The organism is Pseudomonas sp. GM48 (genome assembly GCF_000282335.1).
GTDB lineage: Bacteria > Pseudomonadota > Gammaproteobacteria > Pseudomonadales > Pseudomonadaceae > Aquipseudomonas.
This window is the reverse complement of sequence record NZ_AKJM01000058.1, coordinates 1-55535: the sequence shown is the minus strand read 5'-3', so window position 1 is coordinate 55535 and position 55535 is coordinate 1. Positions and strand designations below refer to the sequence as shown.

56 protein-coding genes and 3 pseudogenes (1 of these 59 running past the window's edge) are annotated in these 55535 nt (G+C 57.2%); 26 read left to right on the top strand and 33 right to left on the bottom strand.

The window, feature by feature from the left end:
* Together PMI28_RS17670 and PMI28_RS17675 are read left to right on the top strand one after the other, a co-directional pair.
* Nucleotides 1-71, top strand: partial view of a pirin family protein gene (locus PMI28_RS17670; RefSeq protein ID WP_007985638.1) — the 3' end only. The gene continues 664 nt to the left of window position 1, outside the view; 71 of the gene's 735 nt are visible here — the last part of the coding sequence; the start codon falls outside the window, past its left edge; its stop codon occupies nucleotides 69-71.
* Nucleotides 72-96: 25 nt separating this feature from the next.
* A complete protein-coding gene (locus PMI28_RS17675; protein WP_007985637.1) occupies nucleotides 97-702 on the top strand; it encodes an isochorismatase family protein in 606 nt (201 codons plus the stop codon).
* A gap of 62 nt (nucleotides 703-764) precedes the next feature.
* Here PMI28_RS17675 and PMI28_RS17680 read toward each other — a convergent pair whose 3' ends face one another.
* The 9 genes from PMI28_RS17680 to PMI28_RS0128455 all read right to left on the bottom strand — a co-directional run bounded on the left by PMI28_RS17680 (nucleotide 765) and on the right by PMI28_RS0128455 (nucleotide 10868).
* Entirely contained in the window at nucleotides 765-1883 is a 1119-nt protein-coding gene (locus tag PMI28_RS17680; RefSeq protein ID WP_007985636.1) for an FAD-dependent monooxygenase, read from the bottom strand.
* Nucleotides 1884-1920: 37 nt separating this feature from the next.
* Nucleotides 1921-3441, bottom strand: a complete 1521-nt coding sequence (locus tag PMI28_RS17685; protein ID WP_007985635.1) for an MFS transporter — start codon at nucleotides 3439-3441, stop codon at nucleotides 1921-1923.
* Nucleotides 3442-3451: 10 nt separating this feature from the next.
* Nucleotides 3452-4639, bottom strand: coding sequence for an HlyD family secretion protein (locus tag PMI28_RS17690; protein WP_007985634.1), 1188 nt, complete (start codon nucleotides 4637-4639; stop codon nucleotides 3452-3454).
* Between the two features lie 4 nt (nucleotides 4640-4643).
* Nucleotides 4644-6149, bottom strand: a complete 1506-nt coding sequence (locus PMI28_RS17695) for an efflux transporter outer membrane subunit (RefSeq protein WP_007985633.1) — start codon at nucleotides 6147-6149, stop codon at nucleotides 4644-4646.
* Between the two features lie 168 nt (nucleotides 6150-6317).
* Complete coding sequence (locus PMI28_RS17700; protein WP_007985631.1) at nucleotides 6318-6902, bottom strand: isochorismatase family protein; 585 nt, start codon at nucleotides 6900-6902, stop codon at nucleotides 6318-6320.
* A 64-nt stretch (nucleotides 6903-6966) separates the two neighbouring features.
* Nucleotides 6967-7803: a pirin family protein gene (locus PMI28_RS17705; protein ID WP_007985629.1), complete on the bottom strand. Its 837-nt coding sequence runs from the start codon at nucleotides 7801-7803 to the stop codon at nucleotides 6967-6969.
* Between the two features lie 11 nt (nucleotides 7804-7814).
* Nucleotides 7815-8885 carry an alkene reductase gene (locus tag PMI28_RS17710; RefSeq protein ID WP_007985627.1) on the bottom strand — a complete coding sequence of 357 codons (1071 nt, stop codon included), beginning with the start codon at nucleotides 8883-8885 and terminating at the stop codon, nucleotides 7815-7817.
* A gap of 610 nt (nucleotides 8886-9495) precedes the next feature.
* Complete coding sequence (locus PMI28_RS17715; protein ID WP_238540680.1) at nucleotides 9496-9915, bottom strand: hypothetical protein; 420 nt, start codon at nucleotides 9913-9915, stop codon at nucleotides 9496-9498.
* Nucleotides 9916-10469: 554 nt separating this feature from the next.
* Entirely contained in the window at nucleotides 10470-10868 is a 399-nt protein-coding gene (locus tag PMI28_RS0128455; RefSeq protein ID WP_007985622.1) for a hypothetical protein, read from the bottom strand.
* A 481-nt stretch (nucleotides 10869-11349) separates the two neighbouring features.
* Here PMI28_RS0128455 and PMI28_RS29550 point away from each other — a divergent pair.
* Nucleotides 11350-11481: pseudogene (locus tag PMI28_RS29550) on the top strand (LysR family transcriptional regulator); the annotation flags it as partial.
* Nucleotides 11482-11936: 455 nt separating this feature from the next.
* Nucleotides 11937-14834 carry a multicopper oxidase domain-containing protein gene (locus tag PMI28_RS17720; RefSeq protein ID WP_007985620.1) on the top strand — a complete coding sequence of 966 codons (2898 nt, stop codon included), beginning with the start codon at nucleotides 11937-11939 and terminating at the stop codon, nucleotides 14832-14834.
* A 164-nt stretch (nucleotides 14835-14998) separates the two neighbouring features.
* Here PMI28_RS17720 and PMI28_RS17725 read toward each other — a convergent pair whose 3' ends face one another.
* On the bottom strand, nucleotides 14999-16864 hold the full coding sequence (locus tag PMI28_RS17725; RefSeq protein WP_007985618.1) for an ABC transporter ATP-binding protein: 1866 nt from the start codon (nucleotides 16862-16864) through the stop codon (nucleotides 14999-15001).
* 255 nt (nucleotides 16865-17119) lie between these two features.
* Here PMI28_RS17725 and PMI28_RS17730 point away from each other — a divergent pair, with 255 nt between their 5' ends.
* The 4 genes from PMI28_RS17730 (at nucleotide 17120) to PMI28_RS17745 (ending at nucleotide 20236) form a co-directional block, all read left to right on the top strand.
* Entirely contained in the window at nucleotides 17120-17470 is a 351-nt protein-coding gene (locus PMI28_RS17730) for a metalloregulator ArsR/SmtB family transcription factor (protein ID WP_007985617.1), read from the top strand.
* Between the two features lie 67 nt (nucleotides 17471-17537).
* On the top strand, nucleotides 17538-18542 hold the full coding sequence (locus tag PMI28_RS17735; protein ID WP_007985615.1) for an ArsJ-associated glyceraldehyde-3-phosphate dehydrogenase: 1005 nt from the start codon (nucleotides 17538-17540) through the stop codon (nucleotides 18540-18542).
* Nucleotides 18543-18553: 11 nt separating this feature from the next.
* Nucleotides 18554-19783, top strand: coding sequence for an organoarsenical effux MFS transporter ArsJ (arsJ, locus tag PMI28_RS17740; protein WP_007985613.1), 1230 nt, complete (start codon nucleotides 18554-18556; stop codon nucleotides 19781-19783).
* A gap of 234 nt (nucleotides 19784-20017) precedes the next feature.
* Nucleotides 20018-20236 carry a hypothetical protein gene (locus PMI28_RS17745; protein WP_007985611.1) on the top strand — a complete coding sequence of 73 codons (219 nt, stop codon included), beginning with the start codon at nucleotides 20018-20020 and terminating at the stop codon, nucleotides 20234-20236.
* Nucleotides 20237-20431: 195 nt separating this feature from the next.
* Here the strand turns inward: PMI28_RS17745 and PMI28_RS30500 are convergent, their stop codons facing one another.
* The 3 genes from PMI28_RS30500 to PMI28_RS17755 form a co-directional block, all read right to left on the bottom strand.
* Entirely contained in the window at nucleotides 20432-20803 is a 372-nt protein-coding gene (locus PMI28_RS30500) for a hypothetical protein (RefSeq protein WP_157395760.1), read from the bottom strand.
* Between the two features lie 145 nt (nucleotides 20804-20948).
* The gene (locus tag PMI28_RS17750; protein ID WP_007985602.1) at nucleotides 20949-21194 is read right to left on the bottom strand and encodes a hypothetical protein; all 246 of its coding nucleotides are present in this window, start codon (nucleotides 21192-21194) and stop codon (nucleotides 20949-20951) included.
* A gap of 114 nt (nucleotides 21195-21308) precedes the next feature.
* Entirely contained in the window at nucleotides 21309-21767 is a 459-nt protein-coding gene (locus PMI28_RS17755; RefSeq protein WP_007985599.1) for a metallophosphoesterase family protein, read from the bottom strand.
* Between the two features lie 251 nt (nucleotides 21768-22018).
* On the opposite strand from PMI28_RS17755, the gene PMI28_RS17760 reads away from it, so the two are divergent.
* Entirely contained in the window at nucleotides 22019-22291 is a 273-nt protein-coding gene (locus PMI28_RS17760; protein WP_007985594.1) for a DUF2790 domain-containing protein, read from the top strand.
* A gap of 62 nt (nucleotides 22292-22353) precedes the next feature.
* Here the strand turns inward: PMI28_RS17760 and PMI28_RS17765 are convergent, their stop codons facing one another.
* From PMI28_RS17765 to PMI28_RS17785, 5 genes are all read right to left on the bottom strand, one after another.
* Complete coding sequence (locus tag PMI28_RS17765) at nucleotides 22354-23292, bottom strand: LysR family transcriptional regulator (protein ID WP_007985593.1); 939 nt, start codon at nucleotides 23290-23292, stop codon at nucleotides 22354-22356.
* A 64-nt stretch (nucleotides 23293-23356) separates the two neighbouring features.
* Nucleotides 23357-24307, bottom strand: a complete 951-nt coding sequence (locus PMI28_RS17770; RefSeq protein ID WP_007985592.1) for an aldo/keto reductase — start codon at nucleotides 24305-24307, stop codon at nucleotides 23357-23359.
* A 23-nt stretch (nucleotides 24308-24330) separates the two neighbouring features.
* Nucleotides 24331-25809, bottom strand: a complete 1479-nt coding sequence (locus PMI28_RS17775) for an efflux transporter outer membrane subunit (protein ID WP_007985591.1) — start codon at nucleotides 25807-25809, stop codon at nucleotides 24331-24333.
* Between the two features lie 19 nt (nucleotides 25810-25828).
* Nucleotides 25829-27325, bottom strand: coding sequence for a DHA2 family efflux MFS transporter permease subunit (locus PMI28_RS17780; RefSeq protein WP_007985590.1), 1497 nt, complete (start codon nucleotides 27323-27325; stop codon nucleotides 25829-25831).
* Entirely contained in the window at nucleotides 27325-28458 is a 1134-nt protein-coding gene (locus PMI28_RS17785; RefSeq protein WP_007985589.1) for an HlyD family secretion protein, read from the bottom strand. The genes PMI28_RS17780 and PMI28_RS17785 overlap by 1 nt, the downstream gene beginning before the upstream one ends.
* Before the next feature lie 260 nt (nucleotides 28459-28718).
* On the opposite strand from PMI28_RS17785, the gene PMI28_RS17790 reads away from it, so the two are divergent.
* Together PMI28_RS17790 and mug are read left to right on the top strand one after the other, a co-directional pair.
* Nucleotides 28719-29345, top strand: a complete 627-nt coding sequence (locus tag PMI28_RS17790; RefSeq protein ID WP_007985588.1) for a TetR/AcrR family transcriptional regulator — start codon at nucleotides 28719-28721, stop codon at nucleotides 29343-29345.
* Nucleotides 29338-29859, top strand: coding sequence for a G/U mismatch-specific DNA glycosylase (mug, locus tag PMI28_RS17795; RefSeq protein WP_007985587.1), 522 nt, complete (start codon nucleotides 29338-29340; stop codon nucleotides 29857-29859). The genes PMI28_RS17790 and mug overlap by 8 nt, the downstream gene beginning before the upstream one ends.
* A gap of 152 nt (nucleotides 29860-30011) precedes the next feature.
* Here the strand turns inward: mug and PMI28_RS17800 are convergent, their stop codons facing one another.
* Both PMI28_RS17800 and PMI28_RS17805 read right to left on the bottom strand, forming a co-directional pair.
* Entirely contained in the window at nucleotides 30012-31094 is a 1083-nt protein-coding gene (locus PMI28_RS17800; RefSeq protein ID WP_007985585.1) for a sterol desaturase family protein, read from the bottom strand.
* Between the two features lie 77 nt (nucleotides 31095-31171).
* The gene (locus tag PMI28_RS17805; RefSeq protein WP_007985583.1) at nucleotides 31172-31834 is read right to left on the bottom strand and encodes a hypothetical protein; all 663 of its coding nucleotides are present in this window, start codon (nucleotides 31832-31834) and stop codon (nucleotides 31172-31174) included.
* Between the two features lie 151 nt (nucleotides 31835-31985).
* On the opposite strand from PMI28_RS17805, the gene PMI28_RS17810 reads away from it, so the two are divergent.
* Together PMI28_RS17810 and PMI28_RS17815 are read left to right on the top strand one after the other, a co-directional pair.
* Nucleotides 31986-32357, top strand: a complete 372-nt coding sequence (locus tag PMI28_RS17810; RefSeq protein ID WP_007985581.1) for a DUF3302 domain-containing protein — start codon at nucleotides 31986-31988, stop codon at nucleotides 32355-32357.
* 3 nt (nucleotides 32358-32360) lie between these two features.
* The gene (locus PMI28_RS17815) at nucleotides 32361-33320 is read left to right on the top strand and encodes an HlyD family secretion protein (protein ID WP_007985579.1); all 960 of its coding nucleotides are present in this window, start codon (nucleotides 32361-32363) and stop codon (nucleotides 33318-33320) included.
* Nucleotides 33321-33633: 313 nt separating this feature from the next.
* On the opposite strand, the gene PMI28_RS17820 is transcribed toward PMI28_RS17815, so the two are convergent.
* Nucleotides 33634-34578, bottom strand: a complete 945-nt coding sequence (locus tag PMI28_RS17820) for a LysR substrate-binding domain-containing protein (protein ID WP_007985578.1) — start codon at nucleotides 34576-34578, stop codon at nucleotides 33634-33636.
* 181 nt (nucleotides 34579-34759) lie between these two features.
* Between PMI28_RS17820 and PMI28_RS17825 the strand changes: the two genes are divergently transcribed.
* The 3 genes from PMI28_RS17825 to PMI28_RS17835 all read left to right on the top strand — a co-directional run bounded on the left by PMI28_RS17825 (nucleotide 34760) and on the right by PMI28_RS17835 (nucleotide 38304).
* Entirely contained in the window at nucleotides 34760-35989 is a 1230-nt protein-coding gene (locus PMI28_RS17825; protein WP_007985576.1) for a CaiB/BaiF CoA transferase family protein, read from the top strand.
* A complete protein-coding gene (gene scpB / locus PMI28_RS17830) occupies nucleotides 35986-36780 on the top strand; it encodes a methylmalonyl-CoA decarboxylase (protein ID WP_007985574.1) in 795 nt (264 codons plus the stop codon). Before PMI28_RS17825 ends, scpB begins: the two co-directional genes overlap by 4 nt.
* A gap of 171 nt (nucleotides 36781-36951) precedes the next feature.
* Nucleotides 36952-38304: an SLC13 family permease gene (locus PMI28_RS17835; protein WP_007985572.1), complete on the top strand. Its 1353-nt coding sequence runs from the start codon at nucleotides 36952-36954 to the stop codon at nucleotides 38302-38304.
* Nucleotides 38305-38455: 151 nt separating this feature from the next.
* Here PMI28_RS17835 and PMI28_RS17840 read toward each other — a convergent pair whose 3' ends face one another.
* Together PMI28_RS17840 and PMI28_RS17845 are read right to left on the bottom strand one after the other, a co-directional pair.
* Complete coding sequence (locus PMI28_RS17840) at nucleotides 38456-39355, bottom strand: DMT family transporter (protein ID WP_007985571.1); 900 nt, start codon at nucleotides 39353-39355, stop codon at nucleotides 38456-38458.
* Nucleotides 39356-39489: 134 nt separating this feature from the next.
* Nucleotides 39490-40602 (bottom strand): SDR family oxidoreductase, encoded by a 1113-nt coding sequence (locus PMI28_RS17845; RefSeq protein WP_007985570.1) that lies wholly within the window; start codon nucleotides 40600-40602, stop codon nucleotides 39490-39492.
* 74 nt (nucleotides 40603-40676) lie between these two features.
* On the opposite strand from PMI28_RS17845, the gene PMI28_RS17850 reads away from it, so the two are divergent.
* Nucleotides 40677-41066 (top strand): MerR family transcriptional regulator, encoded by a 390-nt coding sequence (locus PMI28_RS17850; RefSeq protein ID WP_007985569.1) that lies wholly within the window; start codon nucleotides 40677-40679, stop codon nucleotides 41064-41066.
* A gap of 126 nt (nucleotides 41067-41192) precedes the next feature.
* Here PMI28_RS17850 and PMI28_RS29545 read toward each other — a convergent pair.
* Nucleotides 41193-41411, bottom strand: a pseudogene (locus PMI28_RS29545) (transposase domain-containing protein); the annotation flags it as partial.
* Nucleotides 41412-41582: 171 nt separating this feature from the next.
* Here PMI28_RS29545 and PMI28_RS17855 point away from each other — a divergent pair.
* From PMI28_RS17855 to PMI28_RS17865, 3 genes are all read left to right on the top strand, one after another.
* On the top strand, nucleotides 41583-41852 hold the full coding sequence (locus PMI28_RS17855) for a hypothetical protein (RefSeq protein WP_007985568.1): 270 nt from the start codon (nucleotides 41583-41585) through the stop codon (nucleotides 41850-41852).
* A gap of 132 nt (nucleotides 41853-41984) precedes the next feature.
* Complete coding sequence (locus PMI28_RS17860; RefSeq protein ID WP_007985567.1) at nucleotides 41985-42446, top strand: hypothetical protein; 462 nt, start codon at nucleotides 41985-41987, stop codon at nucleotides 42444-42446.
* A gap of 118 nt (nucleotides 42447-42564) precedes the next feature.
* Nucleotides 42565-42864 carry a MafI family immunity protein gene (locus PMI28_RS17865; protein WP_007985566.1) on the top strand — a complete coding sequence of 100 codons (300 nt, stop codon included), beginning with the start codon at nucleotides 42565-42567 and terminating at the stop codon, nucleotides 42862-42864.
* Nucleotides 42865-42973: 109 nt separating this feature from the next.
* Here PMI28_RS17865 and PMI28_RS17870 read toward each other — a convergent pair whose 3' ends face one another.
* A complete protein-coding gene (locus tag PMI28_RS17870; protein WP_007985565.1) occupies nucleotides 42974-43315 on the bottom strand; it encodes a winged helix-turn-helix transcriptional regulator in 342 nt (113 codons plus the stop codon).
* 99 nt (nucleotides 43316-43414) lie between these two features.
* On the opposite strand from PMI28_RS17870, the gene PMI28_RS17875 reads away from it, so the two are divergent.
* Both PMI28_RS17875 and PMI28_RS17880 read left to right on the top strand, forming a co-directional pair.
* The gene (locus tag PMI28_RS17875; protein ID WP_007985564.1) at nucleotides 43415-43741 is read left to right on the top strand and encodes a nuclear transport factor 2 family protein; all 327 of its coding nucleotides are present in this window, start codon (nucleotides 43415-43417) and stop codon (nucleotides 43739-43741) included.
* Complete coding sequence (locus PMI28_RS17880; RefSeq protein WP_007985563.1) at nucleotides 43741-44520, top strand: SDR family oxidoreductase; 780 nt, start codon at nucleotides 43741-43743, stop codon at nucleotides 44518-44520. Before PMI28_RS17875 ends, PMI28_RS17880 begins: the two co-directional genes overlap by 1 nt.
* A gap of 160 nt (nucleotides 44521-44680) precedes the next feature.
* On the opposite strand, the gene PMI28_RS17885 is transcribed toward PMI28_RS17880, so the two are convergent.
* The 6 genes from PMI28_RS17885 to PMI28_RS17910 form a co-directional block, all read right to left on the bottom strand.
* Entirely contained in the window at nucleotides 44681-45598 is a 918-nt protein-coding gene (locus tag PMI28_RS17885; protein WP_007985561.1) for an alkene reductase, read from the bottom strand.
* Nucleotides 45599-45643: 45 nt separating this feature from the next.
* Nucleotides 45644-46291 carry a glutathione S-transferase family protein gene (locus tag PMI28_RS17890; protein WP_007985559.1) on the bottom strand — a complete coding sequence of 216 codons (648 nt, stop codon included), beginning with the start codon at nucleotides 46289-46291 and terminating at the stop codon, nucleotides 45644-45646.
* 81 nt (nucleotides 46292-46372) lie between these two features.
* Complete coding sequence (locus PMI28_RS17895; protein ID WP_007985557.1) at nucleotides 46373-47122, bottom strand: SDR family NAD(P)-dependent oxidoreductase; 750 nt, start codon at nucleotides 47120-47122, stop codon at nucleotides 46373-46375.
* Between the two features lie 44 nt (nucleotides 47123-47166).
* Nucleotides 47167-47916 (bottom strand): SDR family NAD(P)-dependent oxidoreductase, encoded by a 750-nt coding sequence (locus PMI28_RS17900; RefSeq protein ID WP_007985556.1) that lies wholly within the window; start codon nucleotides 47914-47916, stop codon nucleotides 47167-47169.
* Nucleotides 47917-47974: 58 nt separating this feature from the next.
* Nucleotides 47975-48823, bottom strand: coding sequence for an alpha/beta fold hydrolase (locus tag PMI28_RS17905; RefSeq protein WP_007985554.1), 849 nt, complete (start codon nucleotides 48821-48823; stop codon nucleotides 47975-47977).
* A 65-nt stretch (nucleotides 48824-48888) separates the two neighbouring features.
* Nucleotides 48889-49635: an SDR family NAD(P)-dependent oxidoreductase gene (locus PMI28_RS17910; protein ID WP_007985552.1), complete on the bottom strand. Its 747-nt coding sequence runs from the start codon at nucleotides 49633-49635 to the stop codon at nucleotides 48889-48891.
* 164 nt (nucleotides 49636-49799) lie between these two features.
* On the opposite strand from PMI28_RS17910, the gene PMI28_RS17915 reads away from it, so the two are divergent.
* From PMI28_RS17915 to PMI28_RS17925, 3 genes are all read left to right on the top strand, one after another.
* Nucleotides 49800-50684 (top strand): LysR family transcriptional regulator, encoded by an 885-nt coding sequence (locus tag PMI28_RS17915; protein ID WP_007985550.1) that lies wholly within the window; start codon nucleotides 49800-49802, stop codon nucleotides 50682-50684.
* 269 nt (nucleotides 50685-50953) lie between these two features.
* A complete protein-coding gene (locus PMI28_RS17920; RefSeq protein WP_007985549.1) occupies nucleotides 50954-51508 on the top strand; it encodes a hypothetical protein in 555 nt (184 codons plus the stop codon).
* A gap of 560 nt (nucleotides 51509-52068) precedes the next feature.
* Nucleotides 52069-52587, top strand: coding sequence for a hypothetical protein (locus PMI28_RS17925; protein ID WP_007985547.1), 519 nt, complete (start codon nucleotides 52069-52071; stop codon nucleotides 52585-52587).
* A 33-nt stretch (nucleotides 52588-52620) separates the two neighbouring features.
* On the opposite strand, the pseudogene PMI28_RS17930 reads toward PMI28_RS17925, so the two are convergent.
* A pseudogene (locus tag PMI28_RS17930) lies at nucleotides 52621-53259 on the bottom strand (integrase); the annotation flags it as partial.
* A 146-nt stretch (nucleotides 53260-53405) separates the two neighbouring features.
* Nucleotides 53406-54455: a DUF3592 domain-containing protein gene (locus PMI28_RS29095; protein WP_007985542.1), complete on the bottom strand. Its 1050-nt coding sequence runs from the start codon at nucleotides 54453-54455 to the stop codon at nucleotides 53406-53408.
* Nucleotides 54456-54765: 310 nt separating this feature from the next.
* Between PMI28_RS29095 and PMI28_RS17935 the strand changes: the two genes are divergently transcribed.
* Nucleotides 54766-55535 (top strand): NAD(P)/FAD-dependent oxidoreductase (locus PMI28_RS17935; protein ID WP_007985540.1); only part of this gene is annotated, 770 nt, incomplete at its 3' end.

The following is a 55535-nucleotide window of genomic DNA, read 5'->3' as shown; positions in this document are numbered from 1 at the left end:
TCAAGTTAAGAGCCCCGCAGGGAAGTGCCAACGTAGTGCTGTTCAGCGGACCTCCGCTACCCTTTGTTTGAACCCAACGAAACGAGGATTTGTACTATGGCTGACGTACGATTCACTGCAGAGAACGCCGCGTTGTTGCTGATCGACCATCAGGTCGGCACGATGCAACTGATCAAAAACATAGACCGTGAGTTTGCCGCGAAACAGTCGATTGCGCTGGCCAAGATGGCGAAGATACTCAACATGCCGGTCGTGATTACGTCCAGCCAGGAAGATCATGCCCAGGGCCCGATTCTCCCGGAAATCGCCAAGGTGCTTCCAGAAGCGCACGCAGCACGTATCAAGCGTCCAGGTGTGGTCAACGCCTGGGAATACGCCGACTTCCGCGATGCGGTGCTTGCCACTGGGCGCAAGCATCTGATCATGGCCGGTGTGACCACCGACGTTTGTCTTATCTTTCCGGCAATCGATGCTGCGCTCGAAGGCTTTGCCGTGCAGGCCGTGCTGGATGCTTCGGGCTCGCCCAGCGATCTTTCCGAAGAGTTCGCCCGTCAACGAATGCACGATGCTGGCGTCGTGCTCACCGCCACCAATACACTCATGGCGGAGATCGGACAGGACTGGTCCACACCTAACGGACAGCAACTGATTGGCTTGTTGTTCACCGATGTATTCCCGGCCTTGGGGGCTGGCATCCAATAAAGCACGAGCCCGTCACATTGCCCGAAGCGCGTGACGCTTCGGGCAATGGGAGAGTTCACCGATCAGTTGGCTGCCGCATAACGAACATATTCGGCGCTGATCCGGTTTGAATGAGTAACCAGCCCGCGGACGAAGGGTAATCGTGCTTGCTCATAGCGGGCCAACACCGCGGCAAAGGGTTCGTCTGCGCCTCGGTCTGCGAGCATTCGGGCCAGCAACGCCGCATCTTCCACTCCGGTCAAAAAGCCGCGCCCGGTCATCGGAGAAACGACGTGAGCAGCATCCCCGATGATTGCCAGTGCGCCACGAGCCAACCGCTGCGGCTTGTATTCGGCAATCGGAGCGCCGCTCAATACATTCGCTGAGCGCACGCCGACAGTCACTGCATCCGCCCACATCTCAGGCCAGACCTGTGGGATCAGGGCGACTAGTTCAGACCTCACGTCTTCGCCGATCGTGCCGCGCCCAAGTGTGCCCACGATGTGGCCATCGGCAGTCAGGCAGCCGGTGCGACGGAGCAATGCTTCCTGATGCACATCGAACCATGCGAATGTGACTTGACGCTGACCTGGCTCCATCGAGCCGTCGCGACCAGGAAGGACTGCAGCAACCAGACGATATCCACCCACAAACTCAATCCATAGGCCGCCATCCGATGGCCAGGGGACGGGACGCGTCAGCGTTCGCTCCTCGACCAGTCCACGCCACACGAGATAACCGGCGTAGCGGGCAAGCGGTGCGTCGGGCGTGACCGCCTGGCGAACGATGCTGCGATATCCGTCCGCACCGATCACCGCGGCGGCAACCCTCTGGGTTCCGTCGGCAAAGGAGAGTTGTGCCCGATCGCCAAGGTCTGTGACCAAGGTGACAGCGTTGCCTTCTTCGAGGACGATGCCTGGCGTTGCGACAGCCCGGTCCCGTAGCCAGCTGTAAAGCGCAGGCCAGGTCGTCAATTCGCGATAGGCGGGGACCACGGGCAAAATGGGCGCAGCCCGCGGATCATGACCAGCCGTCGTCGCGAGCAGTTCCAGATCGATACTCAGGCTGTCTCCACCGTGCACGCGCCCCACAGAACGCTCAACGACACGAACGGGCACGCCCCTGGTCGCACAAGCGAGCGCCAGCGTGAGGCCGGCAAGGGATCCGCCGACAATAATGATTTCCGGGGGTGTAGTGTTCATCGCGTGTATGCACCCGCATTCGTGAAGGTATTCTGGTTCATCTGAAAGTCTTCTGCGTGACTGAAATGATCAGCGCGATCACCGCCACGCCGATCACGACCCAGAAATATTCCAGACTGGCGACCAGGGTCGATTGCTGCTGCAGCATTTGTGCGTGCATCGCCACCGAGATTTGGTTCGCTGTCGCGGCGCCCACTTCGGATGACAGTGCTTGCGCCAGTTGTTGAGTTTGCTCCACATAGAGAGGGTCGCTGGCGCTGAAATGCACGTTGAGGTTGTTGTAATGCAGGGTCGTACGCCATTGCAGGAACAGTGTGGCGGCCGTGGTGCCAATCGCCATGGCGATCTGTCCCATCATGTTTTTGATCTGATAGGCATGCGCGAAGAGCTTCTCCTCTTGCATCACGTCCCGAAAGGTTTGCATGGCCGCGGTCGACATCACCAACATCACAAAGCATCCATTGAGAATCAATGCCGGCAGAATGTTCGACCACAGACTGGCGCTGGGCGTCAGCGAGGACAGCAGCCAGCCAAAGCCACCCAGCGCAATGAATCCCAGAATGAAGAACTTCTTAGGGGCAGGGTACTTTGGAAGGAGAGTCGCCATGATGACCCAGGTGGCCAGGGTGCCGGTCAGTCCGATAGCCTGGAATGTACCGATGGTATCCCAGGAGTAGCCCAATCCTGTTTGCAGGAAGTACGGCAAGATGTAGTTGTTGGCGCCCAGTACAACGTAGGCGTAGCAAAACAGCGCCACGCCCTGGAGGTAACGAGGCTGCATCAAGTCTCTGACCTTCAGGAAGGGCTTTGCCTTGTTGTGCTCCGCGTGGAAGAAGGTGTACACGCCCAGTGCTGCCAAGAGTGCGCAACCGACGAGGATGAAGGTGTCGTTATAAAAGTCGTAGTAGGACCGCTGTAAAATGTAGAGCAGAAAGAAACTGCTGACCGACAACAAGAGAATGCTTGCCAGGCTTGAGGGGGTTCGGTCCTCTTCGGGGATAGGGCTCGTCGGCAGAAAACGCACGCAAAGTGCTGCTGCAACCAGAGCACCGGCGATCAATATCCAGAAGATTGCGTGCCAGGTATTTTCGGCAACCACCAACGACGAGATGAAAGGCGCCGCAGCCGTCCCGCCAGCGAGCCCCGTGGCAAATACTTTGATTCCCGTGAACCGGCCAGGGCCGGGGGGAAGCAGGTTGATCATGAGGCGTGCCGAAGTCATGAACGAGGCTCCACCCAAGGCCATGACGACTCGGCCTACGGTGAAGCTGGTCAAATCAACGCTCACGCCACACACAAAAGCGCCCAGTACGAAAATGCTGATTGAGCCGAGCATGAAATTGCGCCAGCCCAGGCGCTCCGTCAACCAGTGCTGTTTCGAAATCACCACCACAGCGATACAGGCATACAGGGCGGCAACCAGACTGAATTCTTCGGGGCTGGCCTCGATTTCGCCGCGAATCGGTGCATTGGCAAAAGCGATCATGCCCGCCTGCAAATATTCCAGCGCACAGAGCAGGCCCACAGTGAACAACAAGGCAGCGTGTTTTCTGTACATGATCCCCCCGTCAAAATTTCAGGTTTTTGGGGTCATGGTCACTGCCCTCATTGGCACTGATCACGCGTTCCACCACTTCATTGGCGTCCTGAAGTTCGTTCTTGAAAATCTCGGTGCTGTAAACCGGTTGTTGTGCAGCAGTCTTGTTCAGGACAGGGCCATTGCGATCGGAGGTATCGACTGAAACCCGCATGGACAAACCCAGGCGCAAAGGATTTTGTGCGATTTCCTGTGGCCGCAAGGCGATCCGTACCGGCACCCGTTGAGTCACCTTGATCCAGTTGCCAGTAGCGTTCTGAGCTGGCAGCAAGGAGAAAGCACTGCCGGTACCGGCATCCAGGCCGATAATGATCCCGTGGAATATGACGCTGCGGCTGTAGGCATCCGCGCGCAGTTCAACGGGTTGGCCAATACGCAAGTCTTCAATCTGCGATTCCTTGAAGTTGGCATTGACCCAGACTTGATCAACAGGCACCACCGACATCAGCGCTACGCCCGGAGTGATTTTTTGTCCGACCTGCACAGTGCGTTTGGTGATTACACCTGTAACCGGCGAATAGATTTGGGTGCGATGCAAGGCGATGTAAGCATCACGCAGGTTGCTTGCCGCCACCAGCACATCCGGGTGAGTAGGAAGTGTGGTGCCATCGACCATTGCGAGCCGAACGGCGAGGGCGTGTTTGGTGCCCTCAAGCCCCGCGACAGCGTTTTTGAGTACATCTGCGGTGTGACTGATCTCTTCACGAGAGACGGCACCACTAGCGGCGAGTTGACTGCGTCGACGTACATCCTCCTGGGCCTTGCGTACGTCGGTTTGACGCTGGTCGACTTCAGCCTGGAGTTGCTGGACCTGATAGTACTGGGTGCGTGCCTGACGAACTGCGCGAGCCAGGTTCGACGTGGCGCGCTCGTACTGGATTTCGGCATCCACGGCGTTCAATGTCACCAGTGGCGAGTTGGTGTCGACATGATCGGTGTTGTCGGCGCTGATTGCCGTCACCGTACCGCTGACTTGTGAAGTCACCTGAACAACATTGCCGTCGACATAGGCATCGTCGGTGGATTCGGAATCCAGTCTCATCAGGTAGGCAACGCACAAGGCGGCGACCAGAAAGGCTATGGCCACAATCAGCAGCCATATGGGGCGGTACAATGTTCGCTGTTGAGTGGCGGCTGGGGAGGGCGATTCTGTAGTCATAACATCAATTACCTGCCAAGGAGGGAGAGGCGTTTTCGGGGGCAAGGATTTTGGGCATGTAGCCGCCCCCCAACGCCCGGCTCAGATTGGCCTGAAGGGAAAGTGCTCTGGATTTCAGATCAACCAGTTGACGTGTTTCGGTCAACGTTGAGTTCTCAGTTGCCAGTACCTGCAGATAGGTTGCCAGTCCCGCTGCGTACCGTTTGTTCACCAGGTCGGCGGCTGCCTGTGCAGTGGCTACGGCTTCATTCTGCTGAGCCAGGCGTTCTTTTAACCAACGCAGTGAAGACAACTGGTCGGCGATATCGCGCAGGGCATCGATGACTGTCTGGTTGTAGTTCTCGACCGCCAGATCGTATGCAGCGTCCTGGGCGTCCAGGTTCCCGCGCAATCGACCGCCTTCGAAGATGGGGAGGCTGATCGCAGGGGCGAATCCGACTATGCGGCTGCTGCGCTCGCTGAAAGTATCAAAACCAAGACTTTGCAGACCGATGAATGACGTCAGGTTAACGTCGGGATAGAAACGAGCTTTTGCCACATCGATTTCATGGCCCGAGGCTTCGACGCGCCAACGTTGCGCAACAACGTCAGGACGATGACCGATCAACTCGGCGGGAAGATTGGTCGGCAGCACCACGGTATTGCTGGACTGAAGATGGGGTCTTGTGATTGTCCGTCCCCGGTCAGGACCCTTGCCCAGTAAGGAAGCGAGTTTGTTCTGGTTGAGTTCGATCAATTCTTTCAGTGCGGCAATATTGGCTCTACTGGCGGGCAGGGAAGCCTGGGACTGCTTGATATCGATCTGAGTATCCAGTTCAGCTGCGAATCGCTGCCGAGTCAGTTTCTCGATTTGCTCCTGCTGCAGCAACAGTGTTTGAGCCACATCCATTTGTTCATAGCTGTTCTGCAACGCAATGTAGGTTTGCACGATCGATGCAGATAGCAACAGCACCGCCGCACGCTCATCAACTTCAAGTGCATGTCGACGGCCTACGGCGGCTTCAACGGCCGCACGATTTTTGCCCCAGAAGTCCAGCTCATAACCCACATTCAGGGTGGCCTGATTGACATTCTGCCAAGTGCCCCTTACCGGCACAGGCGTGGTGCCGTTGGAGCTGAAGCGCTCGCGGGTCGAGCTCATCGCAGCATCGACATGAGGCAGTAACCCGGCGCCTTCGATAGCCTCCAGAGCGTTGGCCTGACGTACTTTCGCCGCCGCTGATCGCAGGGAAGGGCTGTTCGCCAAAGCCTCCTTGATCAAAGCATCGAGTTGCGGATCCTTGAAACTGATCCACCAGTTTTCAGTGGGCCAGGCCGCCGGGGACAGCGAGACTGCACTGTCGGCGAGTGTCTGGCTGACATCAGTTGGCTTGAGCAGATGTGACTGCGGCTTCAGGTCACTGAAGGAGCATCCGGCGAGCAGGACCAACATCATCGCCAACGACGCTCGTGGGGCGAGCCGATTAGTAGATCGAACATCCGTTGGACCCTGTGCATTGGGGCTGTTCATGAGCGATATTCTCCGACTCGGCAAGGCGGGGCGTTGCGATGTGTGCCATGACACGGAACGCAGTGGCCCATCTCCGGGATGTGTGGTGGGGGCCGCTTTGATCAAAGGTTGTGCGGCGTTGCAGGGTGGCAGAACCGGAATTGGAGGTGCTGCCAGCCAGAAACGTCGTTAACCTTGCAGCGCTTCCATGAGTACCGGCACCAACTGCACGCCTTCTGGAGTCGCCCAGCTTCCGGCGAGTTCCGCAATCAGCTGGAGGGTGGTGGTCAGCGTCACACCGCCCTTATCCATCCGCCGCAGGGCGATGTCATCGGCCATCACACTTGGTGAACCACCACCGTCGGCCACCACCTGAACGTCATACCCTTCGCGTACCAGACTCAGCGCCGTATAGACCGTGCACACGTCATTGGTGACACCGGCAATGATCAGTTTTTCACGGCCCGTGGCTTTGACGGCGGCGGCGAAGTGTTCATCGTCCATGGGGTTGACGATAAGCAGGCGTTTGATGCGGGAAGCAAATTGGGCCGGGAGGATTTGCTCTAGTTCACTCAGCAGCGGTCCCTGAGCGTACTCTTCCATGCTGGAGGTCAGGACCACCGGAAGCTTCAGGATAGCCGCCGCTTTGGCGAGCATCAGCGCATTACGTTTGAGTTCTTCGAAGGGAATGGATTTTACCCAGCCCATGGTCCCCACCTGATGGTCGATCAACAGCAAGGCGGCATTGTCAGCACTGAATTTTTCGTAGGTCATGATGATTCTCCTGGCAGTAAAGTCGGGGCACCTAACGCCTCGGATTTGGGACTGTTTCGATTTATCAACGAGGTTGCAGCTTTCCGAATGCACCACGCTGATAGCTGTCAATGGCTTCAGCCAGCGCGTGCTGAGAGGCAAGCGCCAGTGGTCCTTGCCAATACACGGGTTGATTCAACGGGACACCAGAAAACAACACGGCCTTGGCGTTACCCCTAGGAGCGCTTAACCCAACCACGCGATCGTCACGCAGGGGTAGACTCACCGGCAGCGTGAGTTCGCTGAGATTGAAGGGAAGCCCGTCGACCACCACTTCGCCGTCAATCGGCATCACGAACGCCACATGACCTTCGGGGATCGGGACGCTGACTTCAGCGCCCCCCTCAAGAGAGATGTCCAGCACGCTGACTTCGGTGGGTACCGACAAGGGCGACGACACCTGAGCGAAACTGCCCAGTGGCACGCGCACCTTGACCCCAGGCAATCGCACCACGGGCACTTCCTGCGCTTCGAGAGTGAGCGCAAACGGCGCGTCTGCTTGGCGCTCCTGCGGCAAGTTGATAAAAATTTGCAGCATGTGCACCGTCTTACCCGGTTCGGCCGGTACCTCCTCATGCACCACACCTTTACCCGCCGCCGTCCAATGCAGCCCACCGGGTTTAATCAGGTTGCGATTACCCAGCGCGTCCCGGTTTTCAATTCCGGTCTCGGAATCTAGAAACAGATAGGACACAGCTGAGAAACCGGCATGCGGGTGTGGTGGAAACGTTGGCCCGCTGATCCAGGCATGATCGACAGCAAGGAAGGGGTCGATAGGCTTGGCGAACTGATTTCCACGCAGACTGAAAGCCCGGAACTGACTGCCGTGATTCATGCGTTGCAGACGTGCAATGGGTGACATGACTGTGCTCCTCAGACGCGTTGCGCTGCGGGCAAAGTCGGGTAGTCGATGTACCCTTGCGCACCCGGTGCGTAGAACGAATTCTTGTCCGGAACATTGAGCTCAGCGCCTGTGCGAAAACGCTCAGGCAGATCCGGGTTGGCGAGGAATGCGCTGCCAAATACGGCAGCATCGGCGCGGCCGTCAGCGATCAGGGATTCGGCGGAGTGTTGATCGAGTCCGCCACCGATCAGGTAGCTGCCGTCAAACAGTGGACGTAACAAGGCGTGGTAGTCGACATTGGCGCCGAACAGGGCGACGTGCAGATAGGCGAGATTCAGCCCATGCAGGTGTTCGACCAGATAGGTGTATGTTTCTTGCGGGTTGGCATCGACGATGTCGTTGAAATTCATTTCAGGCGAGATCTTTAGACCCACCCGGTCACCACCGATTTCCGTCGCGATAGCGGACAGCACGTCCAATACAAAGCGCACACGGTTTTCAACCGATCCACCGTATTCATCCGTACGCTGATTGCTGCCAGTCGAGAGGAACTGTTCAGGCAGGTAGCCTGACGCGGCATGCAACTCGACACCGTCGAAGCCAGCTTCCATGGCCAGGCGCGCTGCTTGACGATAGCCTTCAATGACCGCGGCAATCTCAACCACGCTGAGTGCATGGGGGGTAACGAAATCCTGAAGGCCCGTCGCGGTCCAGGTCTGGCCAGCGGGTTTGATCGCGGAAGGTGCCTGGGGCAGGGCGCCATTCGGCAGCAACGAAGGGTGCGAAATGCGACCGCTGTGCATCAACTGCATGAAAATCCGTCCGCCACGAGCATGCACGGCCTCAGTGACGTGCTTCCACGCAGCGACCTGCTCGGTGGTTTCGATACCAGGGGTACGGACATAACCCTTGCCCATTGCAATGGGGAACACGCCTTCACTGATGATCAGGCCGGCACTGGCACGCTGTGCGTAGTAAGTCGCGACCAGTTCGCTTGGCACGCCGTCATCGTCGGCGCGTGAGCGCGTCATCGGGGCCATGATCATGCGGTTGGAGAGGGTGTAGCGACTGACTTGGACTTGAGAAAAGAGAGAATTCATTGGGGGGCTCCTCAGTAGTGATGGAGCCATCATTGATCAATCCTGATCCGGGATAAACTGGGTAGAATTGAATTGACTGATCCACCATTGGAGCAATTTCTCTAGTGGATTCCGCGATAGCGGTCAGAAAATTGAGCTGAACCTTCATGCGCGACCTTCAGCATGGTAATCAGCGGCGTTTGTTCCTGTGATGAGGGCAGGGGAGAGAGCTTTAGGGAGGGGCGATATTCTCGAGATAACGCCCGACGTACTCGTCTCTCACACGAGCGGCAGATCCCTGGGCCATATAGTAAGTACGCTAGGAGCGATTGCTCATCGTCTCGACCGTCAATTTGCGCTCATGTTTAGAATCGTTGCAATTGAATGGCCACCAATCAGGATTCACTACGGACTCTCTTGAGATATTGCTGGACAGTAAGACGCTCGTTGCTGAGCTGGAGAAAATTGAGCTTGTGGAAACCACCGAAGGTGTCGAACTGCGGCTGAGGGGGCGTGATATAAATGGTCCAAAGCGGTGCGGATGGCACTAGCTTGTGTGTCTCACGGGTCGCTATGCAATATCCGTGTCTGACAGTTATCGGTTATTACACATGTGTCGAACCCTTCTTGTCTATCCGTGGGTAATACCTGAGACCTCATCTCTGGCCGCAAGCATCACCTTATCGGCATCCGAACAAAGCATTTCCTGCGGTCGATGGCTTCCGAGGAATCCGTTGCTAGAGGCAAACCAAAATGCGATTCCCCATTCATCTTTTGTCGTTCTCAATACATCGAGTATCACCTTCAGATCAGGTACCGGCTCGTGCCCAGCAACGTCCTGGAAGGCATATTTTGGAAACAATGAGCAGCCCGCGTGCTGTATTGAAAAAATCTGTCCTTCAGCTTCCCATTCATCCAGAGTCGTAGGGGGCAGGCCAAGTCGCTGAGCAGTTTGGTCCAGAGAGAGAAAGTCACCACTATCGAGGATGGCTTTCTTCGCGAGCTCGAGCATTTGCTGCTCCCGAAAGGCGGTATCCCGATGCGCAGCCATAGTAGGATCCATTGAGCAAAAAAACACGATCCGCCATTGGACATAGGGCAGTCAACACCAGATGCATGCGTATACGGAAAAGGTGATTCCAGGAACGGCTCTGATTGGGAGTGTGCAATATTTTTCTCAAGAACAGTCCTTTTGCTGAGCATCAGAGCAATAGTTTCATTGTTTTCAGAAGTAAACAGCGGATTGCGCGGCATCTGAGAAGGAACATCCTGATACGGAGGCACTTTCGAAATAATTTCCTGATACGGCGGCAGCAAGATAGAAGTCCGTATGGGGGGGCGAAGTAATTGATAGATAGCGCTCAGAAGCAGGTTAACAACCGTTTCCTTCCAGTTTTATCTAAAAATTTCCTTCGGCGTACTATCCGTTTTTTCAAAAAATTAGTTTTCTAGTTTTCAACTTTTTAGTCCGGCGTTCTTCCACAGACATGAAGGCAGGGCGTTCCGTTTAAACATATTGTTTAACATAATATACATTATGCGAAGCATCCTATAGCTTGTTGCGGGCAGTGACAGGACAGATTTGAAGCCAGGCCCAGGCCTCGATCACTCTCCTGCAGCTCGTGCCTGCACCTCAGCGATGTAATCCAGGACGTATGGATCCTGCGAACCTTGCTCCTTGTAATAGCCAACCACGTTGGCCAGCGTCCACCGCAGTAATCTCATCAGTACCGGATCGGAAAATTTCCAGCTGCTCGACTCATACGGATATCGGCTGTTGGTGAACACGTCGCGGTATCTCTCGAAGGAATCTTCCTGACTGTCCAGGGCCAAGCTGCGACGAATCGCTTCGGGCATCGCATGGAACAACGTCAACAAATCATGCCTATCAGGGTTTTTATGGCTGGTTTTGTCAGCGCTTTGCAGATGCTGGTGAGCTGCGGCCAACGCTACGGCGTCGAGTTTGTAGGTTTCGCCGGATGTACCTTGATGCTGGTCAGGCACAGAAATAAAGCTCTTGAGCAGGATTCCATACCAATCGCCGCGTTGACTTGGGCAGCGTGCGGCAGGTTCTGCGTGTCCAAAACTTCAGCAGCTCAGGTAATTGTGAGCGTTTTGAAGCATCCAGCTTGGAAAATGACCCATTGCATACTCCTTTGAATGGCCGTCGCAGATGGCTGGAGCCCTTGATTTACGGGGCTTGTTACCGATTACACGTTCCGATTATGCGTGCCCTTGAAAGATACCGTACAAATTTGGAAGGTAGCGCACAAGGATGAGCTAACCTCTTCTATTGATAACTATAGATTATAACTATGCTAAATGACTGTTTAGTTTAGTTATATGTAGCCCGCTGATAAGTAACCTCGGAGTCCTTCACGATCCTGGCTATGACGTTATATAAGCGTGCATCTGCGATGCAAGCAGCAAGACTACTATCCCAACCCGCCCTCCTCCTACTTTATTACTTCATCTTCCTATATCGCCCAACGTTTGCGTGCGCACCAGCTCTGTGGAAGCAGTGCGCAGCATGGTGGCCAACGGCAGCGGAGTTGCGATCCTTTCGGACCTTGTGCACCGCCCCTGGTCCCTGGAGGGCAAGCGCATCGAAACCGTACGCTGAGCGACTCGGTAACGCCCAGGGGCTACTTTGGGCTGACTTCAGCAATCCTAAATGTCAGCAATGGGTTGGTGATTTCGGCCAATCGTGACAGGCAGAAATCGGCCAATAGTCGTCCTCCATGAACGGCAGCAAAAGCCACAAGCGGCCATCGATACATTCATAAAGTGGCCACTTCTCGTAGCCCCAAAAAAACCACAATCGCACCCTATATTGGGGAATATTCCCCGCCATCGGGGCTTTCACCCCGGTTTCTCATGCGCCTGCTCAAAGCCAGCAGACAAGGAGGTATGGCGTAGAGCCACTGGTCACTTCCTGTCATTTTTGGCAGGAAAGTTGCGTCGTCAATATCCCTGCTCGAAATCCAGCGTTTCGCCAGCCGGGCCAGGAAGTCGTGGCTCGTTGCCCCCATATTGCCACGCGCTCCGAGGAACCCGTCAGAGGTGTTTGCGATGAAACTAGATACCGCAAGTTCGAAACCTAGTCCATTGTTCAAAACCAGGCTGGCGCTGAGTATCTCTGCTGCCGTGATCATATTGGGGCTGGGCTTTTCCCGGACCCAGGCAGTCCCCCTCGACAACACCGATCCACCGCCTCCTACCGACCCATCGGCGTTCACCAATCCGCCCGCCGACCCCGATGCCGCATTGCGGGACTTGCTCAAGCTGCCTCCCGCCAACGTCGGGGCCTTCGACTTACCCAATGGTGTGACCGGTAACCGCCAGACCCCCTTGGTCGACAATGTGCTGCCACCCGATCAGCAAACCAGCTTCAATATCCCCACTAACGGTAATCCCAGCCCGTTGTTCGGGGCTCAACCGTTCACCCAGAAGCTTGAACTTTTCGAGGAATTCGGCTCGAACAAACTGGATGCGACCGACCCGCCATCACCGGTTCCGTTTCCGGTTCCCACGGTGGGCCCCGCACCGGCGCAAGATCCATTGAACGTGGCGCGTAGCGGCCCGTCGCCGGATGCGCTGGATGCCTTTCTCAGGCAGCCGGCATTGACGCCCTTCCCGACAGAGTTCTCCAATGTGCTGGACCGCAACCCCTGGAAGGCGCAGATCGAGCTTTTCCTCAACCGCCGGGTCGATTCGCCCGCAGAAGGCCGGCCACCGGGAAAAGGCTGGTCGCACCAGCGTTTCAATGAGTTTTTCCCGCGCGACGCCTTCAAGACGGTGCAAGCCGGCGCGCACGTCAACAGCGGCTTGCGTGATCGCATGCAACGGCATAACTACGCCGTGGGGGAATTCGCGCCCGGCGGGCTCTATCACAACACCAATGGCGAGCCGGCCAACGAGGGCACCACCAAGGGCATTCAGGTGCAGTTTCACCCCAACCTCCCTGTCCAGGACCACAATGCGCTGTGGACATTCGACGGCACCTTTCCGCCCAAACTGCTCCAGGTGCGCTACGGCCAAGCGATGCTGATGCGTCATTACGATGCCTTGCCCATTGACCCGTCGGCCAACCGGGGCTTCGGCCTGCACACCCTCACCACCCATGAACATAACGGGCACACTCCGGCGGAAAGCGACGGCTTTACCAACGCGTTCTTCTTCCCGGGCCAGTACTACGACTATCGCTGGCCGATCCAGTTGGCCGGTTACGACACCATCAACACCACTGCCCAGGACCCACGGGCAGCGTTCCCGTGCGACCCCGGTGAAATCCTGTTCGTCAACGACACCACCCCCGGCTTCAAGACCTGCGATCACGGCACCATCAAGATCCGTGGCGACTGGCGCGAAACCATGAGCACCCACTGGTTCCACGACCACATGCTCGATTTCACCGCGCAGAATGTCTACAAGGGCAACGCGACGATGATGAACTACTACAGCGCCGTGGACCGTGGCAACGAGTCGGTCGACGACGGGGTCAACCTGCGCATGCCCAGCGGTTCGGCGTTGGGCTGGGGTAACCGTGACTACGACATCAACCTGACGATCGCCGACAAGGCCTGGGACCAGGCCGGCCAGTTGTGGTTCAACCCCTTCAACACCGACGGTTTTCTCGGTGACCAGGTGCTGACCAACTGGGAGTTCAAACCCTTCCTGGACGTACGTGCCCGCCGCTACCGTTTCCGCATTCTCGACGGATCGGTTTCTCGCTACTTCAAGCTGGCGGTGGTGCGTCAGGTCAACGGAAATGGCGGCGAGTTTCCTGGCCCGAACAACTCCGGGGTTTCCTATAACCGGGTGCCGTTCCACATGATTGCCAACGACGGCAATATCATGGAGCACGCGGTGCCGTTCGACGGCAGCCTGGACCTCGATGGCGACGGCGACACACAGGATAACAATGCCATTCTGCCGATACTGGGCATTGCCGAACGCTATGACATCATCATCGACTTCGCGAAAAACGGCATCAACCCGGGCGACAAGATTTTCTTCGTCAACATTGAGGAGCATGAAAACGGCAGGCGTCCAAAACGTGACATACCATTGGCGGATGTACTCTCCGGGAAGTACCTGCCCGTTGTCAGGCAAACCAGCCACGGGCCACAGTGGGTCAACGGTGACCCGGGCGTGGGCTTGTTCCTGCAACTCAACGTCCAGCCTTACACCGGCCAGGATGTCAGCCTGAATCCGGTCGACTTCGAGCCCGCCAAGCCTGGCAAGCCCGAGGGCAAGGTCATGATCCCCCTGCCCTTGCACCGTGATGACCCTGCCGATATCGCCCGGCTTGCCCAGGCGCGGCACCGCACCTTTATCTTTGGCCGCTCCAACGGCACCGATGAGACGCCCTGGACGATCAAGACCGATGGCGGCGAAGGCTTCCCCATGGACCCGCGGCGGATTTCAGCCGCGCCACAACTGGCCACTGGCCCGACACCGGCAGGGTTCAAGGGTGAAGGCACGCTGGAAATCTGGAAGATCCAGAACGGCGGCAATGGCTGGACTCACCCGGTGCATGTGCACTTCGAGGAAGGGGTCATTCTCACTCGAGGTGGCAAACCGCCGCCAGAATGGGAAAAAGGCGCGCGCAAGGATATCTACCGTGTAGGCCGCGATTCCGACAGCCTCGACGATGTCGAAATGGCCATACACATCCGTGAGTTTGCCGGTACCTACATGGAGCACTGCCACAACACCCAGCATGAGGACACGTCGATGCTGCTGCGCTGGGACTCTGAGCACCCGGGCCAGTTCCAATTGATGCCCACACCCTTGCCCAGCTGGGACGGCGTGAAATTCGTGAACTCGGTGGCGTTACCGACATTCCGTACGGGGGATGGCGTCGGGCCACAGGTCAAGGTCAACAATGACCAAGGAAGTAGCAGTGGCAGCGGCAGCGGCAGCGGCAGTAGCAGTGGCAGCAGCGGAGGCAAAGGCAAAGGCTAGCGTCGTCTATCAAACGGCCGGTCATGGCGTCGGCAATCGCAAAAAACCGCTTACATGACCGATTCAATCCCAAAGCCGCCTGTCATCACAGTCGGCTTTGGGTTGATTTCAGCCCATCGCGTCAGGCAGCTATCGGCCAGAAACATGCCTTTGATTTACGCTGATCACGCTGACGCCTGATCCATCGCCTCGACCACTCCCTTATCCTCCCCCAGGAATCCGCCGCTTTGATGCTGCCATAGCCGCGCATAGACGCCGTTTTTCCCGAGCAATTCGGTGTGGGTGCCCTGTTCGATGATGCGTCCGTCATCCATGACGATGAGTCGGTCCATGGCCGCAATCGTGGACAGCCGATGGGCGATGGCGATCACAGTCTTGCCCTGCATCATTTCATCGAGGCTTTCCTGAATGGCCACTTCGACTTCCGAGTCCAGCGCGCTGGTGGCCTCATCAAGAAGCAGGATCGGGGCGTTCTTGAGCATAACCCGGGCAATCGCGACGCGTTGGCGCTGGCCGCCCGACAGCTTGATGCCCCGTTCACCCACAAGGGTGTCGTAGCCGGTATGGCCTTGCCGGTCGCTCAGTTGGCTGATGAACTCATCGGCCTGGGCATTGGCCGCGGCGCTGCGGATTTGCGCGTCGGTCGCATCAGGACGGCCGTAGGCGATGTTGTCGCGAATGGAACGGTGCAGCAGGGAGGTATCCTGCGTGACCATGCCGATGGCGCCGCGCAGACTGTCTTGCGTCACTTGTGCGATGTTTTGGCCGTCGATGCGAATCTCCCCGCTGTCGACGTCATAGAAACGCAGCAGCAAGTTGATAAGCGTGGATTTGCCGGCGCCAGAGCGGCCAACCAGGCCGATTTTTTCACCCGGGCGGATGCTCAGGCTCAGGCCATCGAGCACCTGGCGTTCGCCATTGTAGTTGAAGCTCACCTTATCGAAGGTTACCGCGCCACCGGAAGTCACTAGCACGCCGGCACCCGGTGCGTCCTGCACCTTGGTGCCCAAGGTCAGCGTCGCCATGCCATCCTGTACGGTGCCGATGCTCTCGAACAGCGAGGTCATTTGCCACATGATCCAGTTCGACATGCCATTGATACGCAACGCCATGGCGATGATTGCCGCCACGGCACCTGCGCCGACCTCACCCTGGTGCCATAGCCACAGGGCATAACCACCTGCTGCCATGATCAACGCCACCACCAATGCCTGGTTAACGATCTCGAACTGGCTTACCAGGCGCATCTGGCGAAAACCGGTTTGCTTGAAATCCTCCATCGCTGCACGCGCAAAGTGCGCTTCACGATTGGAGTGGGAGAACAGCTTCACCGTAGAGATGTTCGTGTAGGCGTCTGAAATACGCCCGGTCATCATCGACCGCGCATTCGCCTGTTCCTGCCCGACTTTCCCCAGACGGGGCACGAAGTACAGCATGGCCAGGCCGAACAACACGACCCAGGCAACGAAAGGCAGCATCAGTTTCAGAGCGAAGCCGCCGGCCAGTGCGATGATCGCAATGAAATACACGCCGATCCCGGGTGCGATCTCGATCAGGGTGAATAGCACGTCGCGCACCGCTAGCGCAGTCTGCATCACCTTGGTAGTGACTCGGCCGGAAAACTCATCGGAAAAAAACGAAAGGCTTTGTCGCAGCATCAGGCGATGGAAGTCCCAGCGCAGCCGCAACGGCAAGTTAATCGCTAATATCTGGTGCTGCACCATGGTGCGCAACGCCACCAGCCCGACACTGGTCACCATTACAATGCCCATGCCCCACAACACGCGACTTTCCTGAGCAGCCGCTTCACCGCCGGCCTGCCAGGTCGAGAGCAGGTCCACGACCTGCCCGAGGAAGGAAAACAGCCAGGCTTCGTAAATCGACACAGCGGCACTTAGTAGCGCAAGCGCAAGGATGTAACCGCGGGCGCCCCGCGTACAGGCCCACAGGAAGCGAGCCAGACCGTCGGGTGGCGGTGGTACCTCGTCTGGAGGAAAGGGGTCGAGCCTTCGTTCAAACGCACGAAGCATGGTGTTCTCCAAATCGATCAAATTGAGGAGATTCTGCCATTGAACGGTTGCTTTGAGGGTTTTGCGAAGTTGAGATCTGGCGCTGTTTGCAGGTCGCGCTGAGGATTGGATTACCGGGCGCGGGCTCTCGTACGTTGCCAGAGACCCGGTCGGCAGGGATAAATTGGTCGGTTTCGGCCGACTCTGTTGAAAAAGTCGGCTTTCTCATTTCAACAATATCTGTATATTCGCATTATCGAATATACGAGCTGTGCTATGAGCCTCCTGCCTGCCACTGTCTTCAAATGCCTGGGTGATGAAACCCGCACCAGAATCATGCTGATGCTCTGTGCGCAAGGCGAACTCTGCGTGTGTGAACTGATCTGGGCGCTGGATGACAGTCAATCCAAGGTTTCACGCCACCTTGCTCAGTTGCGCGCCTGCGGCCTGCTCGAAAATCGCCGTCAAGATCAATGGATTTACTATCGAGTGCACCCTGAACTTCCACAGTGGGTCGTCGACATACTCCAGGTGACACTCGAAGCCAACCGACACTGGCTGAGCCGGGACGAAAAGCGCCTTGATCAGATGGGTGGCCGCCCCGAGCGCAGGGCAGTCTGCTGCTAACGTAACAGTCAATTCGATCAGGCCAGTCCTGCCCCTCCGAAGACAGCACACGAAAGAGAACAACGCTATGAGCATCAGAGTAGGTATCAACGGTTTCGGTCGAATCGGTCGTCTTGCCTTGCGCGCGGCCTGGCACTGGCCTGAGTTTGAATTCGTGCAAATCAATGACCCTTCTGGCGACGCTATCACTCATGCGCATCTGCTCAATTTCGACTCGGTGCACGGCCGTTGGCATAACGAAGCCAGCGCCGATGGCGACTATGTGGTCATTGACGGTCGACGCATGCGGGTGACAGCCAACAAATCCATCGCCGACACTGACTGGTCCGGCTGTGACCTGGTCATCGAGGCCAGTGGCAAAATGAAGACCGTTGACGTGCTTCAGGCGTATCTGGAACATGGTGTGAAACGCGTGGTGGTTTGTGCTCCGGTGAAGGAACAGGGGGCGCTGAACATCGTCATGGGCGTCAATCAGCACCTGTTCGATCCGGCGCAGCACCGTATTGTTACCGCCGCATCCTGCACCACCAATTGCCTGGCTCCAGTGGTCAAAGTGATCCACGAAAACCTGGGTATTCGCCATGGCTCTATCACCACGATCCACGACCTGACCAATACCCAAAGTATTCTCGACCAGCCACACAAGGACCTGCGTCGAGCCCGTGCTTCAGGTATGAGCCTGATCCCGACCAGTACCGGGTCGGCGACAGCGATTGCTGAGATTTTTCCAGAGTTGCGTGGCCGCCTGAACGGCCACGCCGTGCGCGTACCGCTGGCCAATGCCTCTCTTACCGACTGCGTATTTGAGGTGGAGCGCGAGACTTCGGTGGATGAGGTCAATGCCCTGCTCAAAGCGGCGGCCGCTGGCCCGCTGAAAAACATCCTTGGCTACGAGGAGCGCCCGTTGGTTTCAATCGACTACCGCACCGATCCGCGTTCCTCGATCATTGATGCACTCTCGACCATGGTGGTGAACGGCACCCAAGTGAAAATCTACGCGTGGTACGACAACGAGTGGGGGTACGCCAACCGTGTTGTCGAACTGGCCAGGCTGGTCGGCCTGGCCAGTTAACAGGGGCGATCATGAAAGCGTTGTCAGCCCTTTCCCCGGAAGTTCGGCAGTATCTGCTGGTCACCGGCAATTACTGGGCCTTTACCCTCACCGATGGTGCGCTGCGCATGTTGGTGGTGCTGCATTTCCACACATTGGGCTACTCGCCGCTGCAAATTGCCGCGCTGTTCCTGTTTTACGAGATCTTCGGCGTCATCACCAACCTGGTGGGTGGCTACCTCGGCGCTCGCCTGGGCTTGAATCGCACGATGAACATCGGTCTGGGGCTCCAGGTGGCCGCCTTGCTGATGCTCACAGTGCCAGCCGCCTGGCTGACCATCCCTTGGGTGATGGGCGCTCAGGCGTTGTCCGGTATCGCCAAAGACCTCAACAAGATGAGTGCCAAGAGTACGATCAAGCTTCTGGTACCCAACCAGCAACAGGGCACGCTTTATCAGTGGATAGCTATCCTCACCGGCTCAAAAAACGCCCTCAAGGGTGTGGGCTTCTTCCTGGGCGGCGCCTTACTGGCATGGCTGACCTTCAGAGGGGCGGTGCTACTGATGGCAACGGTATTGGCGCTGGTCTGGATTGCGAGCCTGCTCCTGCTGAAAAAGGACCTGGGCAAAGCCAAGGCCAAGCCGAAGTTCCGCGAGATGCTTTCCAAGAGCCGAGCGATCAACATCCTCTCGGCTGCGCGGCTGTTTCTCTTTGGTGCTCGCGATGTGTGGTTTGTCGTCGCTTTGCCGGTGTACCTGAGTGAGGTATTTGGCTGGGACTTTTGGTGGGTGGGTGGATTTCTGGCGGCTTGGGTCATCGGTTATGGCATCGTCCAGTCTCTCGCCCCGAACATCACCGGGAAGAAGCATGGCCACGTCCCGGATGGGCGAGCGGCTTTCGTTTGGGCGGCGTTGCTGGCCGGCCTGCCGGCGGCCATCGCCCTCGGTCTCTCGGCGGGCTGGTCGCCCCAGACTGTACTCCTGAGCGGGTTGATGATCTTCGGTGCGCTGTTTGCGGTGAACTCATCCTTGCACAGCTACCTGATCGTCTCCTATGCCAAAGAGGACGGAGTATCGCTGGACGTTGGTTTCTACTACATGTCCAACGCTCTGGGGCGGCTGCTCGGCACCGTGCTGTCCGGCTGGATTTACCAGACCTATGGGCTGGGGGCTTGTCTGTGGATTTCCACGGCGTTTGTAATATTGGCCGCTCTGATTTCAATCGCCTTGCCCAGGCACGCCGAAGCAATTCCATCGACATGATGAGATGCCGCTGGCTGAATGCGAGCGGAAGAAACAGCAACTTGGTGCACCGCCCGGTTGAATCCACAGCCAATAGCAGTCGTTCGGCAGTTGAATCAAGGATGCTTGTCCATCAAATGCCCACGCGTTTCGGGGCCTCGTTCGGTTGCAGTCATCACTTATTCTCCAGACAAAAAAATTCCGCACCAGACGGGACTCATGGCTAAGCTGTACGCTCTACGCAAGGAGGCATTTATGAAGTACACAACAGTTTTACTGGCTGTCGCTTTGCTCGGTGGCTGCTCTTTGTACAATGAGCGCGGCACCGGCGAAGGCGGGAGAGAAATAACCAGCAAGGGCTACACCGTCCGCTGTGACGCGACACCCGCCAATCAGCCAGGCTGCTACACGCCGCCGCCATCGTGGGTCTGGTGGCCCTCAGACAGCATCAAATTCAAGTTGGGCGCGAACTGACACGCCCCTTCGCAATTCAGGATGACGCTGAATTGATGACTATCGTGAACAGTGATCAGTTGAAAGAAATTCTGACCCGCAAGCGGGTGAACGAGAGTTTGTATTCGCTTGGCTTGTTGGCGTCTCAAAGCGAGTCCTACTCTGTTGTTAGAGACGGCAACCGGTGGAAGGTTGTGTACAAGGAGCGTGGAACCTTCACGGATATTGAAACGGGCTTGTCGAAAGAAGCAGTCGTAAAATCAGCGTTCGCGGTACGACAGAGAGATCGTGCAAGGCGGATTTACGGCTGCTGCGCAGCCGAACGCCGCCTTCGGCAGCTGCTACAAAGAAGGCGTAGCGTCGGGTTCGCCTGACTGATCGGCATAAGGCCATTGCCACAACGCAATCCGTAGCAGCTGGCGTAGCCTGCGTCCGGCTGCGCAGCAGTCGTAAAATCAGAGTTCGCGGTACGACAGAGAGATCGTGCAAGGCGGATTTACGACTGCTGCGCAGCCGGACGCCGCCTTCGGCAGCTGCTACAAAGAAGGCGTAGCGTCTGGGTTCGCCTAACTGATCGGCATTACCCATCAGCGGACCCTCCAGTGAGTGTCTGCTTCACGCCCTGAGGAAGTCAGTTAACCAAAATCGAGGTTCTTGAGGAGCTGTGGACCACGCAGCCCATACCTTGGATGAACCATCCATTTTCGATGAATGGCTAGAAGCCCTGACCCGCCTATTTCACCTTAGGGCCCAAAATCTGACCATGATGGGTGATGCGTTGTAGCCGCTCCACGTTAAGCCGCTGGCACTCACTCTCGGCCTCTTCTCGGGCCTTATAGGTAGTCTTCAGCCGCAGCTTCTCCTGATTGTCGTAGAGGTTGAAGCCTATCGGCGCCGTCTGGCAGTAGAAGCGTGATCCGTTACGCATGGGTCCGGTTTCAGTTGGGATTGCAGGCACGACCACAAATCTCGAAATCATCTTCACACCCTCTCCAAACACCTCCTAACGTTTAGCGGCTATAGGCCACTATCGCAAGCGTCCACCGAGACTTTCCGATGAGAAGCACGAGCGCCCCACCACCGATAACGTGAGTCATTCGAGAAGGTAAATCAGTCGTGGCTCAATTGAAGTCTCAAGTACTTCAAGCAAAGCCAGCGTCACCGGTAGCTTGAAACGCCGCCGTCCCGCGCTGCCAGGATTGAGATAAAGCTGTGTGCCGCGCCATTCAATGCAAGGCTTATGGGAGTGGCCGGTGATGACCAGTTTTATGCCTGCATCAAGTTCTTCCGGGATATCGGCAATGTCATGCGTCAACAGAATCTGCCATCCGTTGAGATCGAAACGCAGAAGCTCGGGAAGCCTCTCTGCCCAACGTGCCTGCCGGTCATTGTTGCCACGCACGACGTGCAGAGGCGCGATAGATGCCAGTCGATCAAGAATCTCCGGGCTACCGATGTCACCTGCGTGAATGATCTGCTCACATCCCTCCAGGGCAGCAAGCGCTTCGGGGCGGAGCAACCCATGGGTATCGGAAATCACACCAACTTTCATGCTTTCTCCAGAACAGTGTCGAAGCGGCCAAGGCTATTGTGCGCCGCCGGTGCTGAGCATTGAAACGATCATGACTACGGGTTCGATTCATGGGCAATCCGGCAACAGTGTTTATCCCGCGGACCGATATTTGCGCCCCTGACAAACGCCTAACATCGGCTCTACCAAAGTGAGTAAACCCACTGAAGCGCAACTCACTCACGAGGTAAAAAACGCTTGCCGGACAACACTTGAACCACAAGGTGAACATTATGAAACTGCTAAAAATCGCGCTCTTCGTGGCGCTTGGCGCCGCCGGCGTCCAGGCATTTGCAGACGACAACCCTGCAGCGGCCGCCAACAGCAAACCGTCGGTTGAAACCTACACGTACGACACCAGGCTGGATATCAAACGCGTCATCGAAGTGTCGGAAATCACGGATGAATGCGGACCGGTCCCGGCGCGCATGACCTATGAAGATTCCCGGGGCCAACGGCGCACCATTGAATATCAAGTCATGGGTACCGGATGTTCGAACGGTTGAACACTGTATGGACGATGGAGGGTCGACACTCCATGCGTACAGCGCCCGTCACATCAAAGGCTTCAACGCGCTACAGACGAACCGATAATTTTTTCATCAGACGCGAGCAAACCCGGAATGGAATGTTTTAGAAAATCCACCCAGGTTTTTATTTTTGCATCGACGAACTTGCGTGACGGGTAGATGGCAAACAGGTTCAATTCTTCAAGTCGATAACCGGGCAATACGCGCACCAATGTCCCCGCCCGCAAACCATCGACGGCCGAAGCAATCGGCTGAATACCGATCCCCATCCCGTTCTTGATCGCGACTGTCATGGCATCAGCCGTATTGACGTGAAAGGGAGACACGGGCGCGTTGAACGTTTCCATCCCTTGCGGACCTTCAAATACCCAATTCTCGACCGGCATGACCGTGTTGACGATACGCAGGCAATCATGGCCGCCGAGATCACTCGGCGACTCGGGAATCCCGCGTTGGCTCAGGTACGCCGGCGAGGCACAGAGGATGCTGTAGGTGATACCCAGCCGCTGGGCGACAAATCCGGAATCGGGCAGATCCCGCGCCAGCACAATCGACATGTCATAGCCTTCCTCTAGCAAATCCGGCAGCCGATTGGTCACGGTCAGATCAAACAATACCGATGGATAGTTTTCTCTGTAGCGGGCAATGGCACCGATCACGTAATGGTTGCCGATGGCCGACATGGCATGGATTTTCAGCCGGCCTGCGGGCATGACCTGCGCCGTGCCCGCCTCTTCGTCGGCCTCACGCATGTCCTGCAGAATCCGCTCGCAGCGCTGCAAATAACGCACACCGGCTTCGGTCAACGCCAGGCGCCGGGTGGTCCGATTGATCAACCGCGTTTGCAGCCTGGCCTCCAGGCTGGAAACGGCTTTTGAAACGTTGGTCGTGGTGGTGTCCAACATCGCGGCGGCTGCCGTGAAGCTGCCGCTTTGGGCAACCGCCGCGAAACACCGCAGGGTCTGGAAAACATCCATCGTCTTCACCTCAAGGGATAGACAAACAGGACGGCCCTGTGACGAACCGCCCTGACGTCAGGCACTACTGCTTGCGCGCAATGAATCCGGGGACACCGGTTTCAACCACTGAGTTGAAGCGTATACGGGTTGTGATGTCTTGTTTAATCTCAACCATGGCCCTGAACGGCAAGGTCGAGATATCGATATTTTCCCGGATATGACTTGGGGTTGCCGAGGTGGTCAGGAACGCCACCCCACGTTGTACCGACCAGGCCAGTGCCACCTGGGCCGGCGTTTTCTGCAAGCGCCGGGCGATGCCGGTGATCACCGGGTCTTCCAGCACATTCGGTTGCATGCCATGCCCCAGTGGCGCAAACGCCAGCACGATGATCCCGTGTTCTTTACAGAACTCAAGCAACTCCCACTCCGGCAAATAAGGGTGAGACTCGACCTGCACCACGGCGGGTTTTATCCGGGCGTCGGCGACCAGTGCCTTCAGCGCCTCCAGTGTGATATCGGACACACCGATGGACCTGGCCCGCCCCTCATCCACCAGCCGCTCCAGCGCCCGCCACGTCTCGATCAACGTCACGTCGTTGTCGTAGATGACGTTGCCCTGCTCGTCCCTCGGGTCCTGGTCTTCGCCGGGCTGGAAGGCAAACGGCGTGTGGATCAGGTAGCAGTCGATGTAGTCCACTTGCAGGCGTTGGCAACTGGCTTCGAACGCGGGCTCGACGCGCTCCGGACGATGGTTGGTGTTCCACAGTTTGGTGGTGATGAACAGCTCCTCGCGGCGGATTTTGCCCGCTTCCAGCACCTCCTTCAGCGCAACGCCAACCTGTGTTTCGTTGCGATAGCGCTCGGCACAATCGAAATGGCGGAAACCGGCGGCCAGTGCTTCCTTGACCGCTTGGGTCGTGGTGGCGAGATCGCGGAACAACGTACCGAATCCAACCGCCGGCATCTCGACCGCGCCATGGTTGAGCACAAACCCGGTGTCGCGAAGTCCGTCGTGAAAGGCTTCATAGGTCATGTCTTTACTCCAGGCCGCAGCCATTATTGATACAAAGGTTTCTGCCCGTCGCCAGACGCGACACGTTGCTCGAAGGTACCGACCGAATTACCGCCCAGTGCAATAAACAACTGCACGGTGTCGAGGTACTGCGCCGTTTTCACGCGGATCTGTCCCAGCAGCGCCTGCTCATAAGCGCGCTCCGCTTCCAGGACCTGGAGAATGCTGTTCTCGCCTTGCGCAAAGGCCTGCCGGTTCAACTGCAAACTGGTTTCGGCCGCTCGCAACGCGTCGGTCTGTGCCAGATTTTCCTCGGCGTCATGGTTGATCGCCTGCAAGGTGTCAGCGACCTGCCCGAACGAGGTAATGACCGTCTGCTGGTAACCGGCGAGCGTCGCTTTGTAGCCGTCGATGGCAGCCTGCTGCTGCGCCTTGAGCGTTCCGCCATCGAAGAGCGGCCCGGCCAACCCGGCAGCAAAACCCCAGAGTGCTGCGCCGCCATTACCCGAAGCCGCCTGCACCAGGGACGCAGACAGCGTGACGTGGGGATAGAGGTTCGCCGTCGCCACACCCACCGCCGCGCTGGCCATGTGCAGTTGAGCCTCGGCTTGCAGCACATCCGGCCGGTCGTGGGCCATTTCCGAGGGCAAACTGACGGGAACGTTTGACGGCAACACAAACTCGCTCAGCTCGAAGTCGGGAGCGATCCAGTCAGCCGGCCCCTTCCCCGTCAGAATCGACAGCGCATGGCGTGCGGCATCGCGCTGCTGAGCGAGGGGCGGCAACAACGTGCGGTCCTGAGCGAGACGCGTCTCGGCCAACGACACATCAATCTGTGTGGTGGTGCCATTGCGGTGGGCCATGCGCACCAATTCAAGGTTCTTCGCGTCATTGGCAAGCAGCTGTTCCACGGCTTGCATCTGCGCATTGGCGGAGGCCACCAGCAACGCCTGGCTGGCGACGTTGCCGGTCAGGGTCAGGTACGCCGCTTCGTACCGGTGTTGCTGCAAGTCGGCAAACGCCTGTTGCTGTTCAATCAATCGCTTGTTGCCGCCGAACACATCAAGGTCGAAACCCACCCGCGGTCCGATCGCATAGAAATTGGAGATGGAGGGTTCCTTGGCGTTGTGCACCCGTTGACGACCGGCCACGGCACCGAAATCGACCTGCGGATAAAGCGCACCCTGCGCCGCCGCAACAGAAGAAGCCGCTTGCCGGATCGTTGCATCGGCTGCCACCAGATCAAGATTGCCGTCGATGGCACGACGAACCACGTGGTCGAGTTTCTGCGAGCGAAAGGCAGTCCACCAGTCGCCACTGAACCGCTTGCCCGGATTGATGCGTGGGTCTTCGCCGCGAGCAAGACGCTGCTCGGCTTGTAAGTCATAGTGCTGCGACGAACTCGCCGCCGGTGTTTCATAGTCGGGGCCAACGGTGCAGGCCGAGAGAAGGACCAGCAGCGACAGCGCCGCGATCTTCGTTTGCGGCAGATACCTGTTGATGACCAGCGCATAAGATTTCATTTGGCAAACTCCACGAAAACTAATTGGCCGCAACGGGCTTGCGAAGAAACAACACCAGCGGGCTCACCACCAGCATCACCACCAGCAAAATCTTGAACTGGTCGATAACGGCGATAAACGCGGCCTGGCCGGTGATCATTTCGTTGAGCCCGCCAAGCACCTGCAAGGGCGCCGAGGCCAGCGAATGCGCAGCGGCGCGGTACGCCGTCAGGTTACTGACCAGCGCCATGTGCATCGCCTGGGTGTTGTTGAAGAAGAACAGTTGCACGATCGCCACGCCCAGCGTGCTGCCGTAGACACGGGCCAGATTGAACAGGCCGGTGCCTTCGGGGCGCAGCTTGGGGTCGAGCGTACTGAACGCGACTTTGCTCACCGCCGGCATCAAGATGCCCAGGCCCGCACCCTGGATCGCACCGGCGACGGCCACGGGCCATTCGTCCATCAGCGGCGAATAGCCGAGCATCAACCAGTTGGCATAAACCACCACCGCCACACCCGCCGCCACGAAGGGACGGCGGTCGAAACGCTCGGGAACCCGGCCCATCAGCAGAAATGCGCCGACCAGTCCCATGCCACGGGGAATCGTCAAGGCTCCGGTGGTGTCAGGCGGGTAGCCGAGAATCTCGTCGAGCATCGGCGACGTCAGGGCCATGGTCGACAACAGCACAAAACCGAGGGCGAAAAAGATCACCGTCGACAACACGAAGTTGCGGTCCTTGAGTAAGCGCTTGTTGAGGAAATGCACGTTCGAGGTCAGCACATGCACCACGAACAGGTAGATCCCCAGCGCAGATGCCAGCGCTTCCAGCCATATTTCGGACGAGGCGAACCAGTCCAGCCGCTCGCCACGGTCGAGCAGCATTTGCAGGCTGATCATGCCGAGCGTGAAGGTGCCAAAACCGAAGAAATCGAACGCCGGAGGTTTCTCGGCCTTCTTCTGCGCCAGCAACAGCGCCACCACCAGGAAGATAAACGCCGACAGTGGAACGCTGAGGTAGAACATCGGCCGCCAGCCAAAATGTTCGGCGATCCAGCCACCGATACTCGGGCCGCTGACGATGCCGAACAGCACAATGGCCGTCCAGCTCGCGCCAAACTTTGCGCGTTTTTCCAGCGGCAAGGTTTCCGTGGCAATCGCCATCGACAGCGGTGCCAGCACCCCACTGGCGATGCCTTGAACAATGCGCGCCCCCACGAATTCCAGCGGCGTCGTTGCTGCCGTGGCGAGCAACAAGCCAAGGACGAACACTGCCAGCGCCGCCTGATACACCAACTTCAAGCCAAAGCGCCCGGCCAGCCACTGCGCAATCGGCATACTGATCGCACTCGCGGCCAGGTACGCAGTGAAAATCCACCCCGCCTGATCGTCGCTCATCGACAGGCTGCCCTGAATCAACCTGAGTGCCGAGTTCGGCAGCGGCAAATTCGCCGACTGCATATAAGTCGCCAGCAATGCGGCAAACCTGAGCGAGCGCGCACCCTCCCCACCGGGACTTACCACCGATTGGGCGTTCATCAGAAGTTACCTGCAGTCAGCAACGCCTTGAGCGGATGCCACCAGGGGCTGCTGAACCGGGTGTCGATCCTGACCGTGGCGCTGGTCCCGGAGAACAGCGGCAGCGCCGGGTCTACTTCGTCGAGCTCGAGCCGTACCGGCACCCGCTGCGTCACCTTGACCCAGTTACCGGTCGCATTCTCGGGCGGCAGCAGCGCGAAATCCGATCCGGCCCCCGGGCTCATGCTGGTGACGTGGGCCTTGAACACGCGATCCGGGTAGGTATCGATGCGGATGGTGGCCTCCTGGCCCGGGCGCATGTGGGTCACGTCGGTTTCGCGGAAGTTGGCCTCGATCCAGACCTCATGATCGGACAACAAGGCAAAGGCCGGCGCACCGTTGTTGAGATGGTTGCCCACCTGCAGGTCGTCGACCTTGGCCACGATGCCATTCTGGGGCGCATACACCGTGGTGTACGAGAGGTACAACTGGGCCTCGTCGAGCAGCGCCCTGGCTTCGCGAACCGTCGGGTGACTATCGGCATCGATGTTCGGATTGCCGTTCAAGGCCACCACGGTGCTGGCGATCTGTTGCTCGATGGACGCGATCCGTTGCCGCGCCACTTTCACGTCGGTGTCGGCACGTTCGTAAATCGACTTCGAAACGAACTCGGACACGACCAGTGCCTTCTTGCGGGCAAAATCCTTTTGGTCGAAATCAGCCGACTCTTTCGCCGATTGCAGTTCAGCCTGTTGCTGGCGGTAGCTGGCCTTGAGCCCGTCGATGCGCAGCCGCGCCACACTCAGTTGCGCTTGCGCACGGTCGACGGCGATCTGAAACGGTTTCGGGTCGATCCGGAACAGCACCTGGCCCTTCTGAACCTGCTGATTGTCCTCGACGGCGATTTCCACAACTTGCCCGGAGATCCGCGCATTGATCGATGCCTTCGCCACCCGGGCGTAAGCGTTATCGGTCGATACAAACGCCTGCCCCGACACATAGTGGGCATAACCCGCCGCCGCGAAGAGGATGGGAACACCCACCATCAGCCAGGGACGCAACGTCTGTCTCAGCGGTTTCCTGATAGCGGCAGCCGGGTTGGGGCCAGGCTGCTCGAAGGTCTGTTGCGCCTGGATATCGAACTGTTTGGTCATGATCGAGTTCACCTTTAGCCGGGTAATCGGGCCGGCATCGGCAATAAGCGCCGGCGGCCCGGAGGTCAATAACTGCTGGAAACAAGCAAGCCCGTGCGCGGTCAGGAGGATCGCTCCCTCCGCGTCGGTTTCGTCGCCGCAACACTCAGTTCGCGCTCGGCTACAACAAACCCTGGATCAAGGAATTTCTGATTCCTTAATTTTGTGCGATGGTGTAAGAATATCCCTCGACCCACCTTCTCACAAGGATTTTGTACGGCATGGCACAAAATAAATCGACAGAGGGCAAAGTCCGCGGCCGCCCTCGCGCATACGACCCGCAGACAGCGTTGCAGCAGGCACTCGGTGTGTTCTGGAACACCGGCTATTCCGGCGCATCCCTGGACAGCATCGCCACCGCCGCCGGCATGAATCGCCCCAGCCTCTATGCGGCATTCGGCGACAAGCACGCGCTCTATATCAAAGCACTGGAGCAGTATTGGGAGTTTGCCGCGGCGTCCATGCGCGAGGCGCTGACGGACCTGGATCTGCCGTTGGCCGAAGCCTTGCAGCGTTTCTACGAAGGGCAGTTATCGATTTACTTCTCGGGAGACGGCCAGCCCCGCGGTTGCTTCGCCATCGGCACGGCAACCACCGAAGCCGTCGAGGACCCGGAAATTCGTGAGGTGCTTTCCGACCGGTTGAGCCGGCTGGATGCGGATCTGGAGATTCGATTGCAAGCGGCTAAAAATGCTGGCGAGTTGAAAGGCAATGCAGACCCGGCCGCCCTTGCCGTACTCGCCTCCTCCCTGCTGCACAGCATTTCGATACGTGCGCGGGCCGGTAAATCCCGAGCCGAACTGACGGAGCTCGCACGCCAGGCGATCAGAGTGATCTGCGGTGAGTGAACAACTCGAGGATATTCTTGCCGGGCAATTGGCCGTGATCTTTTGCGGGATCAATCCCGGAATGACTGCCGCTGCTCAAGGGCAGCATTTTGCGGGGCGCGGCAATCGCTTCTGGCGCACGCTCCATCTCGCCGGGTTTACTCCCGAGGAGGTGCGACCGGAAAACGACCGGACGATCTTGCGCTACCAATGCGGACTAACCGCCGTGGTCGATCGGCCGACGGCCAGTGCGGATCAGTTGTCCTTGCACGAGTTCACCGCCGCCGCCGCGGACTTCGAACAGAAAATCGCACGCCATGCGCCGCGTTTCGTGGCGTTTCTGGGCAAGGCCGCGTATTGCGCACTGTCCGGTCAGCGGGATATTGCCTGGGGCCTGCAAGCGAAAACCTTCGGCAATGCCTCGGTCTGGGTCCTGCCTAACCCCAGCGGAAGAAATCGTGCGTTCAGCCTTGAGCAACTGGTCACGGCATACCGGGAACTGCGCCTGGCAGTCGACGAAAATCGACAGGGGTGATCACCCCGGAGGAATCGTCGCGAGCACACCAATCAGGATGGTCAACAGCAGAAAACCGCCGAGAAAAATCGTCATCTTGGCCATGCGGCCTCCCACACTATGAATTGGCGGTACAGGGGCGCCGAGCGTTGCCCGAACTGCGTACCGAAGATTTATTGTGGGCCGACGGCTGCATCCGTTACAGAGGCAGATTGCGCTGAAAAATACGGATCAGAACGGCTGGAAGACGGTGATTTCGAGCGTTTGTCAGCAAGGAGTTTGCGGGCGATGTCCACAAACGGCGTGACGATCAACCCCCGCAGCGTCAGGTAACGTTCGTGATCCGGCTCACCGGTGCCGAACTGAATGGACTCGGGTCTGGACTGTGTGACGTAAAGCGTGCCGAACATCCAGTCCCACAGTGACAGATTGATGCCGAAATTCTTGTTGAAGTGTCGCGGTGCATCGCTGTGATGAATCTGGTGTTGCGCCGGGCTGCTCAGCACCCGCTCAAGCACCGGCCCGAAGGACAGCCAGACATGACTGTGACGCAGGTTGGCCGCCAGGCCATTGAAGATGAACACCATGTAGGTTGCGCCAAACAGCGTATAGCGGCTGATCTCTCCACCACAGGCGTACCAGAAGACCCCGGCAAACGCGCCGAGGCAAATGGTATCCGTCAGCTTCTCGACCACCTCTTCCAGAAAATGCACCCGGCTGGCCGTCGCCGGCACCAGCACGGGCGCCGAATGATGGACCTTGTGGAAGGCCCACAGATACCGCGAATGAAAGGCGCGATGGCCCCAGTAATGGCTGAAATCCTTGACCAGAAATACGCCGAGCCCATAGAGCAAGGTCAGCGCCAGGTTCTCCTGCATTTGTGTCCTTGCGCCCCACAGGTTGGTGAAGAACGCGATGTAGTCCGCTGAACGCAAAACATACGGATCAACCAGGCCGACAATGGGCAGGACCAGTGCAACCTTGAGGATGGCGAGCACGAAGTAGTAGCGATAATCCAGCAGTGCCGACCGATGCAGATATACCCGACAGCCACCGATGAATTGCCCGAACGAACGCGCATCGGTCAAGCCCCGGGACTTGCGGAACCGGAACAGGCAGTAAGCGATGCTGTAAGACATGCAGAGAAAGGATAGACCGAGCCGACCGTTGAAGTCGAAAATGCCGAGGAACTGCCCGGTGACCGGCTCAATCACCCACTGGAATAAATAAAGATGGATAGTGGCGAGAACATCCATATCAGGCTGCCCAACATAAATGGAAGGGCAATAGTAAATGAGAATGAGTCTTTAGTGTGTTGAATTATGCCCAGTTGTTATCCACCCAGCGCAATGATTGCAAGGATCAGCACTCCTCCCGTAACGGCCATTACCACCCCGCCCTGCCATTGCGCAGCGCCAGCGTATCTGGCGAGCATCCAGCCTGCGATGAACAGCACCACAAGCCCGATCAGGTTGGACAGGCGGATGGCGAGTGCGGTTTGATCGAGCAGCATGAACGGCACTACCAGCGGAAATGTCGAGCACACGACCAACAGGAAAACACCGAGAGCACCCTTGAAGTCCTTCCAGCCGAGGTAAGCCCTGGTCGGCATGGGGGGCTGCTCGAGCAGCCGACGGCGCAACAACTCCAGGCCTTCGCTGCCGGCCGCCGCCGCGAACTGCAACGGCAACACTTGCGCAACGAGCGCCTGCCCGGCTGCGGCATCCGTTCCATTGCGCAACGTGAGGTACAAATTGATCCTGCGCGTGCGCTCGACCAGTGTGCGCAACAGGTACATCACAGCATCAGCCAGTCCCCAGGCGAGATTGCAGCCAAGTGCGGCAATCATCATCGTGCGTTCGGCTGCCTGGTCTGCCGTGGCCACACTGATAGTGCCGGTGAACGTCATGGCCATCAGCAGGCCGAAGATCACCTCGGTAATGCGCTCGACAGGGTCAAGTACAGGCGCCCTCTCGAATTGACCATTGGTTGGCATGAGTTCACCTCGTCGGTGTGGGCTTGCACGAAACCGGTCGACGCTTCGGCCAGGCACCGGTTGCTCACGCTGAATATCCGCGTCCCCGTCAAGTGTAGTTTGAACGGCTACACTCAGGCGGACACGTTACCTGCTTCAAGAGGAGTGGTTCATGCTTGATTACTTCGCGCTAGGCCTGCTGGTTTTTGTCGGGCTTGTCCTGTTCTACGGGATCATCCTGCTCCACGACATCCCCTATGAAATTGCTGTCCACCGCAACCACCCTCACCAGGATGCGATCCACGCCACTGGCTGGGTCAGCCTGTTCACCTTGCACGCGCTTTGGCCATTCCTGTGGATCTGGGCGATGGCCTATCGAGAGGACCGGGGCTGGGGTTTCAGTGACGGACATTCACCCAAAAGTCATGTGGTTCACCTCGAACAACAGGTCGCCGAACTGCAAGGCCGGATCGAACGCCTGGAAGCGGCGACGGGCACGACACAGAACCGGGTGCCAACGGATAATCTCGGCGAGGGCCATTGAGTCATGGATCTTTTACTCGTTCTGACGTATGCGGCAATCTGCGTAGCCATCTTCAAAATCTTCCGCATCCCTTTGAACAAATGGACAGTGCCCACGGCGGTGCTGGGCGGAATCGTGATTGTCGGCGCGATGATTTTCACGATGAACTACAACCACCCCTACTCCGAAGTGGCGCGTTCCTATTTTGTATCGGTTCCAGTGATACCCGTCGTCAGCGGCCAGGTGATCGACGTGCCGGTGAAGACCAACCAGCCCCTGGAAAAAGGCGATGTGCTGTTTCGCATTGATCCCGCGCCTTTCGAATATCGGCTGAAATCCCTCAAGGCACAGCTGATTTCTGCCCAGGCCGATCGCGCCCGGATCACCGAGTTGATCAAGCGTAATTTCAGTACCCAACGGGAACTGGACATTGTGGTCGCTCGCAGTGATGACCTGAAGGCACAACTGGACAATGCGCAGTACGAGCTCGACAACACCACGGTCCGTGCGCCGAGCAAAGGCTTCGTCACCCACGTTTCGCTGCGTCCGGGCATGATGGCGACCAAGTTGCCGCTGCGCCCGTCGATGGTCTTCATTCCCGCCGAAGGGCATTACTTCGCCGCATGGATGCGCCAGAACAGCCTGTTGCGCCTGACAGAAGGCGACGAGGCCGAAGTCGCGTTTGACGGCATTCCCGGGAAGGTTTTCGAAGGCAAGGTCAAAAACGTGATTTCTGTCATCGCCGAAGGCCAGATCCAGCCTTCGGGCACGCTGATCGGCTTCACCGGTTCACCACCGGCCGGCCGGGTTCCGGTGATCATTGAAATCACCGATCCCGACTATGCCCAGTACGCCGACCAGATGCCGGGCGGGGCCTACGGCCAGGCGGCGCTGTACAGCCAGCATTTCCATCACATCGCGATGATGCGCAAAATCCTGCTGCGCATGGCTGCATGGATGAACTACATCTTCCCGTTCCACTAACCCTGCAACGATAGCAACTGGCTCAATCCTTGAATTGGGTCAGTTGCTGGTTCAGTGACCCAGCCTGATCGCGCAGTTTCAGCGACTGATTTCCCCGGTTGAACGGCTGGTGCGCTCCGGACCGGCAGAGAACAACCCAGGCTTTTGTGAAAGCGCATGTGCTGTTTCGAAGTGTGCGTTGCTACGTAAAATCTGCCAGCGCTTGGTTAACCAGCAGACTGGAAATTTGCGTAGGAACGCGCTTTTCGTTCCAGTCCTGACTGCCAAACCTGCTCCAAAACGTATTCACACAGCCTGGACCCAAAGCAGCCCGTCAGTAGTCCTGGAGGTTCTTTCCATTGACCTGTTCATCTGCCCACCCCGGCTGCCGCTGGAATTCCTCGAACAGCTCGAAAATGGTCGCCTTGACCTTCTGCACGGCATTGCTCTCTACAACCGTGTCATGCCAGCACAGCGAAAGATCCCGCTTGAACAGTCGATGATCGATCCTGGCCAGCTTGAGCCTGTGTTGCTCAAGCTCAACATGGGCCGCGGCCCACGGCAGGATCGTGACACCGAGCTGCGCCTTGACGGCTGAGAACAACAGGTCGGTGGAATTGGCTTCGAATTCAACCTCGCATTTCAGGCCGGCCTCCTGTAGTGCAAATTCGACCCGACTGCGAATGGTGTTCGGAGCGCAGGGCAGCACCAGCGGCATCTTCGCCAATGCCTCAATCGACACCGGTTCATCCGATATTGGAAATTCCGGCCACGCCACCAAGTACAGCGTTTCGGTTAACAGCCGCCGGAAAGCCACGCCCCGGGTTTCGACCGCATCGACATTCACCGCCAGTGCCACTCGCCCTACCGTGATCAGATGTCCGAGTTCGGCGCTCGGAGAATCGATCAATTCCAACTTGATGCCCGGATAACGGCTGCGAATGGTGCGTGCGAGCGGAATTGCCAGCATACGCGCCGTACTCGACGGCATGCCGACCGAGACTTTGCCTTGCGGGAATTCGGCGTCCTGACGCAGCAGTTCGTGGGTGCCGTCGGCCTGGCGCAGCAGTTCGATGGCATGCCGATAAAGCGTTTGCCCGGCTGCCGTGGGAACAACACCATGCACGCTGCGCTCGAGCAGTTGCATGCCCATGTCCTGTTCCAGGTTGCGCATCTGCTGGCTGATGGCTGGCTGCGCGATATGCAGTGTTTCACTGGCGCGGGTGATGTTCCCGCACTCGACCACCTTGATGAAATACCGCAACTGGCGCAGGTCCATGTGTACCCTCCCAAGCCATATGATTTTCCGATGAGTTTAGAGGAATATCATATTTGAAGGATATGAGATACGGCGCCTAGACTCGTCTCACAACACGAAGCGCTCACGGTCATCAAAGGCAAGTTGCGCCTCAAAGGCCTTGGCGCAATAGCCCGTATTCAACCCTTCAATGGAGAGTCCAATGCATGCTTTGCAAGGCGTGAAAATCGTCGACCTGAGTCGCGCACTGTCAGGGCCGTTCTGCACCATGGTGCTGGCAGACCTCGGTGCCGATGTGATCAAGATCGAGCCCGGCCCGACTGGCGATATGAGCCGCACCTGGGGCCCCTTCGACCGGGGCGTGAGCACCTACTATTTATCGTGTAACCGCAACAAGCGCGGCATGTGCATTGACTTGCGCAATCCCGAAGGGCTGACCACCATCCAGCAGCTGATCGATGACGCCGACGTCGTCATCGAGAACTTCAAGCCTGGCACGCTGGAAAGCATGGGCCTCGGTTATGAGGTGCTCAGCGCCCGCAATCCGCGACTGGTATTGGGCAGCATTAACGCCTTTGGCGCCGACGGGCCGATGAGCAGTTGGCCGGGCTTCGACCAGATCGCCCAAGGCTACTCGGGGCTTATGAGCCTGACCGGTTTCGTCGATGGCGACCCGACACGCACCGGCACCGCCATCGGCGATTTGACTTCGGGCATGTGGTTGGTGACAGCGGTGCTGGCCGCGCTGCTCGAGCGCGAGCGCACCGGGCGCGGCCAACATGTCAGCACGTCGCTGCTGGCCAGTCTGGTCGGATTGCTGAGTGTGCACGGCCAACGCTACCTCAGCCTGGGGGATGTGCCGCGCCGCACCGGCAACGCCCATTCGGTGATTGCACCTTACGGCGTGTTCCAGACAAAGGATGGCCCGCTCAATCTGGCGCCGATCACCTCGGCCATGTGGGGGCGTTTGTGCGCACTGCTCGACTTGCCCGAGCTGCCGGACGATCCGCGCTTCGCCACCAATGAAGCGAGGGTCGAACGTCGTGATGAATTGAGAGAGATTCTGGAAAGTCGTTTGAAAACCCGCAGCAAACGCGAGTGGACCTCGCTGTTCGTCGACGCAGGATTACCCGCCGGCCCGATCAACACACTCGATGAGGTCTTCGACGACCCGCAGGTGCTGCACAGCCAACTGACCGAGACACTCACGCATCCGACACTTGGTGCACTGCGTCAGGTAGTGACCCCGGTGTTCTGCGACACTGACAGCGTTGTCAGCCGCCCACCGCCACTGCTTGGCGAACACACCGTCGAAGTATTGCGCGAAGCCGGTTTCGACGCTGCATCAATCAACGCATTGCTCGCCGCGAAAATAGTGTTCCAGAACTCCGATGACATGACCGGCGCGCAATCGACAGGAGCCACACAATGAATCCAGCCTCTTCCACAACCGTGACCGTGAACCGGGTCGATGAACGCATCGCGCGGCTGGTCTTCAGCAACCCCACACAGCGCAATGCACTCAGCGCGCAGCTGCTGACGGCGCTCGACGAAAGCCTCGTCGCCCTGGCGTCACAACGCATCCCCGTGGTGATCCTCGGCAGCGAAGTCGGCCAATCCGTGTGGAGTGCCGGCCACGATATCCGCGAACTGCAACACGACCGCGACCCGATTGCCTATGGCAAACCGCTCGAACAGGTTTTGCGCCGCATCCGCGCCTATCCCGGCGTGGTGATTGCCTTGGTGTCCGGCTCGGTGTGGGGCGGCGCGGTGGATCTGGTAATGAGCTGCGACATGGTCGTCGCGGACCGCAGCGCAAGCTTTGCCATGACTCCAGTGAACATTGGATTGCCGTACACCACCAGTGGATTGCTGCGCTTCTTCAACAATTTACCGATTCATGTATTGAAGGAGATGTTTTTCACTGCACAGAAGCTCGATGCGGAACGGGCGGAACGGTTTGGTCTGGTCAATCGACTGGTCGACACTGATGCGCTGGAAGCGACCGCGCTGGAACTGGCACACGGCATCGCCGGCAAAGCACCGCTGGCCGTTGCGGCGGTCAAGGAACAGCTGCGTATCCTCGAAGACCTGCAACCGATTCCGGTGCAGGCGATGGAGCAGATTGCCGAACTGCGCCGACAAGCCTGCGAAAGTGCTGACTTTGGCGAAGGACTGGCAGCCTTTGCCGAGCGCCGGCCAGCCGCATTCAATGGCAATTAGCACGACAGCTTTGAAAGCTTCTGTGTTTGCACGACCGACTTCGCAGGCAAGGCACGCTTCCTCGTTTCGGCGCACGCCCGGCCCGACGTGAGTCGGTTGCTAAACATCCCGAAAAAATAACAACAAGGACGGTACCTGCGGGACCGTCCGAATGCGGGGAGTCAGATTGAAATGAATAATGAAATTCTGTCAATTTTAGTGCTGGTGGTCATTTTCGGCATTGCTAGCGTGTTGCCCATCAACATGGGCGCGCTGGCGTTCGCAGCGGCCTTTATCGTCGGCTCGGTGATAATGGACATGACAGCGGCGACCATCTTCGCCGGCTTTCCCAGTGACCTGTTCCTGACTTTGGTCGGTGTCACCTATTTGTTCGGCATCGCCCAGAACAACGGCACCATCGACTGGCTGATCGAACGGGCAGTGTTGATGGTGCGTGGCCATGTCGCCTGGATACCCTGGGTGATGTTCGTGGTGGCGGCGCTGCTCACCGGTTTCGGTGCGCTGAGCCCTGCGGTGGCAGCGATCCTCGCGCCTATTGCTCTCAACTTCGCCGTGCAGTACCGCATCAACCCGGTGCTCATGGGACTGATGGTGATTCACGGCGCTCAAGGCGGCAGTTTCTCCCCTGTGAGTATTTTCGGTGGCATAACCAATCAGATCGTTGCGTCCTCCGGGCTGCCTTATGCACCGTTCACGCTGTTCATCGCCAGCCTGCTGTTCAACCTGGGGATTGCCATGGTGGTATTCGTAGTCTTCGGTGGTTTACGTAGCGCTCGCCTGTCATTGGTGGCGGTCCTGCCCGGTCCCGAGTTGCATGCTGCTGGTGCATCGCTGGCCATTCTTGGCCACGGCGGTACGCCGGCGTCCCCTGCTTATTATCGTCCTGACCTGACGGGTGCCGGTGCGCCGCTACAGACCCTCAGCGGCCTGGACGGGGCCAAGCTGTCGACGCTGGTCGGGCTGTTGGCCCTGGCGATCTCGGCATTAGTGTTCAAGTTCAACATCGGGTTGGTGGCCATGACAGTCGCGGTAGTCCTGGCCATGTTCGCGCCCAAGGCGCAGAAGGCGGCCATTGACAAGGTCAGCTGGTCGACTGTTCTGCTGATCACCGGGATCATCACTTACATCGGAGTGATGCAGACCATCGGTACCATCGACTATGTCGCCCATGGCATCTCCGGCTTGGGTGAGCCGCTGCTGGTCGCTTTGCTGCTGTGCTTCACTGCCGCAATTATCTCGTCCTTCGCTTCGTCCACGGCGTTGCTAGGGGTGATCATTCCCCTGGCCGTGCCATTCTTGAGCCAGGGTCACATCAGTGCGGTCGGCGTGGTTGCGGCCATCGCCATTTCCACCACCATCGTCGACACCAGCCCGTTCTCCACCAATGGTGCGCTGGTGGTTGCCAATACCCCCCCGCAGGAGCGAGAAAAAGTGTTGCGCAGCCTGCTGATCTACAGCGCGGTGGTTGCCCTGGTGGGACCCTGTGTTGCCTGGTTGACCCTGGTGGTGCCCGGGGTGCTCTGAGCTATCGGGTCAGGCCCTGATCAACCTGACGGACTCCATTTTTCCGCCCCCCCGCCCTGGATAACTCAGCACAAACTGGACATGCGCCTTCACCCCTGTAGCCAGGGTCGAAAACCACTGATTGCTAAAGTAATCAGGATCCGAAAATAGCTCACTCGGTCGAAGGGACGGATGTTTTGCTGCCCAAGCGGATTAGTTCATTGGAGAAACACAGGCCGACGATGATCAGTGCCGCTCCCGCGTACAGGCTTTCGCGCGGTACTTCATTGAGCGCCACAAACGCCAGCAGCGCGGCGAACAGTGGCTCGGTCAGCTCCAGCGCTTGCACTTGGGATGGCTTGAGATACTCGATGGCCTTGGTGGTGCAGAAGAAGCCCAGGATTGTCGGCAGCGTGGCCAGCGCCAGCAGCGCGGCGATCGCCAGCGGCGACAGCTCGCCCATCGCGAAACCATCAGCCGCAGCCGGCATCAACAGGTACAGGCTGCCAAAGAACAACAATTGTCGGGTGAAGTGCAGCCCCCCCGACACACCCATACGCTTCATGGCAACCGAGAAGGCCCCATAGCCGCAGCCGGCCATGGAGGCGAGCGCAGCACCTTGCAGCGTAAAGCCCTGCTGCAGGTCGCCGCCGAAGATCACCGAGATCCCGGCGATAGCCAGTGCGGCGCCAACGGTAGCGTTCGCGGTGATGGCATCCTTGAGGAAAATGCGCCCCAGAATGATCGAGGAAATTGAGGCACTGGCCATCAGCACCACCACCACACCTGCCGCAGCGTAGTGTCGATAGGCGGACGTTTCGAAATGGAACAGCACAAAGATGCCAAGGAATGCGCAGATAGCCGCCTGAGTCCATTTGGTCGACGCCGCCGGGCGCTTGAGGAAAAACAATAAGATCGAGAGAAGCACGCAACCCAGTACGGTCTTGATGACAGCGACACTGCTAGCGGTGAAACCATTACTCATGAGTACTTTGCTGAGTACACCGATCGTTGCGTTCAGTGCCGCAGCGGAGAGTGCAAATATGACGCCTTTGCTGAAAGTAGATTGCATTGATGACGATCCCTGTCGCTGAATTGTCGTTCGATAGAATGCCGCCCTACATCGACGGCGCAAAGTTTGAGGATACGAAGATCCCACCAACCCCAGTATTTATTCTGGCATAAGCTGGATCGCCCAGTAGGATGCTATTCACCTTCTTGTCGCCGCCAAGGGACAAGTCTGAGGGCCTGGCCCTTGGCTATGCAATATGAGTTGACGAACGTTGCAGTGTGCTGCAAAGACTGACGTATATCCGGTTTGGCTATTCCATGCCTGTTGGCAAATTGCTCGACCGCCGCTGTATCAAAACGAGTGGTCTGGATAAAGTCCAAGGCTTCGGGTTTTGTATTCAAAAACCGCGCGACGGGAGGAATTCTCAGTAGCAACTTCAGCAATCGGAGTGAAATGTAATGCTTGGGAGACTTTAAGCCCAAAGGTTGTGCCACCTGTACCAGGAGTTCTCGCAAGTTGGGAGTTTGGTCATCAAGCGCCAGCAGTTCCTGGCCCACCATGGCAGGATCAAAAGCACAAACCGCCACCAGCTCAACCAGGTAATCCACGGTGACCAGTGGCAGCCAGTGTTCGGCGCTACCGGGCACTGCAGTCAGCTTTCTCTGCACAAGGTTGCGTATCAGCTCCACCAGCGGCTGACCGTCAAGGATATGCCCCGTGCGGCTGTGGCCACAAACCGTCGCGGGGTGGACAACGCTAATCTCCCCGCCCTTGGTGGACATGACCTCCAGGGTCGCAAAATGCGCCTCTAGCTTGCTCCCCTCGTAACCACCGACATGTCGGTAGACGGCAGGCCAATTTGTCAGCTGCGGATAACGAGGATCAATTCCGATGCGTTGCAGATGTTCATGATTTTTCAGCATGTAGCCGCCGATCATCACTAACCGGCTTTTTTGCTCAGCCGCCAACAGCGCCACGCGCTTTGCCCCTTCCACATTCACCGCACGAGAATGCTCCACTGAAAGCCCCCATGCGAAGTGGGCGCCCAGGTGGAATATGACTCTGGCGTGCCTTAGAACTTCTCGGTCAGCAAGACTCAGCCCGAGGTTGTCCCGTTCCAGATCGCCAGCTACGGCAAATACCCGGGTTGCACACCCTCCCAAATTGTCGACTTGCTCCCGCAGTGCAGCTAGCCGCTCTGGGCGACGCATCAACACCCGAATGGTGTGACCTTTTGCACTCAGGTACGCCACCAAATGTTGACCGATGAAGCCGGTGCCCCCCGTGACAAAGCACTCCACGCTCATTTCCCTGCTCCTTGTTTAAGGTGAAAAATCAAGCGTAAACTATCGACCCAACTCTATAGTCAAGCGGTGTTTTCATGAAAATCGGCGAACTCGAGGCCCGCAGCGGCGCCAGCCGTCATACGCTGCGTTACTACGAGCAAATAGGCCTGATCTCACCGCTGCGGCAAACTAACAACTATCGCGTTTACACAGAGCAAACTCTGCAGGATCTGGACTTTATCCAGCGCGCGCAAAGCATGGGGTTTTCCCTGGGGGAAATAGGCGAGATTCTGGATGCGCAGCGGAACAAGCTGATCGATTGTGCTGACGGCGCTAAGCTAATTGAAAAGAAGATGGCAGAGATCAAACAGAAAATCGCCAACCTCCAAAGCATTTATCGGTATCTGGATGAAGAGCGTGCAACCCTCGAAGCCAGTGCTGCCAGGCAACTTGAGCTTCAGCAGCTGAACAACTCTTCCAACTGAACTGTCAGCACCTGGGAAACGGAAGTTGCAGCCTGCCTTCAGTTTCAAGCCCATCGCTTACGCATTTTCTAAAACCTTGTGGCCGGGCCCTGGACAGTAAGCGTCCGCCCAAAAGACCTTGTGTGGTTAAACGGGCGCCCATCTATGCGGCAGCAACTCGATAATCTCGCTCGGCCGCTGCATCGGCAGTCGCGTGAGCACGCCCTTTAAATACGCATACGGAACATGGCCGTTAAACCGTGCCGACTGGTTCAAACCCATAATCGCAACCGCTCGTTTGCCACTGCGTAAGGAGCCCGCGAATAGCCAGTTTGAACGCCCGAAAACCCATGGCCGGATTTGATTTCCACATCAGTGAATTGCTCCGGATTTGCTAGACACATGATGTCTGCTTTGGGACTTCTGCCCTTCGGGACAGGCAGAAAACGGCCAGAAGCGGGCATTCGATTTCGCTATTCATCAATCTTCCGAGCGTGCGAAATTACCAGCCCATTAATTTCTCTCAAAGGCAGGCTCATGACCTCCACCCTGGCAGTCTCGGATATTTTAGGTCCATGGAGTGGGGATGCCCCCACAGGACTAATTCAGCGTTGCAGGGAGGCATGGGACACACCTCTAGAGAGTTTGAATGATCTTATGGTCGCTACTTTTTTGAATCAGAACATCGCGACCAAACACCTGCTCATCGAGGCGAAGCGCCGCATGAAAGACCAGGAACGAGATGAAACCGAGTACTTCGACGGCCAGCTTCTCGAAGCTATCGAGCGCTTGCAATCCGGGGAGTAATTCATCCCAACGGTTTGTTGCGTTCGACACGGACTATCTATATTGGGTCGCTTTCTGTCTCACGCGACTGGCAGAGAACGGCCAAGAGCAGACGTTCGAACCTAAGGTAATGCGATGAAGAGAAAAACAAGAATGACTGCACCTCTGACCAGTAACGCAGCAACCCAGCCTGGGCCTGGCTGGACGTTTGACCCTGATCGCATGATCCGAATAGCCGATTGTCATTCGATCATCGAAGTACTTCGCCACATCAAACACAGTGGGCCGGAATGGGCGCATCGTAATGTCCATATTTGCTTTCCCGGCCCATCAAATGCCTGGGCTCTGGTGTACCCGCTTCAGAATGCCAGTGCCCCGTACTTTGACTTCATGTATACCCACAAAGAGCCTCCTCAGGAAGCGCTGTCCGCACTGCTAAGGAAGTATCCACAGTGTTCCGTCGTCGACTGGTCGCCCGGACGCTTGGCCTGCATCGAAGCTCAGGGGGGGGATGTTGAGACGCTCGCTGAAATTATCCGGGATCTAGCTGAAGCTGCTTGGGATGAGCACATCACGTTCGTCGATGCTTCGTACGAGGAAATGGGTAAAGCGTGACCCAAGAGCGGACAGTCGACCTTAGCTTCCCAAGCGCGTGCGCAAAGACCAGGTCTTGGGCAACAATCGACCAGACGGGAACGGAACGCAGGTCACCTTAATCGAAGGAATGTTTGTTATGAGCCACCTTAACAACGACTTGAGGGCCGATTTCGTTGAGGCACTTGAGGAAATCTCGACGCTGATGTCCATTGCATACGACCAGCTCGGCCCTGTACCGGAAGACCATGCATTAGCTCAGGCAGGTTTAGAGAATGGTGGTGAAATAGTTCTGGATTATGTCGATCACAACGAGGCTGGAGTAGCGTTCGAACACCTGCTTTACATGATTAACGAACCACCGCTCGTTGTTTCTGAAAAATGCATAAAAATTTTAGCTCGGATCGCAAAGTCCTTGAAGATGCCATTCACGAGGTGACAAAAATTTACCCACCTGAAGGTCAGCTTTGGGCCGCTTTCTGCCCCTCATGACAGGCAAGATTCGGCCAATAGCAGCCTCTCATGTGAGGCTGCGAAACCTCGGGGGCTCAAGCATCTGGATTGAGCGTCTCCCGAAGTTCCGCCCATTGCAATAGTGCATCCAATGCCGGACACAGCGCCTGACCCCACTCTGTCATGCGGTACTCCACCTTAGGTGGTACTTGCGGATAGGCGGTGCGATGCACGATGCCATCCGCTTCCAACTGGCGTAACTGCTGGGCGAGCATTTTCTGGGATATCTCGGGGATTAGCTTTTCCAGCTCGGAAAAGCGTTGCACCTGGCCACCAAAGAGGTGGAACAGGATCACCAGCTTCCAACGTCCTTCGAGTTGTTTGAACACTGCTTCTACTTCGCTAGCCGCAGTAGAGGGCGTATAGATTTTTCTCATATTTCCCTAGCTTACTTTTTCGTGGGTTCTTGCCATCGGGTATGGCCGAAAGCGAACATGTGGATGAAGAAATCCTTACATCAGTGAGGTGAAATCGCCATGAAAATCGAATTGCCTGAACCGCTCGCCAGCTACCTCGCGGCCGAAAAGATTACTGACACTGAGGTGTTGGAGCGCTGCTTCGCCAAAGATGCCACCGTGCGCGACGAAGGCCAGACGTACAAGGGGTTGGAGGCCATCAAGTCCTGGAAGCAAGCCTCGCAGGCCAAGTATCAATACAGCATCGAACCATTGAGCAGCTCGCAGGAGGGACAGACCGTCACCCTGCTCGCTCGGCTTACGGGGAACTTCCCTGGCAGCCCTGTCGAGCTCTCTTACACCGTTGTACTCGTCGACGACAAAATCGCATCCCTGGAGATTCGCTGATGAGCATCGCACTGGAACTCGAAGACCTCCGGGCGCTGGTCACCGGCGGAACCAAAGGCATTGGAGAAGCCGTCGTCTCCCGACTTCGCGAGGCTGGCGCAAAAGTCCTGACAGCTGCGCGCTCGCGTCCCGAGCACCTTCCCGAGGACCTCTTCGTCGCGGCGGACATCACCACCACCGAGGGTTGTGCCAGCGTCTTCGATGCCGTCCATGATCGTCTCGGCGGGCTCGATATCATCGTTCATGTCGCTGGCGGCTCATCGGCTCCCGCCGGTGGCTATGCGGTGCTCGACGACCAGGAATGGCAGCGGGCTCTGAACCTGAACCTGCTCTCGGCAGTTCGCCTCGACCGAGCACTACTGCCCATGCTGCTCAAGCAGGGTTCGGGCGTCATCATCCATGTCACTTCTATCCAGAATCAGCTGCCGCTACCTGAATCCACCCTGGCGTATGCCGCTGCCAAGGCCGCGCTCTCGAACTACAGCAAGGGCCTTTCCAAAGAGGTCAGCCCCAAGGGCGTGCGCGTAGTCAGGGTTTCACCGGGATGGGTGGAGACGCAGGCATCAGTCGCCTTTGTAGAGGAGATTGCAAGGCAGAGCGGCACAGATTATGAGGGTGGCCGCCAAGCCGTAATGGGCTCACTGGGAGGCATCCCGATCGGACGTCCCGCTAAACCAAGGGAAGTTGCCGATCTCATCGCCTTCCTCGTCTCGCCGCTTGCAAGCTCCATTACTGGTACTGAATACGTCATCGATGGTGGAACGGTTCCCACAGTGTGATGCCGTCCTTTAGTTAGCATGAAGTAAGGCAGTGAGCGTGCCCCGCACTATCTTGTAGCCACCCGTATGAATGAAGCGAAAACCAGCCTGACATAGAGGGGAAGTGAAAAAAGTGATACGTACTTCACCGCTGACAACTCCGGCCCCAGCATGTCAACCATCAGTTTGCGAATGGAAAAGCGAGATAGTCATTTTCTATGATCGGTCCGCGGAAGATATTACGTAGCGTGGCGACTGCCACCGGTCGCTGGGACACCTCCGCGCCCTTGATGCGCGGCTCGATGATGTGCAGGTAAGCCAGTTCATACTCATTGAGCCGCGCGGCGAAATAGCCAAAAGTCGCTTCAGGGTTACTGTCCGAAATATTCCCCCACTGCCCGCTTGGCGAGACCCGGACACCAACCCTGCCAGGGCCCCACACCGAGATCATCGCTTCCAGTATTTCGAGAGAAAACCGGGCGCGATTTTCCAGGCTCCCTCCATAGGCATCGGTGCGTTTGTTGGTTCCATCCTGAAGGAAGGTGTCAACGAGATAGCCATTGGCATTGTGCAACTCCACACCATCAAACCCTGCTTCCTTTGCCCGCACGGCGGCTATACGGAAGGACTCCACCAATACCGGAATCTCCCAAAGTTCGATCGCCCGATGAGGTGAGTTCGGCATCCAGCCATCCTGGGTCAGCACCTGGGTTTCAAATGGCACCACAGAGGGCGCGATGGGCGCTCTACCTCCGCTGAGGCTGACATGGGAATGACGACCACAGTGAGCGATTTGCATGACAATCTGACTGCCTTTGGCGTGAACCGCATCAGTGATTTTACGCCAGGCATCAACGTGTGCCTGGGTGTAAATGCCCGGGGCGCCAAGGTAGCCACGACTGTCCTGGGAAGGGTGGGCGCTTTCGGTAATCTGCAAGCCGCCTTTTGAAGCACGCTGGCGATAGTACTCAATCATCATTGCACTGGGGCTTTCATCCGTCTCGGCGCGTAATCGCGTCGTAGGGGCATGGACAATTCGATGAGTAAGGTCGATCGCACCAAGGCGAAGGGCTTCGAAGAGTTCACGTGCAGTAGTCATGACAACAATCTCCATCGCCCGGCACCAATGCGCCAAGCTGTTCAATCAGGCCGACGCGCCCGCGCGCTTTGAAACCTGGTCGTACCAGCGCTTCAGGGCGATGTGTTCCTCCGGTACGGGGAAGTCGATCGCTTTAGCCGCAAAATCCACGGTGACCAAGGCCGTGATATCGGCCACGGAGAAGCGATCACCCGCCACGAACGGAACCCCAGCCAAACGGGCATCAAGGTCGGCGAAGAAGTTCTTCACCCGCAGTTTGCTGCGCTCGGCCAGTTCCGGGATCTGCTCGTAGTCATAGGGGCCTGCAATCGCGCGCCCCTTGAGGCCCGGTGCGGCATTGCGGATGGCCTCCATGACGGTCGCGAAACCTTCCAGTTCGGCGCGCCGCTCCCACATCGCGACCAGGGCCTTTTCCTTTGCGGTCTCGCCGAGCAATGGCGTTTGCGGATAGGCCTCTTCAAGGTATCGGATGATGGCAGGCACCTCACCGATGGTGGTGCCGTCTTCGAGCACCAGGGTCGGAACGACCCGGCGCGGGTTGATCGCACGGTACTCCTCGGAATGCTGTTCACCTTGGCCCAGATCTACCGGGACGAGCGGAATCGACAAGCCCTTCTCGGCGAGAAAAATGCGCACGCGCCGCGAGTTGGGCGAGCCCGCGGATTGATAGAGTTTGAGTGTATTGGCGGTCATGGCTTGATTTCCTTTGTGAGAACTCAGAGGTAGAACAATGTCAACGCTTCGGGCCGCAGCCAACCTGATGACGGGCACAGTTCATGAAGCGGTCTTGCCGCCGTTGACTCGAATGATTTGGCCGGTAATGAAGGTCGCCTTACCGGATGCGATAAACACAATGGCGTCGGCAATCTCTTCCGGGGCTCCGGCACGCTTGAGTGGAACACTCATCAGGAAAGCGGCTTTGCGCTCGGCCGTACCGGTTAGCCGGTCGAGCATCGCTGTCTGAACCGGTCCAGGGGCAATTGCATTGACCCGCACACCGGAGGCCGCACCCTCAAGAGCAGCAGACTTGGTCAGACCTTCCACGGCATGCTTGCTGGCGGTATAGAGGGATAAATTCGCTCCACCACGTTCGCCCATCGTTGACGAAATGTTGATGATGCTGCCGTTACCCTGCGCCAACATCACCCGCATCTCGTGTTTCACGCTGAGGAACGTGCCGAGCACATTGGTATCAAACGTTGCCGCATAGTTCTCGGGCGTCACCTCCGTTACGGCGATGGACTGCCCCTCTGTCCCCGCGGCGTTAACCGCAATGTCCAGCCGGCCGAAGCGTTCGACTGTTGCTTCGATCAGATTGCGAACCTCATCTTCATGACGCACGTCAGATATCAGAAATTCCGCTTCGGCGCCGAGTGCATGGAGTTCGGCCGCCAGTTTCTGACCCTCTTCTTCACGGCGTCCGGAAACGACAACTTTGGCACCTTCATTAGCGAAGGCGATCGCGGTCGCCCGACCTATGCCGGTCAGTGCGCCTGTGATGAGAACAACAGATTGAGTAGACATTTGCTTAATCCTGGTTAGGTACTCGTAGCTCGAAGAACCATCGTTCAGAGCTTTGTGCCGCCATCGACGTGCAGGGTGTCGCCGGTGATCCAACGGGCGTCATCGGAAGCGAGGAAGACAACGGCCGCAGCGATGTCATCGGGCTGGGCCATACGCTTAAGCGCCTGGATGCTCAGGGTGAAGTCCCGCCCCGCATCGGTTTTGGCGAAACTGGACATCTCGGTTAGAACCACGCCCGGTGCCACGGCATTGACACGGATGCCACGCCCGCCGAGTTCCGATGCGAAGTGCTTGACCAGGGTATCGATGGCGCCCTTGGTGGCTGCATAGGCGGACAGCGTCCCGACGCCGGTGTGCGCTGCTGCACGCGATGAAAGGAGAACGACGCTGCTGCCCTTGCACAGAGCGGGTAGCAACTGCTGCACCAGGAAATACGGGGCGCGCACGTTCACCGCAAAGAGATCGTCGAAGTCCTTGACGGTGGTTTTCTCGATCGTGTCGGCCTTCGAAATACCCGCATTGGCGACGAGGATGTCCAATCGACCACCGATGATGGCGCGCACACGCTCGGCCAGCAAATGCGGCCCGTCCGCTGCGCCCATGTCGGCGGCGATCTTCTCTGCCTTCCCGCCCGCATTGCGGATTTCGGCGACCACTGCTGTCGCCTCCTTCTCTCCGCGACCGTAGTGGACGAGCACTTGTGCTCCGGCTTGTGCCAGCGCAAGTGCGCTGGCACGGCCAATGCCGCGGGAAGCACCGGTGACGAGTGCCGTCTTGCCGTAGAGGTTGGTCATGATAAGCATCCCTTGGTCTTGATCCGGAATCCCGGTGCCAGATACAGGCGTGCCTGGTCTATTCAGAAAGGAACAGGGACGCGTGGCCGACAAAGCGCTCGGGGTATTGATACTGCGAACCGTGGCTGGCATCCGGGTAGAGGATCAGTTGTGCGTTCGGCAGATGCCGCTGCAAGATCGAAGAGTTCACCGAATAGATGATCACGTCGTTGTCACCATTGACGACCAGCGTTGGCTGCTTGATCGCCTTCAGGTAATCGAAGGGGTTCTCGCGTGTTGCGCCCCACTTGGTCAACGCCTCGATCTGCGCAGGTCCGACCTTGTCGCTAACGTCTGGATCGCGATCCACTGTGCGTTGTCGAAAGCGTTTGAGATAAGCATGGCCTGCCGCTTGGCTGGCTTGGGACGGGGTGAAGAACACCCTGAGCCACAAGTGATCAGGCTCTTCGTAGGTCGCACCGAAGATCTCCTGTGCTTCGGGCGTCAGCGAGGCCATACCTTCACCGCTGCGCGGTCCGGTCCCCACCAGGATCAGCCGCCGTACGAGCGCAGGTTCGGCTAGCGCCAGTTCCTGCGCGACCAGGCCGCCGAGCGAAAAGCCAAGTACGTCCACCTGTGTGAGGCCGAGCGCCCTGATGAAGACCGCGGCGTTGGCGGCCATTTCATCAATTGAGTTCGGCACCTCCCCCGAACTGCTGGAGATACCGGCGTTGTTAAACAGAATGACTTCACGGTCGTGCGCCAATCCGTCCGTCACCGCAGGATCCCAGTGATCCATCGTGCCGGTGAAATGCATATTGAGGACGAGTGGAACCCCACCCGATTTGCCGAAGCGTCGGTATGCGAACCGAATACCCGCTGCGTCCACGAACTGCGTCGGCGCGCTCTGATGATTGTGCTGAGTCATTGAGATTCCCTCTGGTGATGCTCCCCTTAACCGGGTGCCGAGCAAATCTGCGCACCCGGGCAGGATCAGTTAGCGGTATGACCGCCGTCGACATTGAGGACATGGCCGGTGATGAATGAAGCTTCGTCCGATGCGATGAAGACAATCGCGTTGGCAAGGTCCTCAGAGAGGCCGAGTCGGCCCAGCGGAACCTGCGCCACCAAGGCCGCTTTGTTCTCCTGCGTGCCGGTGAAGCGGGTGAGCATGCCGGTGTCCGTTGGGCCCGGCGAGACCGCATTCACCCGAATGCCCGACGCGGCGAGTTCGAGCGCCACCGACTTGGTGATGCCTTCGACAGCGTGCTTGGCGCCCACATAGATCGAGGCATAGGCCGCGCCCTTGTGCCCGTAGGTCGAGGAAATATTGATGATGCTGCCGCTCCCCTGGGCCTGCATGACACGCACCTCGTGCTTCATGCTCAGGACCACGCCGAGAACGTTCGTATCGAACGTCAAGGCAACGCTTTGCGCGGTCTGGTCCGTGATCGGGCCGACCGCACCTTCAGTGGCGGCGTTGTTCACAGCGACATCGAGACGCCCAAACCGCTCAACGGTCTTGTCGACCATATTGCGGACGTCATCTTCGTTGCGGACGTCGGCGTTGATGAATTCGGCCTCCGAGCCGAAAGAGCGCAACTCCTCAACGAGTGCCTTGCCGGCTTCGTCGCGTCGACCGGTAACAACCACCTTCGCACCTTTCCTGGCGAAGGCGACGGCAGTGGCGCGGCCGATGCCGGTGAGGGCTCCGGTGATCAGAATAACGGGCTTGTTCATTTTTAAGCTCCTGCAAGGTATGACTTGCGGCGTATAGATTGCCGAATGGCTTCGGCGCTGGGAGAAATCCCCCGTCGCCGCCATAGGCAACAAGCTAGGGGCTTATGGCGAAGTTGAAAAAGACTTTGTAAGCTGTGGGCATACCTGACAGGCATGGGAGCACCATGGAACTGCGACATCTTCGATATTTCATTGCCGTCGCCGAGACGGGTAGCCTGACGGAAGCAGCCGAGAAACGACTGCACACCTCGCAGCCTTCGTTAAGCCGGCAGATTCGGGATCTGGAAAATCATGTCGGGGTCGAGTTGCTGTCGCGCAGCGTTCATGGCGTCGAACTGACCGCTGCGGGCAAAGCCTTTCTCGACCACGCCCGCCTGGCGCTGATGCAGGTCGATGCTGCGGTCGAAACGGCACGCAGGGCGGCGCAGCCGACAAGGAAGACATTCTCCATCGGCTTCCAGACCGGGCACGAGATGAACTGGTTGCCGCGAGCGATGCACGTGCTGCGCGACGAAATGAAGAACATCCAGGTCATGGTCTCCAGCGACTATTCACCGGACCTCGCCGAAGCGCTCGTCCGCGGCCGGCTGGACCTGGCCTTCCTGCGCGTAGAACCGGACTACGACCTCGAGTACCACGTGGTGGACCGGGAGCCACTCATCGTCCTGATGCCCAGCGACCATCGCCTCACCGCGCGCGAAGCAGTGCGCCCGCAAGATTTAGTGGGCGAGATTTTCATCGGCGGCTCGAACAAGGCCACGGTGCTGCGTGCAGTCACCGAAGACTATCTCCGTCGCTCGGGGCTCGACATCAAACTGGATCACGGGGTGGACAATTTGGCGATGGCCATGTCCTTGGTCGCCTCCACCCGCGGTCTGGCGTTGATGCCCGCCTATGCCAGGAATTTGCTGCCGTGGTCTGTCGTCAGCCGTCCGCTAGAAGGCGAGGCACCGATGATCGATTTAGCGGTGGGCTACAGCAAGTCGAACACCTCACCGATTCTCAAGCTGTTTCTGTCGCGGCTCGGCGAACTGATGGCATCGAAGTGAAAGCTGTAGAAACAAAGGCAAGACATGTTGGATTCGTTCTGGCCACCCGCTCGCATTCGTCTTCATATCTAGTTTTGTCAGGCCTTGTGAGCGGACCGGTATGACACCAGACTTTTTCGAACGCCTTTAAGTAGTCCGAAAACGTACAGCGGTGTAACGCGTAAGCAGGCAGCGATCGGCCAAAAGCAGTCGGTGGACAGACTAGTGGCAAATTGATATCGTCGAGATGCTGCGCTGAATCTTTACCGCAGTTGAGCTTGCCGTCATCCATGTCGCTTTTCTCCCTGGGGGATGTCGCGTTTACTGCGACTCCCTCCAAGCTAGACAAGGGCTTACAGGACGACAAGGAACGTTATAAGACATTGTTGTCGTGTTTAAACGCGACAGCAATGTCGCCTAATAGTAGTTATGCCGAATCCAAAGACATGAAGCGCAAGCATCTGAAGATAATTTTAATTTCATTTTTCATAGTTCCTTACAACGCATCAGCGGATCAAACAGGCTTGAGTCTTGAACCTCTAGCAATGGCGAACATAAACTGCGCTGCGTTTTATGCGGCTGCACAAGTACTGATTAAGCCAGAAGCCAAGAAAGAATATGAATCGAAATTCAGCATGCATTACGCCTTATCACACCAGCTCAGTTCTTCATATGAAACACTAGCAAAAAATCTGAACAAGGAAATTCAACGCCAAGCCACCGAAGCTTTATCTTTAAAAGAGCACACACAAGCTGTAAATTTCTTAACCAAAAACTCAATTAAGTGCTCCACAATCGAAATCCATTCTACTGCAATAATTAAAAACAACACCACCAGCCAATAACAAATCAATGATTAAATGTTCAACCACAACAGCTCTATTACCCATAGAATCCAAGCATGCATAACAAGCGGTTCAAATCGTTCACTTCGCTCACTGGGACCGGCTAAAACCAGCCCCTCACTACTTATTAGGCGACATGCCATATCGCGCTTCTAGTCGCGATGGCGTGTCTGATAACCTTCCTTGTCGTCCTGTAAGTCCTTGCCTAGCTTAGAGGTGGTCGCGGCAAGCGCGACATCGGCCAGAGAAAAACACTAAACTACGAAACGCCCGCTGAACGATTTAGCCAATCTGTTGCGTCGACCGGTTGAATCCACAGCCAATAGCAGACATACGAACGTATATCAGGATTCGTGGCTGATCGCTGATAGCAATCAGTGCGTAAAGCGGATTCTTACCGTCGGTCAACTTAACCCCAACCGAAGCAGTGGCGATTTGATATGCCAATAACAATGGCTACGCTATGGGAAAGCAGAGGGTTTTTCGTGAAAAAATAAATATATCATCTGCGACTATTTTTCATAATATGAAAATATTTGAACTCTGGAGAGAGTATTTGCATGGGTATCTTAAAGGAGAATTTGTTTGAGCCAAAAAAATTGTTGCGGTTGACTATTTTTTTGTTCCTGGCGTTTTTGTTTTATTTTGGGTTCTATATTTTTGCTGTTACCGATACGCCTATTTATACTGAGGGAGAGTTGTTAACCACGGAAGGTAAATTTATTGCAATCGCAGCCAGTACCCAGAGAGGAACATCATTTGTCATAAAAGAACGTAGCGATGGAAGCTTGAAGAAATTTCACATTACTTCAGGTTACACAGAAGTTAAAAGTGGATTCTCTTCAAGTATTGGGCGAAAAATTATTGTGCAGCACTATAATCGGCAAGTTGTTTCATGCAAGATTGACGGGATTGAGTTCTGTGTCTCGAACTGTGTCGGTAAATATGAGTGCGAAATGAAGGTATATCGTGCCAGTGTTTCCGCTTTGAAAATAATGGTTTACACGGTAGCTGTTTTGTTTTTTGTATCTTTAGTGGCTTATCTTATAAAAAGAAAGCGACAGGTGTTAAAAGAATAACCTGGGTCGCGTCTGCCGCTGAAGTTATGCATCTCAGTCGGCAGACGGAGAAACTACTGGAATACTGTGGTCGTAGACGTCCATCATCTTCGGGTCACGGTGACCACTGGCCTCCTGTTTATCCGCCCGAGTGCCGACCGTGTCGGTTATGCCACGTCGTTTCAGATCGTGAAGGGCAAACCGCTGCTCCGGTGTAATGATGTCATCGGCTAGAGCAAGAGTAATGAAGCGTTGCCAGGCCGTATCCAGACTCGACTTGCGAAGCGGGCCGCCATGGCTGGCCACGATGATGTTTCGACGTGACGGCGCAATCGGAATCGGTGTTTTGCAATTGGTCCACACCTTGGCTCGATACGCCTTTGCGTTATCCCAAGCTTTGCGCAGTCGTGGTGTCCAGCGAACAATGTTGTCCCGACTACCCTTTCGGCGGTTGGTCAGAATCCCGCTCTCCAACTCGTTTTCGTCGGTCAGGGTAACGACTTCGATACCGCGCAGCCTGCATAGGTAGGCCAATTCCATGACATAGCCGAGGTACTCAGGGCAGCCGCCTTTCTCATTGCGTGCAAGTAGGCCCCGGACAATTGCCCGGTCGATGAGGACGCCTATGACTTTATGGTTCGGCAGGCGGTGTTGTTTTTGCTCGACAGGTGCTTAGACACCAAGGGCGGGGTTCAATCCAAAGCTGACGGTGGCAACAGGCAGAAATCCGCCAAAAGCTGCCTGCTGGAGCCGGCTGAAATCGACCCGAAGCAGTCTTCGCTAACGATTGAACTCACAGGCCTGGACAGCCGTTCGGGCAGGTCCGGCGGCATGATGGGTCAGCTCGAAAATAAGTACTTGCCTTTGATTTTCCTGGGGGTGACGAAGACGAAGTCTGGAAAGATTTTTCCTCGGACGTACCAAACAAAAACCAAGATAGCGATACTTATAGCTAATGCGATAGCGGTTGTTGCCGGACTCGATGTAAACCCCGCAAGCGATCTTGGGAATTGGGGAAGTACAAGGAGTATGTACGCGTTGTAGGCACCGACGCGATGGTTGTAGAAGCCCCATACCAAAAACAAGGGAATCAAGGTCATTGAAACACCCATAACCCATTTGGCCGTTGGCCCCATCCTGGCGCCGATATCCAATCCCAGAATTAATGCAATCAAAGCCTGGGCGAGCATTATCGTGATGAGAATATTGACTTTGCGATCGTGCTCGTCACAACGAATTGGATCTGCATACGAGGCTATAAAGTAGGCAAGTTGACTGTCTTTTACACCCCGCCCGGAGAGTTGTGAAAAAACTTCCGACTTTGCAGTGCCGGCGGCGAGTAGCTCGCGAACTTTTTGCTGAACTTCTTTCTTGCTCAAAGTTGAATGTGAAATGCTTTCTCCTTGCGTCAACTTGACAGATTTCTTAGCAGGAAACACCAGGATAGCTACGGCCCCGATAAAGGCTAGCGTGCCCAAGAAAACGCCGAGGTAAAAACCCCCACCTAGTGAGTAAGTACCTGGCTTCACTCTACCCGGCTTTGCTGGGTCGACAAGAATTTCGATCACTTTTCCTTCCCTTAATGTTGCAACTGATCTTTCAACCGACTCCAGGCTGGTTCTGCAGGGCCGCTGCGATATTTCGAGCGGATAAGTGTATTGCTGTCCGTTCAACTCAAAGGTCACGTTAACCAGAGGGCAATAGGTCATACCCTTACTGCGCATCTCCTCAGAAATGGAGACAGTGGCGACAGTGGCATTCAACTTCTGCCAAGTCTTCGTCTCGTCCACCTCCTTGTACGAGGAAAGAGACACGAGAAGACAGAGCAAGCCAAAGGAAAATAAAACAACGAACAGGGCCGTCCTTAGCAAGAGCAAGAAGGTCTTCATAAGGCTCCTTGGCCAACGTGAAATGGAGGTCAGTTGGGATATGACACCTTGGCGGCAAGTCCCCCTGCGCGCGGTGTCATGATGCACTGAGGTTAGTCCGTAGATACTCAAATGCAATGCAACTTCCCGCGCTTCCGCTCCTGGCCGGTTTCTGCCGGTTCCCAGCGGCAGCTTTGGGTTTGCAGCCCTTCCCGACGGGCAGCAATCAGCCAGAAGCGGGGGCACTAAGGAGCCATGGATGACCAGATTCGCAAACCCTGAGATCATCTGGATGTAGTACTTTCATCAGGTCAACAGAACGGAAGCTGTTATGGAAGGTAACGCAGGCAAACGAGTTGTTGTCATTGGCGCAGGCATTGTGGGCGCGTCCTTGGCGTATCACCTGGCTGGCAAAGGCGCGAATGTCATCTTGGTCGAGGCTGAAGGTATAGCGTCCGGCGTGACCGGAAGCTCATTCGCATGGATCAACACCTCACATAGCGGGCCCGATCCAATCGCGCAATTGCGTAGCGCCGCCGCCCAGGAATACCGCCGCCTCCAAACCGAGCTGCCGGGTCTGAAAGTACGATGGACAGGCTCCCTGTCTTACAGCGCGAGCCTGGATAGAGTGCTGCAAGCCTCAGGCAATCAGCCTTCGGCAACCCTGGTATCTCGCCTCCAGATACTCGGTCTTGAGCCGAACCTTAAGAATCCCCCTCAGCATGCCTTGTATGAAGCCGAAGAAGGCGCGCTGGACGCAGTGGAAGCAACTCACGCTTTGATCGCGGGAGCCCAGAATCATGGCGCGAAAGTTCTTACGCATACTCGGGTGCTTGGCTTTTCAACTCAGAACGCAAAGGTGACGGGAGTCGAAACCGTAACGGGCATCATCGATGCCGACATTGTCGTACTGGCAGCGGGGACAGGCATCACGAAGCTGACTGAGAAGTTAAAGATGTCCCTGCCAATAGAGGCCTCTGCGGCAATACTCATCCGCTACAAGACACAACCCAATCTCGTGAACACCATCATCTCCAGCCCTCAAATGGAAGTAAGGCAAAGCACCGATGGTACGTTGCTGGCGGCGGAAGATTATTTGGG

Excerpts from the sequence above, each read along its gene's own strand:
- PMI28_RS17850 (WP_007985569.1), top strand. The coding sequence starts at position 40,677 with ATGAAAATCGGCGAACTCGAGGCCCGCAGCGGCGCCAGCCGTCATACG.
- PMI28_RS17705 (WP_007985629.1), bottom strand. The coding sequence starts at position 7,803 with ATGTCACCCATTGCACGTCTGCAACGCATGAATCACGGCAGTCAGTTC.
- PMI28_RS17860 (WP_007985567.1), top strand. The coding sequence starts at position 41,985 with ATGACTGCACCTCTGACCAGTAACGCAGCAACCCAGCCTGGGCCTGGC.
- PMI28_RS17690 (WP_007985634.1), bottom strand. The coding sequence starts at position 4,639 with ATGACTACAGAATCGCCCTCCCCAGCCGCCACTCAACAGCGAACATTG.
- PMI28_RS17785 (WP_007985589.1), bottom strand. The coding sequence starts at position 28,458 with ATGACCAAACAGTTCGATATCCAGGCGCAACAGACCTTCGAGCAGCCT.
- PMI28_RS17770 (WP_007985592.1), bottom strand. The coding sequence starts at position 24,307 with ATGACCTATGAAGCCTTTCACGACGGACTTCGCGACACCGGGTTTGTG.
- PMI28_RS17720 (WP_007985620.1), top strand. The coding sequence starts at position 11,937 with ATGAAACTAGATACCGCAAGTTCGAAACCTAGTCCATTGTTCAAAACC.
- PMI28_RS17710 (WP_007985627.1), bottom strand. The coding sequence starts at position 8,885 with ATGAATTCTCTCTTTTCTCAAGTCCAAGTCAGTCGCTACACCCTCTCC.
- PMI28_RS17750 (WP_007985602.1), bottom strand. The coding sequence starts at position 21,194 with ATGATTTCGAGATTTGTGGTCGTGCCTGCAATCCCAACTGAAACCGGA.
- PMI28_RS17680 (WP_007985636.1), bottom strand. The coding sequence starts at position 1,883 with ATGAACACTACACCCCCGGAAATCATTATTGTCGGCGGATCCCTTGCC.
- PMI28_RS17685 (WP_007985635.1), bottom strand. The coding sequence starts at position 3,441 with ATGTACAGAAAACACGCTGCCTTGTTGTTCACTGTGGGCCTGCTCTGT.
- PMI28_RS17755 (WP_007985599.1), bottom strand. The coding sequence starts at position 21,767 with ATGAAAGTTGGTGTGATTTCCGATACCCATGGGTTGCTCCGCCCCGAA.
- PMI28_RS30500 (WP_157395760.1), bottom strand. The coding sequence starts at position 20,803 with ATGGGTAATGCCGATCAGTTAGGCGAACCCAGACGCTACGCCTTCTTT.
- PMI28_RS17805 (WP_007985583.1), bottom strand. The coding sequence starts at position 31,834 with ATGCCAACCAATGGTCAATTCGAGAGGGCGCCTGTACTTGACCCTGTC.
- PMI28_RS17905 (WP_007985554.1), bottom strand. The coding sequence starts at position 48,823 with ATGACTCAGCACAATCATCAGAGCGCGCCGACGCAGTTCGTGGACGCA.
- PMI28_RS17810 (WP_007985581.1), top strand. The coding sequence starts at position 31,986 with ATGCTTGATTACTTCGCGCTAGGCCTGCTGGTTTTTGTCGGGCTTGTC.
- PMI28_RS17880 (WP_007985563.1), top strand. The coding sequence starts at position 43,741 with ATGAGCATCGCACTGGAACTCGAAGACCTCCGGGCGCTGGTCACCGGC.
- PMI28_RS17675 (WP_007985637.1), top strand. The coding sequence starts at position 97 with ATGGCTGACGTACGATTCACTGCAGAGAACGCCGCGTTGTTGCTGATC.
- PMI28_RS17700 (WP_007985631.1), bottom strand. The coding sequence starts at position 6,902 with ATGACCTACGAAAAATTCAGTGCTGACAATGCCGCCTTGCTGTTGATC.
- PMI28_RS17920 (WP_007985549.1), top strand. The coding sequence starts at position 50,954 with ATGTCGCTTTTCTCCCTGGGGGATGTCGCGTTTACTGCGACTCCCTCC.
- PMI28_RS29095 (WP_007985542.1), bottom strand. The coding sequence starts at position 54,455 with ATGAAGACCTTCTTGCTCTTGCTAAGGACGGCCCTGTTCGTTGTTTTA.
- PMI28_RS17895 (WP_007985557.1), bottom strand. The coding sequence starts at position 47,122 with ATGTCTACTCAATCTGTTGTTCTCATCACAGGCGCACTGACCGGCATA.
- PMI28_RS17890 (WP_007985559.1), bottom strand. The coding sequence starts at position 46,291 with ATGACCGCCAATACACTCAAACTCTATCAATCCGCGGGCTCGCCCAAC.
- PMI28_RS17780 (WP_007985590.1), bottom strand. The coding sequence starts at position 27,325 with ATGAACGCCCAATCGGTGGTAAGTCCCGGTGGGGAGGGTGCGCGCTCG.
- PMI28_RS17900 (WP_007985556.1), bottom strand. The coding sequence starts at position 47,916 with ATGACCAACCTCTACGGCAAGACGGCACTCGTCACCGGTGCTTCCCGC.
- PMI28_RS17875 (WP_007985564.1), top strand. The coding sequence starts at position 43,415 with ATGAAAATCGAATTGCCTGAACCGCTCGCCAGCTACCTCGCGGCCGAA.
- PMI28_RS17835 (WP_007985572.1), top strand. The coding sequence starts at position 36,952 with ATGAATAATGAAATTCTGTCAATTTTAGTGCTGGTGGTCATTTTCGGC.
- PMI28_RS17725 (WP_007985618.1), bottom strand. The coding sequence starts at position 16,864 with ATGCTTCGTGCGTTTGAACGAAGGCTCGACCCCTTTCCTCCAGACGAG.
- PMI28_RS17815 (WP_007985579.1), top strand. The coding sequence starts at position 32,361 with ATGGATCTTTTACTCGTTCTGACGTATGCGGCAATCTGCGTAGCCATC.
- PMI28_RS17915 (WP_007985550.1), top strand. The coding sequence starts at position 49,800 with ATGGAACTGCGACATCTTCGATATTTCATTGCCGTCGCCGAGACGGGT.
- PMI28_RS17800 (WP_007985585.1), bottom strand. The coding sequence starts at position 31,094 with ATGGATGTTCTCGCCACTATCCATCTTTATTTATTCCAGTGGGTGATT.
- PMI28_RS17695 (WP_007985633.1), bottom strand. The coding sequence starts at position 6,149 with ATGAACAGCCCCAATGCACAGGGTCCAACGGATGTTCGATCTACTAAT.
- PMI28_RS17790 (WP_007985588.1), top strand. The coding sequence starts at position 28,719 with ATGGCACAAAATAAATCGACAGAGGGCAAAGTCCGCGGCCGCCCTCGC.
- PMI28_RS17735 (WP_007985615.1), top strand. The coding sequence starts at position 17,538 with ATGAGCATCAGAGTAGGTATCAACGGTTTCGGTCGAATCGGTCGTCTT.
- PMI28_RS17760 (WP_007985594.1), top strand. The coding sequence starts at position 22,019 with ATGAAACTGCTAAAAATCGCGCTCTTCGTGGCGCTTGGCGCCGCCGGC.
- PMI28_RS17910 (WP_007985552.1), bottom strand. The coding sequence starts at position 49,635 with ATGAACAAGCCCGTTATTCTGATCACCGGAGCCCTCACCGGCATCGGC.
- PMI28_RS17765 (WP_007985593.1), bottom strand. The coding sequence starts at position 23,292 with ATGGATGTTTTCCAGACCCTGCGGTGTTTCGCGGCGGTTGCCCAAAGC.
- PMI28_RS17870 (WP_007985565.1), bottom strand. The coding sequence starts at position 43,315 with ATGAGAAAAATCTATACGCCCTCTACTGCGGCTAGCGAAGTAGAAGCA.
- PMI28_RS17825 (WP_007985576.1), top strand. The coding sequence starts at position 34,760 with ATGCATGCTTTGCAAGGCGTGAAAATCGTCGACCTGAGTCGCGCACTG.
- PMI28_RS17885 (WP_007985561.1), bottom strand. The coding sequence starts at position 45,598 with ATGACTACTGCACGTGAACTCTTCGAAGCCCTTCGCCTTGGTGCGATC.
- scpB (WP_007985574.1), top strand. The coding sequence starts at position 35,986 with ATGAATCCAGCCTCTTCCACAACCGTGACCGTGAACCGGGTCGATGAA.
- PMI28_RS17925 (WP_007985547.1), top strand. The coding sequence starts at position 52,069 with ATGGGTATCTTAAAGGAGAATTTGTTTGAGCCAAAAAAATTGTTGCGG.
- PMI28_RS17820 (WP_007985578.1), bottom strand. The coding sequence starts at position 34,578 with ATGGACCTGCGCCAGTTGCGGTATTTCATCAAGGTGGTCGAGTGCGGG.
- PMI28_RS17855 (WP_007985568.1), top strand. The coding sequence starts at position 41,583 with ATGACCTCCACCCTGGCAGTCTCGGATATTTTAGGTCCATGGAGTGGG.
- PMI28_RS17775 (WP_007985591.1), bottom strand. The coding sequence starts at position 25,809 with ATGAAATCTTATGCGCTGGTCATCAACAGGTATCTGCCGCAAACGAAG.
- PMI28_RS17840 (WP_007985571.1), bottom strand. The coding sequence starts at position 39,355 with ATGCAATCTACTTTCAGCAAAGGCGTCATATTTGCACTCTCCGCTGCG.
- PMI28_RS17865 (WP_007985566.1), top strand. The coding sequence starts at position 42,565 with ATGAGCCACCTTAACAACGACTTGAGGGCCGATTTCGTTGAGGCACTT.
- PMI28_RS17745 (WP_007985611.1), top strand. The coding sequence starts at position 20,018 with ATGAAGTACACAACAGTTTTACTGGCTGTCGCTTTGCTCGGTGGCTGC.
- PMI28_RS17845 (WP_007985570.1), bottom strand. The coding sequence starts at position 40,602 with ATGAGCGTGGAGTGCTTTGTCACGGGGGGCACCGGCTTCATCGGTCAA.
- PMI28_RS17715 (WP_238540680.1), bottom strand. The coding sequence starts at position 9,915 with ATGGCTGCGCATCGGGATACCGCCTTTCGGGAGCAGCAAATGCTCGAG.
- arsJ (WP_007985613.1), top strand. The coding sequence starts at position 18,554 with ATGAAAGCGTTGTCAGCCCTTTCCCCGGAAGTTCGGCAGTATCTGCTG.
- PMI28_RS17730 (WP_007985617.1), top strand. The coding sequence starts at position 17,120 with ATGAGCCTCCTGCCTGCCACTGTCTTCAAATGCCTGGGTGATGAAACC.